A 55,881-nucleotide genomic window follows, 5' to 3' on the forward strand; every position below is an offset into this window, starting at 1 on the left:
AGCAGGCCGACCTGATCTCCGAACGTCGCGCCCGCGCGGTCGCCCGGCCGCGCCAGGTCGCCATGTGGCTGGCCAAGCAGATCACCACTCGGTCCCTGCCCGACATCGGCCGCCGGTTCGGCGGACGCGACCACACCACCGTCCTGCACGCGGTCCGCCGGATCGAAAGCCTGAAGGCCGAGGACCCGCAGATCGCCCGCGACATCGACGTGCTGCTGCGCAAGCTGCGCGGCTAGTTGCGTCCAGCCCCTGGGGAGCACGAGAGGCCCGCCGCGAGGCGGGCCTTTGGCTGTCGGCCGGTGCGCCAGCGGCGGGGACGGACGTTCCAGGTTTTCTCACGGCGCCCGGGGATTAATTGGAACCGCCGCACGGTGACGCGGCCCCGGCGGCTTCCCACCTCGACAGGACGTCCGCGGCGTACTCGCGGGGCGCTATGTCGAGGAGACCAACATGAGCAACCCCAAGGGCACAGCCCTGATCACCGGCGCCTCCAGCGGGATCGGCGCCATCTACGCGGATCGACTGGCGCGGCGCGGCCATGACCTCATCCTCGCCGCGCGCGACGAGGCGCGGCTCAACGCGATCGCCGAGCGGCTGCGCGCCGAGGCCGGTGTCTCCGTCGAGGTGATCAGCGCCGACGTCACCAACCGGGCCGATCTGCGGGTGCTGGAACAGCGGTTGCGAGACGACGCGGCGATCCAGCTCCTGATCAACAACGCCGGCGCCGCCCTGCTCAGCCCGTTCGCGGCCGCCGACCCGGATGATCTCGACAAGCTGATCCAGCTCAACGTCACCGCCGTGACGCGGCTGGCCAATGCCGCGGCGGCAGGCTTCTCCGTCCGGGGCGCGGGCGCCATCGTCAACATCGGTTCGGTCGTGGGTCTCGCGCCCGAGTTCGGCAACACCGTCTACGGCGCCACCAAGGCCTTCGTCCTCTACCTGAGCCAGTCGCTGGCGCACGAGCTGGCGGGCGCCGGCGTTCGGGTGCAGGCGGTGCTGCCGGGCGCTACGCGCACCGAAATCTGGGAGCGGTCCGGCCGAGGCATCGAGAACGTCCCGGCTGAAATCCTGATGGACGCCGACGAACTGGTCGATGCGGCCTTGGCTGGGTTCGACGCCGGCGAGCTGGTCACCCTCCCATCGCTTCCCGATGCGGAGGACTGGCGCGCGTTCGAAGCCGCTCGGCTGGCGCTGCAACCGAACCTGTCCAAGCGGCATCCCGCGGCCCGCTACGGGGTCAAGCTCGTCGAGCCGGCCTGAGGCCCCACGAAAAAGGGCGGCTGCATCGCTGCAGCCGCCCCGATCCGTTCAGCCAATGACGCCTGAAGCCTAGGCCTCGGCGGTTTCCGGCTGTTCCTTCTTGGAGAGGTCTTCGCCGGTCTCCTGGTCGACGACCTTCATGGAGAGCCGGGTCTTGCCGCGATCGTCGAAGCCCAGGAGCTTCACCTTCACGGCCTGGCCTTCCTGCAGGACGTCGGAGACCTTGTCGACGCGCCGGTCGGCGATCTGGCTGACGTGCACCAAGCCATCCTTCGAGCCGAAGAAGTTCACGAAGGCCCCGAAGTCGACGATCTTCACGACCTTGCCGGTGTAGATCTGGCCCACCTCGGGTTCGGAGGCGATGCCCTTGATCCACTCGCGGGCCGCATCGATCTTCGACTGCTCGGCGGCGGCGATCTTGATCGTGCCGTCCTCGCCGATGTCGATCTTGGCGCCGGTCTCGGCGGTGATCTCGCGGATCACCTTGCCGCCCGAGCCAATCACTTCGCGGATCTTGTCGACCGCGATCTTCATGGTCTCGATCTTCGGCGCGAACTCGCCCAGGTGGGCGCGCGGCGCCTCCATGGCCTTGTCCATTTCGCCCAGGATGTGCTCACGACCGCCCTTCGCCTGCTCGAGGGCCTTCTTCATGATCTCCTCGGTGATGCCGGCGATCTTGATATCCATCTGCAGCGAGGTGATGCCGTCGTGGGTGCCGGCCACCTTGAAGTCCATGTCGCCGAGGTGGTCCTCGTCGCCCAGGATGTCGGAGAGCACGGCGAAGCCGTCCTTCTCCAGGATCAGGCCCATGGCGATGCCGGAGACCGCCTTCTTCAGGGGCACGCCCGCATCCATCAGCGCCAGCGAGGAGCCGCAGACCGAGGCCATCGACGAGGAGCCGTTGGACTCGAAGATCTCCGAGACCAGGCGGATCGTGTAGGGGAAATCCTCCTCGCTCGGCAGCATCGGTCGGATGGCCCGCCACGCCAGCTTGCCGTGGCCGACCTCGCGCCGACCCGGCGCGCCCATGCGGCCGGTCTCGCCCACCGAGAAGGGCGGGAAATTATAGTGCAGCATGAACTTCGCGTAGGACTTGCCCTCCAGCGCGTCGATCAGCTGCTCGTCGTCGCCGGTGCCCAGCGTGGCCACCACCAGCGCCTGGGTCTCGCCGCGGGTGAACAGCGCCGAGCCGTGGGCGCGGGACAGAACGCCCACTTCCGAGACGATCGGACGGACCTGGTCGACCTTGCGGCCGTCGATGCGGATGCCAGTGTCGAGGATGTTGCGCCGCACGACGTCGGCTTCCAGCTCCTTGAACACCACGCCCAGCTTTTCGGGCGCGACGCCCGTCGGGTTGGCGTCCGACTTGGCGAACTTTTCGCTCGCCTTGGCCTTGGCCTTGGCGACCGCGTCCTGGCGCTCGCCCTTGGCCACGATCTTGTAGGCGGCGGCGAAGTCCTTGCCGATCAGCTTCTTCACCTCGGCCTTGAGCGCGTCGGTGTCGTCCGGCTGGAAGTCGAAGGGCTCCTTGGCGGAGTGTTCGGCCAGCTCGATGATCGCGTCGATCACCGGCTGCATGCCCTTGTGGGCGAAGGTGACGCCGCCCAGGACCTGCTCCTCGGAGAGCTCCTGGATCTCGGATTCCACCATCATCACCGCCTCGGCGGTGCCGGCCACGACGAGGTCCATCTTGGACTCTTTCATCTGGTCGAGGGTCGGATTGAGGATGTACTCGCCGTCCACGAAGCCCACGCGGGCCGCGCCGATCGGGCCCATGAAGGGGGCGCCGGAGATCACCAGGGCGGCCGAGGCGGCCACCAGGGCGACGATGTCGGGATCGTTCTCGAGGTCGTGGGCGAGCACGGTCGCCACCACCTGGACCTCGTTCTTGAAGCCCTTCACGAACAGCGGCCGGATCGGCCGGTCGATCAGACGCGAGGTCAGCGTCTCCTTCTGGGAGGGCGCGCCTTCGCGGCGGGGGAAGGAGCCCGGGATCTTGCCCGCGGCGTAGAACTTCTCCTGGTAGTTCACCGTCAGGGGGAAGAAGTCCTGGCCGGCCTTGGCGGTCTTGGCGAACACGGCGGTCGCCAGGACCATGGTGTCGCCGTAGGTGGCCAGCACCGCGCCGTCGGCTTGACGGGCCATGCGGCCGGTTTCGAGCGTGAGCTTCTTGCCGCCCCACTCGATGGTCTTGCGTTTGATGTCGAACATTTTGATGTCTTTCTCATCCCGCGGGCGGATTCCCAGGCGGGGGCGGACAGGGCGTCGGGTTTCCGAAATCCTCTCCAGTCGAACAGGCGGAATGAGGATTTCTGTTGAACCCTCGGCGTACGTGCGGGCCCGACTGGGCCCTTGGAGCGCCGCATTGGAATCCCCCGGCCTGTTACGGAGGAGCGGCGATAGCTTCATCTCCCGATCGCGCCTGGCCGAGGCCGCTGGCGGGGTTCGGGAAATGTAAGGGTCCGGCCTAGCGGCGCAGACCCAGCTTTTCGATCAGCTGCTGATAGCGGGCTTCGTCCGACTTCTTCAGGTGATCGAGGAGCGACCGGCGCGCGGAGACCAGCTTGAGCAGGCCCCGGCGCGAGTGGTTGTCCTTCTTGTGCGTCTTGAAGTGCTCGGTGAGGTTCGAAATCCTTTCGGACATGATCGCCACCTGGACTTCGGCGCTGCCCGTGTCCGCGTCGCCGCGGGCATGGGACTTGATGACTTCAGCCTTGCGTTCGGCCGTAATCGACATCGGATTGATCTCCGCTCTTTTCAAGATGGAAGACCCGCGACGGTTCGAGCCGGCCGGCGCGCATCTCGCAGAGGGCGACCACCGATCCGCCCGCCATGGCTGAAACGGTGCGCGAGCCCGGCTTGAGCCTGGCTTTCACCGCTTCGACCTGTCGGGGAACGAGAACGATCGGCCGTCCCTGCTTCAATCGAAAGGCGTCTTCATCGGTCACGGCCAGCGCCGGGATGTCGTCCAGCGCGGTCTCGACCGGAAGCAATGCCTCCGATTGGCGGGCCTTATGCCCCAAATCCTCAAGATATTCCAGCGTCACCGCAGATTCCGCGGCGAACGGCCCGACGCGGGTCCTGCGCAGGTCGCTGACGTGGCCGCAGGCGCCGAGCATCTCGGCGATGTCGCGGACGATGGCCCGGACATAGGTGCCCTTGCCGCAGTCGATCTCCAGGGTGACGTGATCGGGGTCGGTCGCTTCGACCAGCCGCGCGTCGTGGACCGTGACGATCCGGGCCGCCAGCTCGACCGTTTCCCCCGCCCGGGCCAGGTCATAGGCGCGCTCGCCGTCGATCTTGATGGCCGAATAGGCCGGCGGGACCTGGCTGATCTCGCCCACGAAGCGCGGCAGGAGGGCCGCGACGGCCTCCGGGCTTGGCCGCACGTCCGAGACCGCCAGCACGGCGCCTTCACGGTCCAGCGTCGTGGTGCTGCGGCCCCAGGCGATGGTGAAGCGATAGGCCTTGTCCGCGTTCATCAGGAACGGGACGGTCTTGGTGGCCTCGCCCAGCGCGATCGGCAGGATGCCGGTGGCCAGCGGATCGAGGGTGCCCGCGTGGCCGGCCTTCTGGGCGTTGAACAGCCGGCGCACGCGGCTGACCGCCTGGGTGGAGCCGAGGTCGTAGGGCTTGTCGAGGTTGATCCAGCCGGAGACGGCCTCGCCCTTCCGGCGGCGGCCCATCAGTCCTCATCCTTCCACGAGCCCGAAGGTTCGTCGGCCTCGAGGTCGCGGCGCACCAGATCCTTTTTGACCTTGGGATCGTCGAACAGGCGGTTCATCCGCGCCGCGGCGTTGAAGCTGTCGTCGTGCAGGAACTTCAGGTCCGGGGTGAACTTCATGTCGATCGTCCGGCCCAGCCGTCCGCGCACGAACTTGGCGTGGCGGTTCAGGCCGTCGACCACCTCCGGCGCATGGCCGCCGCCCAGTGGCTCCACGAACACCATCGCGTGGCGCAGGTCGGGGCTGACACGGACCTCGGTGACCGTCACCGAGACGCCCTCCAGGGCCGGGTCGGTGATCTCGGACTCGCGCAGGATCTCGACCAGCGCATGGCGCACCAGCTCGCCGGCCCGCAGCTGACGCTGCGAGGGCCCCTGGGGCGCGGCCGGGCGGCCGTTGTTGGCGTGGCGTGACATGGCGAAGTCCTCGAAGCCTGGAGCGCGGATCGGACGCGGCCCTCAGGGGAAGCGGCGGCTTCTAGGCGCACGCTGTCGCGAAGTCCAGCCTCTCCCGCAGAAGCCGGGCGAGGGTCGACGACTGGCGACTCAAGCCCCCGTTCTCTCTTTGAAGAAGGCGATCACCCGCTGCTCGGCGGCCTTGGTGGGGCCGGTCTCGGCGAGGTTCAGGGTCAGGACCGAGTGGGCGTGCTTCAGCGGACCCGGCTTGGCGGTGTCGTCCTCCAGCTCGATGGCTTCGAACCGGTCGCCGAACTCGCGCTTCAGGGTCTCGAACCGGGCGGCGGTGACGAAGGGGTCGCCCTTGAAGCGCAGGCCGATCATCGAGAGGTCCTCCTCCTCGAACCGGCGCTTGGCGCAGGCGATTTCGGCGGGCGAGGCGTCGACGCCGGCGGCGTTCTTCTTGCCGAGCGGCAGGGAGGGTTGCGACAGCACCGGCGCCACCATGGCCGGTTCGGTCATCATGGCCAGCGCGAAGCCGCCGGTGAAGCACATGCCGACGGCGCCCACGCCCTTGCCGCCGCACTCGGCGTGGGCCTTGCGCGCCAGCGCCCTCAGCCAGTCGACGATCGGCGACGACCTGCCGGAGCGCCAGGCGTTGAACTCCCACCGCACGCACATGCCGCTGACCATCGTCAGCATCCCGGCCGGGTGGCTGGCGGGTCGGCCCGCGACCCCGAAAAGCACCGGCAGGAAGACCGTCATGCCCGCCTCGGCGACGCGATCGGCGAAGGCCACGACCGCGGGATGCAGGCCCGGCATCTCGTGGATGACGATGACCGCGGGGCCGGAGCCCCGGCGATAGACGGTCCGTGTCCAGCGCCCGTCGTCGAACTCGGATTTTTCGTAGGCCGACAGAACCGCGTCGTAAGCCATGCCGCCCTCCCTAGTCCGCAGGCGCCAGACTAGCGGCTTACATCTTCAGGCGCAGGTCTTTCACGTCGCCCTCGAAGCCGGTCAGCTTCCAGGTGCCGGCTTCCTTGGTGAACACCAGGGTGCAGGCGCCGTCCTTCTTCTTGGTGGCGCAGACCCGGCCGTCGGGCAGTGGCTTCAGCGCGCTGGCGATCACCAGCGGATTGGGGATCTTTGTGTCGTCGCCATAGCCGTACTGCCGCGCCACCTGGCGGAACACGGCCGGCTGCACCAGCGTGTCGCCGGCGAACTGGGCCAGGCCGGGCGCCAACAGCGAGGCCAGGCCGCCGTAGCGCTTGGAGGCCTTCTGCTCGATCAGGGTCTGGATCTGCTGGGTCAGGGCCGCGCGGTCCACGTGGGCGTCGAAGCTGGCCTGATCGTTGTCGCGGATCGAGAGCAACAGGGCGTGCACGTCATTGGCCGCGCCCAGCCGCTGCACCGAAGCGCAGGCGGCGAGGCTCACGGCGGCGGCGAGGATCAGGGCCGGTGTGAGATTGGGGCGGCGCATCGTCCTCTCAGATAGCAAGGAAAGGCGGCGACTTCACGGCCCCCCGCGGCGTCCTAGTCAAACACCTGGCCGAGGTCAGCGGGCGCCGCCCCCTCCTTCAGGCTGCGCAGCTCCACATAGATGACGCCGAGGGCTACGACGGCCACGGCGTGGGCCAGGCTTTTCAGCACAGCGGCGATGACGATGCGGGTCGGCGACAGGATCATTTCCTCGAAGGGGAAGCCCGACCAGCGGTAGTGGTAGCCGTAGGCGTGTCCGCCGCCGACCCCCCCGATGATCGAGCTCGCCACCGCGGCGATCAGGAAAAGGCCCAGGAGGCGCCAGCGGTTGTCGCGGGTGAGGTCCGCGCTGCGCCCGAAGACCTCGGTGATGCCGCTCCGTTCGACCAGCAGCGCCGGGGCGGCGACGCACCAGGCGAGCGCCAGCATGATCCCCGGCACGACCAGCAGGACCAGGCCCACGCAGACGCCCAGGAGATAGAACAGGTTCACCGCGAACAGCGGCAGCATGAACTTCAGGCCCGCGAGGACGACCTCCCCCGGCGCGGCGGCCCGGCCGCCCAGTTCACCCATCGTCACCGCCAGCAGGCTCACCTCAAGGAAGGCGGCGATGAGCAGCGAGACCAGGCCCGCGCCCCAGAAGGTCGGATGGTGGAACACGCCAAATGGCTCGGCGATGTCCAGCCAGCGGTTCGCCAGCATCATCGAGCCGGCCGCCGGGACGCCGTAGAGCAGCAGCGCCAGGCCGAAGATCATCAACGGCTGGCGCCCCAGCACCCAGACCGTCCGCTCCGCCACCCGGCCAAGGTCGAGCTTGCGCGGATAGATGTCGTCGAGCGTCGCCATCGAACCCTCCCCGATCCTCAACTCGCTACGGTTGAGCTAACCACGAGTTCCGAAACCGCGCCATCCGCGGCCGGCGATCCACGAAAAAACCCCGGAGGTTCGCTCCGGGGCTTTCGCGTATCTGGCGGTGGCGGCGCGCCTAGAGCGTCCGCTTGACCTCTTCGAGGGTGAAGCACTCGATGATGTCGCCGGCCTTGATGTCCTGGAAGCCCTGGAAGGCCATGCCGCATTCCTGGCCCGACTGCACCTCGTTGACCTCGTCCTTGAAGCGCTTGAGGGTCTGCAGCACGCCGAGTTCGAGCACCACCACGTCCTGGCGGATGATCCGGACCCGGGCGCCCTTGCGGACCACGCCCTCGGTGACGCGGCAGCCGGCGACCTTGCCGACCTTGGAGATGTCGAAGGCCTGCAGCACCTCGGCGTTGCCGAGGAAGGTTTCCCGCTGGATCGGCGCCAGCATGCCCGAGAGCACGCCCTTGATGTCGTCGATCAGGTCGTAGATCACCGCGTAGTAACGGATCTCCACGCCTTCCCGCTCGGCCAGTTCGCGGGCCTGTTTCGAGGCGCGGACGTTGAAGCCGAGGATCGGCGCGCCGGCCCCCTTGGCGAGCAGCACGTCGCTCTCGTTGATGGCGCCTGCGCCGGACAGGATGATCCGGGCGCGGACCTCGTCGGTGCCGAGCTTGTCCAGCGAGCCGACGATGGCTTCGGTCGACCCTTGCACGTCGGCCTTGATCAGCACCGGCAGCTCGGAGACCTTCTTGTCGGTGATCTTGGCCATCATCTCGGCCAGGGACGCGCCCTGGGCCGGCGCGCCGGTCCGCTCGCGCTTCTGGCGCTGGCGGTATTCGGTGAGCTCGCGGGCGCGGGCCTCGTTCTCGACCACGGCGAAGGGTTCGCCCGGATCGGGCGTGCCGTCGAGGCCGAGGATCTCCACCGGGACCGAGGGGCCGGCTTCGGTGAGCTGTTCGTCGCGCTCGTTGAGCAGGGCGCGCACGCGGCCCCAGTTGGCGCCGGCCACCACGATGTCGCCGCGCTTCAGCGAGCCGCGCTTGACCAGCACGGTCGCCACGGCGCCGCGGCCGCGGTCCAGCTGGCTTTCGATCACCACCCCGTCGGCGGTGCGGTCGGGATTGGCCTTCAGGTCCATGACCTCGGCCTGCAGCAGGATGGCCTCGACCAGGTTTTCGAGACCCGTCTTCTTGGTCGCCGAGACCTCGATCGCCTGGGTGTCGCCGCCCAGGCTTTCCACCACGATCTCGTGCTGCAGCAGCTCGTTGATCACCCGGGTCGGATCGGCCTCGGGTTTGTCGATCTTGTTGATCGCCACGATGATCGGGGCGCCGGCCGCCTTGGCGTGCTGGATGGCCTCGATCGTCTGGGGCATGACGCCGTCGTCGGCGGCCACCACCAGCACCACGATGTCAGTGACGTTGGCGCCGCGCATCCGCATGGCGGAAAAGGCGGCGTGGCCGGGGGTGTCCAGGAAGGTGACCCGCTGGCCGCCCTCCAGGCGCACCTGATAGGCGCCGATGTGCTGGGTGATGCCGCCGTGCTCGCCGCCCGCCACATCCGTCGAGCGCAGCGCATCGAGCAGGCTGGTCTTGCCGTGGTCGACGTGGCCCATGACGGTGACCACCGGCGGCCGGGGCAGCAGGTGATCGTCCACGTCCTCGGCGCCGATGAAGCCGGCTTCGACGTCGGCCTCGGACACCCGGCGGACCGTGTGGCCGAACTCGGTGGCCACCAGCTCGGCGGTGTCGTTGTCGATGATGTCGTTGATCTTCAGCATCACGCCCTGACGCATCAGGAACTTGATGACCTCGGCGCCGCGCGTGGCCATGCGGTTGGCGAGCTCGCCCACCGTGATCACGTCGGGGATGACGACTTCGCGGGCCGCGCGGGCCTGCTCCTGGGAGCCGCCCTTGCGCTTCTCGCGCTCGCGCTCTCGGGCCCGGCGAACTGAGGCCAGCGAACGCATACGCTCGACGCTCTCCTCGTCGCCGCCGGCCACCGCCTGGATGGTCAGGCGGCCTTCGCGCCGCTGCGGCGCGCCGCGGACGCGGGAGATGGCCTTGGTCGGCGCGGTCTTGCGACGATCGTCTTCGGCGTCGTCGGGCCGCCGGTCCATGTTGGCGGAGCCGGGACGCGGCGCCTGGCGCGTGGCGCGCTGGATCTCGGGCGTGGCGGGCGGAGCGGCCGGGCCGATCCTGGGCGCGGCGCCGCGCGGACCGCCGGGGCGGGCGCTGTCGCGCGGACCCGCCGGACGCGGGGCCAGCGCCGAATACCGGACCGTGCCTTCGGGGCGCGGACCGCCGCGGTCGTCGGCGCGCGGGGCGCGGTCGCCGGCCGGGCGCGGGGCCCGGTCGTCGCGCGGCGGGCGGCCGGCGTCGTCACGGCGCGGCGCGCGCTGGTTGAAGGTCGCGCCCTCGAAACGCGCCGACGGCGGCTGGGGTCGATAGGTGGTGGTCGAGGCCCGGTCGTCGCGGCGGTCGGCCGACGGCTGGTAGGTGCGGGTCTGGCTGCCCAGGGGCTGCTGGCGCGGTTCGGCGCCTTGGCGCGGCGCCGCGGGCGCCCCCGAGGCCTGGGCTGCGGCCTGGGTTGCGGGAGCTTCCGCCGGCTCGGCGGCGGGCGCTTCGGCTGCGGCGGGTTCGGCGGCAGGGGCTTCCGGCGCGGGCGCCGCTTCGACCGGCGGAGCCGGGGCGGCTTCGGCGGCCGGCGGGGCGCTGGCCTTGGCCTCCGCGTCGGCCTCGGCGCGGGCGCGGTCTTCGCGGGCCCGGCGCTCGGCGGCCTGTTGTTCCTGTTGCTGGCGTGCGGCCTCGATCACCCGTTGGCGCGCGGCGCGTTCCTCGGCGGAGAGGCCATCGGCCGGCGCGGCGGGACCGCGCGGCGCGGACGGCCCGGCGGGCGCGCGGGTCTCGATCACCCGCTTCTCGGCCGATGACGGCGCGGCGAGGTTGCCGGCCGGCGCGGTGTGGGTGCGCGGGCGCTTGGTCTCGACGACCACCGTCTTGGAACGGCCGTGGCTGAAGCTCTGCTTCACCGTACCTGCGCTGACCGATCCGGCCCCGCGGGGCCGAAGGGTCAGAGGCGGACGCCCGCCAGGGGTAGGGCCGCGGCCATTGTTGTTGTCGTCGCTCATGCGCTCGCTTTACTCGGCGACCGGAAAAGGCCCGGTCATACAGATCGAAAATCCAATGCCGACGACCGGGACTATGAATCCCGGTTCGCCGCTTAAGGCTCCTCGCGCCAACTCGCAGGAAGGAGCGGGCAAAAGCCCGACAACCGATGGACGTCCTGCGCCCAACGATCGGCGGCTCGCCCCGCAAGGAAGGCGGTGTGTATCACATTCTCCGCGCCTAAGGCCAAACCCAATTCGGCGGCCGTGAAGACGCCGATCAGGCCCGGAACCCTGGGCTGTTTTCGGGCTGTCGCCCAAAGCTTGCGGCGGCCGTCGGCCGCGCCGTCCGCCGCCTCGACCAGCCAGGCGGCCTTGCCCGATGAGAGGGCCTTGGAAACCTTTTCGAAGCCTGAGGTAATCTCGCCGGCCTTGCGTGCAAGGCCCAGGCCCGCCAAAAGCCGCCGCCGAAGCAGATTTTCCACCTGATCGGCCAGCGTGGCGGGGGCGGAAACCTTGGCCTTGGCCGCCCGGGCGAAGAGGTTCTTCCTGGCCGCGGCCTCCACCGAGGCGCGGTCGGCCGCGACCCAGACGCCCCGCCCGGGAAGCTTGCGCGCCAGGTCCGGGACCACGACGGCGTCGGGTCCCGGGACAAAGCGGATCAGCCTCTCCTCCGCCATCACCTCGCCCGAGACGATGTCGCGGCGTTCGCGGTCGCTGGCGGCGAGGGTGGCGGCGTTCAAGGCGAACTCCGGCGAGATCGCCTTCAGGCGTCCCGCGCCTCTCCGGCCATCTCGGCTTCGGCGAAGGCTTCGGTGTCCTCGACCGCCTCGCCCGCTTCGGCCTCTTCCGGCTCCGGCTCCGGCTCGGCTTCCACCCAGCCCATGGCCACGCGGGCGCGCATGATCAGCAGCTCCGCGTCCGCCGGATCGAGGTTGAAGCTTTCGAGGACGCCGGTTTCGCGGACCCTCTCGCCGTTCTTGGATTCGTACCAGCCGCGCAGGTCGTCGGGCACCAGGCCGGCGAGGTCCTCGACCGTCTTCACGCCGCCCTCGCCCAGGGCCACGGCCATGGGCAGGGTCACGCCTTCGATCTCGATGAGGCCGTCCTCGACGCCCAGTTCGCGGCGCTTCGCGTCGTACTCGGCGGCTTCCTTGGAGAGGTAGTCGGTCGCCCGCGCCTGGATCTCCTCGGCGGTGTCCTCGTCGAAGCCTTCGATGGCCGCGATCTCGGAGGGCTCGACATAGGCCACGTCCTCGACGGTGGCGAAGCCTTCGGTGACCAGCAGCTGGGCGATCACCTCGTCCACGTCGAGCGCTTCCTGGAACAGGGCGGTGCGTTCGGCGAACTCGCGCTGCCGGCGCTCGCTTTCCTGGCTCTCGGTGATGATGTCGATCTGCCAGCCGGTCAGCTGGCTGGCCAGGCGGACGTTCTGGCCGCGGCGGCCGATGGCCAGCGACAGCTGCTCGTCGGGGACTACCACTTCGACGCGGTTGTCCTCCTCGTCCATGACCACCTTGGAGACTTCCGCCGGGGCCAGGCCGTTGACGATGAAGGCCGGGTCGTCCGGGCTCCACTGGATGATGTCGATCTTCTCGCCCTGCAGCTCGGCCACCACCGCCTGCACGCGCGATCCGCGCATGCCGACGCAGGCGCCCACGGGATCGATGGATGAGTCGTTGGAGACCACCGCCATCTTGGCGCGGCTGCCCGGGTCGCGGGCCACGGCGCGAATCTCGATGACCCCGTCGTAGACCTCCGGCACCTCCTGGGCGAACAGCTTGGCCATGAAGCCGCCGTGCGCGCGGGAGAGCAGGATCTGCGGGCCCTTGGTCTCGCGCCGGACGTCGTAGATGTAGCAGCGGATCCGGTCGCCGATGTTGAAGTTCTCGCGCGGGATCGACTGGTCGCGGCGCATGATGCCCTCGCCGCGGCCGAGGTCGACGATGACGTTGCCGTATTCGACGCGCTTGACCACGCCGTTGACGATCTCGCCGACCCGGTCCTTGAACTCCTCGAACTGGCGCTCGCGCTCGGCCTCGCGGACCTTGCCCATCACCACCTGGCGGGCCATCTGGGTCTGCACCCGGCCGAACTCGAAGGGCGGCAGGGTCTCTTCGTAGGTCTTGCCGATCTCGGCCTGCTTGTCGGTGCGCTTGGCGTCGGCCAGGCGGATGATGCCGGCCGGCTCCTCGAACGGCAGCTCATTGCCTTCCTCGTCCACGCCGCCGCCGAACACGGCGTCGTCGGCCACCACGGTCACCACGCGGGTGATGGTGGTCTCGCCGGTCTTGGGATCGATGTGCACGCGGATGTCGTGCTCGGCGCCATAGCGCGAGCGGGCGCCCTTCTGGATCGCCTCCTCGATCGCCTCGATGACGATCTCCTTCTCGATCGACTTTTCGCGGGCGACGGCCTCGGCGATGGTCAGTAGTTCAAGCCGGTTGGCGGAAATGCCGGTCAGGCTCATGGGGGTCTCTCTCTATTCAGGAGTGTCTTGGTGTTGCAGGCGGGCGGCCCGGGATTGGGCGCCGCGTTTCATCAACTCGTCGGTCAGCACCAGCTTGGCCTCGACGATCCAGGCCAGCGGCACCAGCGTGGTCTCGGCCTCGCCCTCCAGATCGAGGGCGATGTTGTCGCCATCCACGCCGGCCAGCACGCCGCGGAACCGCTTGCGGCCCTCGGCCAGCCGGTCGAGCTCGAGCTTGGCTTCGAAGCCTTCGTAGGCCTCGAAATCCTTCTTGCGCGTGAGCGGCCGGTCGACGCCGGGCGATGAGACCTCGAGGACATATTCCCCGCTGACCGGATCGGCGGCGTCGAGCACCTCGGAGAGCGCGCGCGATAGCTTGGCGCAATCCTCGATGACCATCTCGCCATCCGGCCGCTCGGCCATGATCTGCAGCCGCCGGCGCTCCGAGCCGCCCATCAGGCGCAGGCGGACCAGCTCGTAGCCCGCCGCCTCGGCCACGGGGTCGAGCAGTTCCAGCAGCCTCTGATCCTCGGCGGTCTTGCCGCGCATGGGGGCCGAACTCCGGCAAAGAAAAAAGCGGCCGGGCCGGAGCCCGCCGCTCGTAGGCGCCTTACAGCGCTAACGGACGATGTTGAGGGGAATATAGGACTTTCAGAGGGGCTTGTCAGCCCTCAATGAGTCCCGCGTCAGTTCGCGCCCGCAGCGCCCACGGACAGGGACGCCAGGAAATTGTCGCCCAACGCCTCCGACGGGGCGACGACCTTCGTGCTCAGCTTGGCGAGCTTCTCCGGGGAAAGCCGCATGTAGCTCAGCGTGTAGACGCGGCCGTCGCGCCTTATCGTGCGGGTGATCATCAGGTCCCCGCCCTGGAACTCGCGGCGGTCCTCCTGGACGGCGGTGGGCCCAGACCCGATCACCCGGCAGCTCGCCGTGATGCCGGTCGCGCCCGCGGCCCTGGCCGGGCCGCACAGGGCCGGAAGATCATCATGGGGCGTCCGGAAGCTCATCACCATCGCCGTGTAGGTGGCCCCAAGGTCATGAACGGTCCAGGCGTCGTAGCCGGCGACGTCCCGGAAATTCGGCGGCACGGGCAGGGGCGGCGCGCCGGGCGCGCGCGGCGGGGGCGCCGCCCCAGGCCCCGACTCCACCGTGGTGTGCATCTTGACCGGCGCGCTCGGGAAGACGACCGACACGCCGTCGCCCAGCGCGACCTTGACCTGAGCCGACGCCAGCGTCGGCAGGACAGCGCCCAGCACGCCCGCCATCACAGCCCACCGCATGCAAAGTCCCCCGCAATTTCGAGGCGACTGTCCGTCCGGCTTCGTCCTGGCGTCAAGCCCAGCTTTACTTGGCGCGGCGCTTGCCCCACATGCCGCCCCCATGGACCTCTCCAAGATCCCCGTCGGCCAGAACCCGCCCTACGACGTCAACGCTATCATCGAGATCCCGCAGGGCGGCGAGCCGGTGAAGTACGAGCTCGACAAGGAGAGCGGGGCGATCTTCGTCGACCGCTTCCTGCACACCGCCATGTTCTATCCGGGCAACTACGGCTTCATCCCCCACACCCTGGCCGACGACGGCGACCCGATGGACATCATCGTGGTGGGACCGACCCCGGTGGTGCCGGGCGCGGTGATCCGCTGCCGGCCGGTGGGGGCGCTGATCATGCGCGACGAGGCGGGCGGCGACGAGAAGATCCTGGCGGTGCCGGTGGACGCCCTGCACCCCTTCTATACAGGGGTGGATTCATGGCGGGCCCTGCCGGCGATCCTCACCGAGCAGATCGCCCACTTCTTCAAGCACTACAAGGATCTGGAGAAGAACAAGAGCGTCGACATCATCCGCTGGGCCGACCCCGAGGAAGCCGGCGACCTGATCCGCCAGTCCATCGAGCGGGCGAAGGCGGGCTAGATCCGCACGAAATCCAGGAACACCGGCGCGCAGTCGCCGAGGCGTTTTTCCTCGTAGCGCGTCGTGACGTGGTCGGCGGCGGGCCTGCGCCAGTCGTCGGCGCGTTCGGCGCTCCAGCGAAAGGCGGGGCTCGCGATGATCCGCTCCAGCGCCCAATCCACGTAGTGCGCGACGTCGGAGGCGAAGCGCAGCCGGCCGCCGGGTTGCAGCACCCGCGCCAGGTCGGCGAGCGTCTCGGCGTTCACCAGGCGGCGCTTGTGGTGGCGGGTCTTGGGCCAGGGGTCGGGGAACAGGATGAAGGCCCGCGCGATGCTGGCGTCGGGCAGATGTCCGATCAGCTCGCGGGCGTCGCCGTCCTGCAGCCGCACGTTCTGAAGGCCCTGCTCGTCGATGTGGCGCAGCGCGCTCGCCACCCCGTTCTGGAACGGCTCGGCCCCCAGAATCAGCACATCGGGATGGCGCTGCGCCTGGGCCGCCATGTGCTCGCCGCCGCCGAAGCCGATCTCCAGCCAGATCTCGCGCGCCGCGGGCGCCAGGGCGCGCGGATCGAACGGCTCGGCCGGGACGCGCAGGCGCGGCAACAGGGTCTCCAGCAGCGCCGCCTGCCTGGGCTTGATCGGCCGCGCCTTGATCCGGCCGAAGGTGCGCAGCTGGGGGTGTTCGGCGTCGGGCATCGACCCACTCTCTAATCCGTCATGGCCGGGCTTGTCCCGGCCACCCAGAAAAGCCGAGCTTCGCAAGATATCCTGCAGCGCCCGAGCATCTGGGTCGCCGGCACAAGGCCGGGGATGACGTCAAAAAGGGGAAGCGACGGCGTCCCTACGCCAAGCCGCGCAGCTGGTTCGACAGATCGGTGCGTTCCCAGGAGAAGCCGCCCTCGTTGTCCGGCGTGCGGCCGAAGTGGCCGTAGGCGGCGGTGCGGGCATAGATCGGGCGGTTGAGGCTCAGGTGCTCGCGGATGGCGCGCGGGGTGGCGCCGCCGATCATCTCCGGGAGGGCCAGCTCCAGCTTCGCCGGGTCGATCTCGCCGGTGTTGTGCAGGTCGACATAGAACGACAGCGGCTGGGCCACGCCGATCGCATAGGCGATCTGGATGGTGCACTTCTGCGCCAGGCCCGCGGCGACCACGTTCTTGGCCAGATACCGGCAGGCATAGGCCGCCGAACGGTCGACCTTGGTCGGGTCCTTGCCGGAAAAGGCGCCGCCGCCGTGCGGCGAGGCGCCGCCGTAGGTGTCGACGATGATCTTGCGCCCGGTGAGGCCGGCGTCGCCGTCCGGCCCGCCGATCTCGAAGCGGCCGGTCGGATTGACGTGCCACTTGGTCTTCCTGGTGATCAGCCCCTCGGGAAACACGCTCTCCACATAGGGGCGGATCTCCGCCTCGACGCGCTTGGGCGTGGCCGAGAGCAGGCCGATGCGCTTCTTGTGCTGGGTGGAGACGACGATCTGCAGCACCTCGACCGGCTGGCCGTCCTCATAGCGCAGGGTGACCTGGCTCTTGGCGTCGGGCTCCAGCACGCCGCACTCGCCGGAATGGCGGACCTCGGCCAGGCGGCGCAGGATGTTGTGCGAATACTGCAAGGTGGCCGGCATCAGCTCCGGCGTCTCGTTGCAGGCATAGCCGAACATGATGCCCTGGTCGCCGGCCCCCTCGTCCTTCTTCTCCGAGGCGTCGACGCCCTGGGCGATATGGGCCGATTGCGGGTGCAGGTAGCAGGCGTACTTGGCCTTGGCCCAGTGGAAGCCCTTCTGCTCGTAGCCGATGTCCTTGATCGCCTGGCGGACCTTGGGCTCCAGGCTCTTCACGATGTCCTTGGTCAGCGCCTTGTTCTCGGCCTTGGAGCCGCCGGGACGCCCCGCCCGGACTTCGCCGGCCAGCACGATGCGGTTGGTGGTGACCAGGGTCTCGCAGGCGACGCGCGCCTCCGGCTCGACGCTCAGGAAGGCGTCGACCACGGTGTCGGAAATCCGGTCGGCGACCTTGTCCGGGTGACCCTCGGACACGCTCTCGGAGGTGAAGATGTAGTTCGAACGGCTCAAGCGCTCTCTCCAAGGAAATCCAGGCCGCCGACATCCCCGCGGGCGGCCGCCTGACGAGGTCGCAAAGCCTATAAAGAAATCTTTATGTCCCGCCAAGCGCGGGTGGCGGCGAAGGTTGTTTTGACGCGCGGGGACCCGCTCAGGCCTCGACGCTCTCCGCCTCGGTGAGGGCGCGGACCAGTTCGACCAGTCTGCGGCGCAGGCGCGGGGTGGGGATGCGCGGGAAACAGGCCGCCAGCTCCAGGCCCTCGGGCGTCAGCAGGAAATCCTGCATGCTCGCCTGCGGCAGGCTGGCGTCGGCCTCGATCTCGGCGAGCCCGTCGTAGAAGTAGCCGATGCCGATCTTCAGCGCCTGGGCGAGCTCCCAGAGCTTCGAGGCGCTCACCCGGTTGGCGGCGCGCTCGTATTTCTGGATCTGCTGGAAGGTGACGCCCACCGCGTCGGCCAGGCGTTCCTGGCTGAAGCCCATTTCCTTGCGGCGCATGCGAATGCGCAGGCCCACATGCCGGTCCACCGGGTTGGGGCTGGTCGCGGCCGGGTCAACAAGCTTGTCCATGGCGGGCTTCTAAGTCGACGAACGGCCGCCGTGTCAATCGACCATCGTCCTTCGAGCCCGATCCGTGATCGCCACGATCGCCGAAATCGCCAGCATCAGGGCGAAGGCCAGATCGCCGAACCGGCCGTAGAGGGTCGGGCTCAGCGCCGGCGGCAGCCGGGCGTCGATGACGCCCAGTGCGCCCAGGCCCAGGCGGGCGTGCGGCAGGATGCGGCCATAGGCGTCCACGACCGCCGAGACGCCCGTCGGCGTGGCGCGGACGATCGGCAGGCCCTCCTCGATGGCGCGGTAACTGGCCTGGTTCAGGTGCTGCAGCGGCCCGCTGGTGGCGCCGAACCAGGCGTCGTTGGAGATGTTGAGGATCCAGGCCGGTCGCCGCCCGCTGCGCCGGATGGCCTCGCGGGTGAAGCCAGGGAACAGGGCCTCGTAGCAGATCACCGGCTGCAGGGCCGGGATCCCGGCCGGCGTCAGCGGCTGGGCCGGCGGGCCCGCGGTGAAGTCGTCGGGCATGTGCACCAGGCTGCGGAAGCCGATCTTCCCGGCCAGGGTCCCCAGCGGCATGTACTCCCCGAACGGGACCAGCCGATGCTTGTCGTAGATGCCGGTGACCCGCAGGCCGTCGGCCTCGCGCCGAAACGCCGCCAGGCTGTTGTAGTAGCCGACGCCGCCGTCCGGCTTCAGCTGGGCGCGGTTGACGCCCATCAGCAGGGTCTGACCCGGATCGAGCGCGTCGCGCAGCCGCGGCCCATAGGGCGAATCCGGCGCCAGCAGCTCGTCGATCACCGCGGGCAGGGCGCCCTCCGGCCAGACGATGATGTCGGGCCGCCCCGGCCCCGCCGTGCGGCTCAGGGTGACGTAGGTCTCGAAGATCTGCGCCAGGTTCTCCGGCTTCCACTTGGACTTCTGGTCGATGTCGGCCTGCACCACCCGGATCAGCGGCGCGGTGGGGGCCAGCGGCGCCGTATCGGCCAGCCGCGCCGCGCCGAAGGCGTACAGCAGCCCGAGGAAGCCGGCGATCACCGCCCCCGTCACCAGCTTCTCGAGGCGGCCCATGCGGTCGAACAGCAGCGCCGGCGTGGCGGCCAGTGCGATGGTGTACCAGGAGAGGCCATAGGCTCCGACCAGGGAGGCCGCCTGCGAGGGCATGGAGCCCGCCGCCCAGGTCTCGCCCGGCAGGTCCCAGGGGAAGCCCGTCAGCACGTGGCCGCGCAACCATTCGGCCAGGGCCAGACAGCCGGCGAAGACGAACACGCGGGCCAGGCCGCGGTGGGCGATCCAGCGGTAGGCCAGCGCCGCCGCGCCCCAGAACAGCGCCAGGCCGCCGGCCATCAGCGGCAGCGCGATGGGCGCCATCCAGGCCTGGTTCTTGGCGTCCACGAAGAACGGCTCGACGATCCACCAGCAGCCGACGCCGAAATAGCCGAGGCCGGCCAGCCAGCCGCGCAGGAAGGCTTGGCGCAGGGGATGTTCGCCGCCGGCACGGTCGCTGAGGCCGAGCAGCAGGGCGTAACCCAGCAGGCCCGGCAACACGCCAAACGGCGGATGGGCGAAACCGGCCGCAAGTCCTGCGCAGAGCGCCCACAGCCGGGTGGTCCAGACGGATGACGGGGCCGGCACGCGGGCGATCAGGCCGAGGCGCCGGGCGGGCCGGTCCGGCGGACCCGCACGCGCTTCACCCGACGGGGATCGGCGGAGAGCACCTCGATCAGATAGCCGCCGGGATGGGGGATGGTTTCGCGCTTTTGCGGCACGCGGCCGGCCAGCGCATTGACCAGGCCCGCCACCGTGTCGATCTCCTCGTCGAGGTCCGGCGGCGCGAGGTCGACGCCCGCGCCCAGCGCGGCCTCCAGCTCCTCCAGCGGCGTGCGGCCATCGGCGATCCAGCCGCCACCGTCCTCGACGACCGGGGCCACGCCGTCCTCGTCGGCGTCGTCGTGCTCGTCGGAGATGTCGCCGACCAGCTTTTCCAGCACATCTTCCAGGGTGACCAGTCCGTCGGTGCCGCCGAACTCGTCGATCACCAGGGCCATGTGGGTGCGCCGATTGCGCATCAGGGCCAGCAGGTCGGCGGCGGGCATGGCGCCGGGCACATAGAGCACCTCGCGCACCAGGTTGCGGCGGGTCTGCAGCACCTTGTCGGCGGGCTTGGGCTTGCGGGTCTTCTGAGCCAGCAGCTTGAAGACGTCCTTGACGTGGACCACGCCCACCGGCTCGTCGAGCGTGTCCCTATAGACCGGCATGCGGCTGTGCTCGGCCTCGACGAAGCGGTCGACGATCTCGGCGAAGGTGCAGCTGCGCGAGACGCCCACGATGTCCGCGCGCGGCTTCATCACGTCGTCGACGTTCAGCTCCTCGAAGGCCCGGGCCTGGCTGACCAGTTCGTCGGTGGCGTCGGCGGCGGCCTCCTCCTGCGGCGTCGGCGGCTCGGGCTCGACGCGGCGGAAGCGGTCGAAGAACCCCATCAGCCCCCGTCGTCGAGGGGGTTCGGGCGCACGGCCGGGGTCCGGGTCAGTCATGGTCTCCCTCGCCGGCCGCGTAGGGGTCGGACACCCCCAGCGAGGCCAGCACGACGCGCTCCAGGCCCTCCATCTCGTGGGCCTCCGGATCGGTCATGTGGTCGTATCCTAGAAGGTGCAGCACCCCATGCGCCACCAGATGCTGCAGATGGGCGGCCAGCGGCTTGCCCTGGTCTGCCGCCTCGCGCGCGCAGGTCTCGTAGGCCAGCGCCACGTCGCCCAGGTGCTGTTCGCGATTGGGCAGGGCCGGGAAGGACAGCACATTGGTGGGCCTGTCCTGCTGGCGGAAGCGTTCGTTCAGCGCCTGCACCGCCAGGTCGTTGGTGAGCAGGACCGTCAGGTTGCGGTCCGACAGATGTTCGTAGGCCAGCACCGCTTCGGCGGCGCGCCGGGTCAGGCTCTCGGCGTCGGCTTGCGCGGCGGTCCAGGCGGCGTCTTCGATCTCGATGTCGATCAAAAGCTGCGCCCGCGCTTGGCCGCATCGGCGTCGTAGGCCCGCACGATCCGCTCGACCAGTGGGTGGCGGACCACATCCTCGGCCGAGAAGCGGATGATGCCGATGCCCTTCACGTCGTCCAGCAGGCCGACGGCGTGGGCGAGGCCGCTGTCGTTGGGATTGACCAGGTCGATCTGGGTCGGGTCGCCGGTCACCACCATGCGCGCGCCCTCGCCGATGCGGGTCAGCACCATCTTCATCTGCAGCCGGGTGGCGTTCTGCGCCTCGTCGACGATGATGAAGGCGTGGCTCAGCGTGCGGCCACGCAGGAAGGCGATGGGCGCGACCTCGATCTCGCCCTTCTCGCGCCGGCGGCGCAGCTGCTCGGCGCCCAGGATATCGGTCAGCGCCTCCCAGACCGGCGCCATGTAGGGATCGACCTTCTCGGTCAGGTCGCCCGGCAGAAACCCCAGCCGCTCGCCGGCCTCGACCGCGGGACGCGAGACGATCAGCCGGTCGACCTCGCCGCGCAGCAACAGGCCCGCGCCGTGCGCCACCGCCAGGAAGGTCTTGCCGGTGCCGGCCGGGCCCAGGCCGAACACCAGCTCGCAGTTGCCGAGCGCCTCAAGATAGCGCGCCTGGGCGGCGGTCTTGGGCGCCACCTGGCCGCGGCGGCCGACCGGCAGGGCACCGGGCGCGCCGCCGGACTTGGCCTGACCGATGGCGACGCGGATGTCCGCCTCGGCGATGTCCAGCCCCTGGTCGGCGCGTTCGGCGACCAGTTGCACGGCCTTCTTGGCCTGGGCGCGCGCCTTGGCGTCGCCCGACACCGACACCCCGCCGCCGGGCGTCTCCACCAGCACGCCGAAGGCGTCCTCGATCAGGGCGGCGTGGCGGGAATTGGCGCCGGCCACCGCGCGCACCGCGGCGTCGGACAGGTGGATGAACTCGGGCGCGCGGCTCAAGCTGGCTCCAGTTCCAGCGCGCCGGCCAGGCTGTTGCGGGCAGCGCTTTCGATACGCACCGGAACGATCTGGCCGAGCAAGCGATCCGGCGCGGTCACATGCACCGACTGCAGATAGGGGCTGCGGCCGATCAGCTGGCCGGGGTTGCGCCCTGGTTTCTCGAACAGCACGTCCAGCCGGCGGCCCGCCTGCGCGGCGTTGAACGCGGTCTGCTGGTCCTCGATCAGCGCCTGCAGCCGATGCAGCCGCTCATCCTTGACCTCTTCGGCCACCTGGCCCGGCATGGCGGCGGCCGGAGTGCCTGGACGGCGGGAATATTTGAACGAGAAGGCGGCCGCATAGCCGATCTCGCGGATCAGCGAGAGCGTCGCCTCGAAGTCGGCGTCGCGCTCGCCGGGGAAGCCCACGATGAAATCGCCGGAGATGGCGATGTCCGGCCGGGCGGCGCGGATACGTTCGATGAGGCGCAAATAGCTCTCGGCGGTGTGCGCCCGGTTCATGGCCTTCAGCACCTTGTCCGAGCCGGACTGCACCGGCAGGTGCAGGTAGGGCATCAGCTCCGGGATCTCGGCGTGGGCCGCGATCAGGGCGGCGTCCATGTCGCGCGGATGGCTCGTCGTATAACGGATGCGGTCGAGCCCCGGGATTCTCGCCAGCCGCCGCACCAGGGCCGCCAGACCGCCCCCCTCCTTGATACCCGGGCCGGCATAGGCGTTGACGTTCTGGCCCAGCAGGGTGACCTCGCGCACGCCCTGCTCGGCCAGGCCCCGCGCCTCGGCCTCGATGGCCTGCGCCGGCCGCGACCACTCCGCGCCGCGCGTATAGGGCACCACGCAGAAGCTGCAGAACTTGTCGCAGCCCTCCTGCACGGTCAGGAAGGCGGTGACGCCGGTCGGCCGGCGCGCCGCGGCCAGGGCGTCGAACTTCGCTTCCGGCGAGAAGTCGGCAGCCAGCCGTTCGCCCCGCGCCCGATGCGCCCGGGCGATCAGCTCGGGAAGCTGGTGATAGGCCTGCGGCCCCACGACGAGGTCCACGGCCGGCTGCCGCCGCATGATCTCCTCGCCCTCGGCCTGGGCGACGCAGCCCGCGACCGCGATGGTCATGGTCGAGCCCTCGGCGATGCGGGCCTCCTTCATCTCGCGGATCTTGCCGAGCTCGGAATAGACCTTCTCGGTGGCCTTTTCGCGGATGTGGCAGGTGTTGAGCACCACTAGGTCGGCGGTCTGCGGATCGTCCGTCAGGCCGTAGCCCAGAGGGCTCAGCACGTCGGCCATGCGCTCGCTGTCATAGACGTTCATCTGACAGCCGTAGGTCTTGATGAAGAGGCGCCTGGTGGGCGCAGGGGCGGACATGGCGCGGTTATGGGGTTGGCGGCGGGGCGGTGCAAGTCGGGCGGCGGGCGCCTATTCCTCGATCGGCACGCCGTAGAGCTCCAGCCGGTGGTCCACCAGCCGGTAGCCGAGCTTCCTGGCGATGGCCTCCTGCAGGGCCTCGATCTCTGCGTCGACGAACTCCACGATCTTGCCGGTCTTCATGTCGATCAGATGGTCGTGGTGGACCTCGGGCTGCTCCTCGTAGCGCGCGCGGCCGTCGCGCAGGTCGAGGCGGGAGATGATGTCAGCCTCCTCGAACAGGCGGACGGTGCGATAGACCGTGGCGATCGAGATGTGCGGGTCGATGGCGTGCGCCCGGCGGTGCAGCTCCTCCACGTCGGGGTGGTCATGGGCGTCCGACAGCACGCGGGCGATCACCCGGCGCTGGTCGGTCATGCGCATGTTCTTCTCGATGCAGAGCTTCTCGATACGGTCCGACAAAAGGGGCTCCCGACTGCCTCTTGGGTTGCAGGATAGGGCTAAGCGGGCGTCGCGTTAAGGTCGAGCCGCATGACGAGCGCGTCGGCCAGTCCTCGCGCGCCGCGGTCGTAGTAGCCCTTGCGCGTCCCGGCCCGGCGGAATCCGAGGCTGGCGTAGAGGCCGGCCGCCGCGGCGTTGTCCACCGCCACCTCCAGGAAACAGGCCCTGGCCTTGGCCTGGCGCGCGGCCGCCAGGGCCGCGGCCATCAGGGCCTTCGCCACGCCGCGGCGGCGCGCCTCGGGCCGCACGCCGATGGTCAGAACCTCCATCTCGTCGGCGGCGATGCGGCACAGGATGACGCCCAGCGGCCGGCCATCGGCGGCCAGGAAGCCGAACACGCCCTCGCCCTCGAGCAGGTCCTCGAAATCCTCCTCGCGCCAGGGCGGATCGAAGGCGCCGGCGTGGGCTTGGGCCATGGCCGCCGCGTCCGCCGGCGTCGTCCAGGACACCTTCATCGGCACGGTCATGCCGGCAGCTTCGCGTCCGGCGCGCGCAGGTAGAGCGGCGTCAGCGGGCCTGGCGCCCGCCCCGTGGCGAGCCGCGCCACCTGGCGGGCGTCGGCGCCGTCCAGGGAAAGGATGCGGGCGGCAGGGACCATGGACGCCAAGAGGTGCGCGCCGGAGCCCATCAGAGTGACGGGACGCCCCATGGAGATCTCCGCCAGGCGGGCCGCGGCGGTTTCGATCGTCATGGCGTCCGGCGCCATCAGCGGCCGCCCGTCCTCGAACGCCTGGCCGTAGAGCTGGTCGCGCCGCGCATCGATGGCGGCGAACACCAGGCCGTCCGCCTCGGCGGCCAGGGCTTCCAGCGTGCCGATGCCGACGCCGGGGATGCCCAGCGCCGAGGTCAGGCCCTTGGCGAAGGCGATGCCCACGCGAAGGCCGGTGAACGAGCCCGGTCCGACGGTGACGGCGATACGCTCCAGCCGGTCGAAGCTGAGTCCCGCCTCAGCCATCACCGCCTGCGCCATGGGCGCCAGGCGTTCCTGATGGCCCCGCGCCATCACCTCGCGGGCCTGCGCCAGCACCCGCTCGCCGTCCAGCACGGCGACCGAGCAGCTTGCCAGACAGGTGTCGAGGCCCAGGACGATCACGCCGCCGCTTCTAGAGCGTTTGTTCGACCCGCGTCACTTCCGGGACGTAGTGCTTGAGCATGTTCTCGACGCCCGAGCGCAGGGTGGCGGTGGAGGAGGGACAGCCCGAGCAGGCGCCGCGCATGTTGAGCCAGACCACGCCGGTCTCCGCGTCGAAGCGGCTGAACAGGATGTCGCCGCCGTCCTGCGCCACCGCGGGGCGGATGCGGGTGTCCAGCAGGTCCTTGATCTCGGCGACGATCTGGGCGGTCTCGCCTTCGTAGGTTCCCTCGTCGTGGCCGGTCGCCTCGCTCCCAACATCGCCTTGGCCGGCGAACAGCGGCTGGCCGGAGGTGAAGTGGTCCATGATGGCCGCCAGGATCGGCGCCTTCAGGTGCGCCCAGTCTGTGGCCTCGGTCTTGCCGACGGTCAGGAAGTCGGCGCCGAAGAACACCCGCTCGACGCCCTCCAGGGCGAACAGCTCGGCGGCCAGGGGCGAGGCCTTGGCGGCCTCGGCGTCGCGGAAGTCGCGCGACCCCTCGCCCATGACCTCGCGGCCGGGCAGGAACTTCAGCACCTCGGGGTTCGGCGTGGCTTCGGTCTGGATGAACATGGGCCAGATGTGGCCCCTGAACGCCTCGCGCGCAACCCGCCCCGCCCTACGCGAAGCGAGAGGGGAGAGGCGTTCAGGAGTTCCAGAACCCGACGATCTTCCTCACCTCGGCCATGGTCGGCGCCGCCAGCGCCCGCGCCCGCGCCGCGCCGTCGCCGAGGATGCGGTCGATCTCGGCGGGGTCGGCCAACAGGCGGCGCATCTCCCCCCCGATCGGGCCCATCACCGAGACGGCGAGGTCGGCGAGCTTGGGCTTGAACGCCCCGAAACCCTGGCCGGCGAACTCGCTCAGCACCTCCTGGGCGGTCCGGCCCGCGAGCGCGGCGTAGATCGACACCAGGTTCAGCGCCTCGGGCCGCGCGGCCAGGTCGTCGAGCTTTTCCGGCAGCGGCTCGGCGTCGGTGCGGGCCTTGCGGACCTTCTGGGCGATGGCGTCGGCATCGTCGGCGAGGTTGATCCGCGAATAGTCCGAGGGGTCGGACTTGGACATCTTCGCCTGGCCGTCGCGCAGGCTCATCACCCGCGCGCCGGGCCCTTGCGTGAGCGCGTCGGGCAGGGGGAAGAAGCCCGGGACCTCGAAGTCGTGGTTGAACTTCGCCGCGATATCGCGCGTCAGCTCCAGGTGCTGGCGCTGGTCCTCGCCCACCGGCACGGCCGTGGCCTTGTAGAGCAGGATGTCGGCCGCCTGCAGCACCGGATAGGCGTAGAGGCCCACGCTGGCGCGCTCCTTGTGCTTGCCGGCCTTGTCCTTGAACTGGGTCATCCGGTCGAGCCAGCCGACGCGGGCCACGCAGTCGAACACCCAGGCGAGCTCGGTATGCTCGGGCACCGCCGACTGGGCGAAGATGGTGGCGACCTTGGGGTCGAGGCCGGTGGCCAGATAGGCCGCGGTGATCTCCCGCACCTGATCCTTCAGCCGGGCCGGGTCCTGCCATTCGGTGATGGCGTGCTGGTCGGCCACGAAGATGAAGGTCGGGATCTCGTGCTGCAGGCGGGCGAATTTCACCAGGGCGCCGAGATAGTTGCCCAGGTGCAGGTCGCCGGTGGGCTGCACGCCGGAGAGCACGCGCTGGGGTCCCTGATAGGGAGCCGGGGCTTGGTCGGTCATGATCTGTGGCTTCAATCGAAGTGGACGCGCGGGCGCAAGGCCCGAATGATCGGGGATCAGCGGATCAGGGCCGCCATCGCCAGCAATTTGTCGCGCCGAAGGTCATGCCTGAGCCTCTACGGCAGGCTCAGACGCCCGACAAGTCTTCCACCGGCTCGGCCTTCTGGCCCCGCCGCCGGCGGAACGCGGTCCTGATCTCGGTCAGCGTCAGTCCGCCAAAGGCGAACAGCAGGAAGGGATAGGCGCCGCCGGCCAGGCCGCAGACCAGCACGATCGCCAGTTCCTTGGCGTGGTGGAAGGAGACGGGCGCCAGCAGGTGCTGGATCTGGCCGCGATAGTGCGAGGCGACGCCGAGCATGACGCCCATGGCCAGGCTGGCCGCCACGATCCGGATGATCTTGGAGACGGCCGCGGCGCCTGGCGTGTAGTGGCCCGAGCTGTGCAGCCGCATGGCCATCATGATGACGTTGACCCACCAGGCCACCGCCGTGGCCGCGGCGATGCCGGCCACGCCCATCAGCTGGAACAGGGTGACCCCCAGAACCAGGTTGACCACCACGGTGATCAGGCCAAAGCGCATCGGCGTCTTGGTGTCCTGGCGGGCGAAGAAGGCGCGGTTGAAGATCTGGGCCAGGACGAAGGCCGGCACGCCCCAGCCGTAGAACAGCAGGGCGCTGGCCGTCTGGTGGGCGTCGGCGGTGGTGAATTCGCCGCGCGTGTAGAGGGCGTCGATCAGGAAGAAGGGGATTGCGGCCAGGGCCGCCGCCGCCGGCAGGCAGAGCGCCAGCGCGAAGACGATCGCCTGATCCATGGCCGCCCGCGTGGCGTGCCGGTCGTCGGCGCTGGCGGCGCGGGAGAGCTGCGGCAGCAGGGCCACCCCGATGGCCACGCCCACCAGGCCCTGCGGCAGCTGGTAGAGCCGGTCGCAGACCGTGAGCCAGGTCCGCGCGCCGTTCACCTGGCTGACCAGCACGCCGGAGACGAAGATGTTGATCTGGGTGGCGCTGGCGGCGATGGCGCCGGGAACGGCCAGCATGATCAGCTTCTTGATCTCGGGCGTCAGCCTGGGCCAGCGGAAGCCCACGTGCGCGCCGGCCCGCTTGCAGCCCCACCAGAGCAGCGCCGCCTGGGTGATGCCGGCAAGGATCACGCCCACCCCGCCCCATTCCGCCGCCTGCACCGGCGACTTGGCCGGCAGCACGGTGACCAGGGTCCAGAGGTTCAACAGGATCGGCGCCGCGGCCGACAGGATGAAGCGGTTGCGGGCGTTCAGCACGCCCGACAGGTGGGCGTAGATCGCCATGCACGGCAGGTAGGGCATGGTGATCATGGTCAGCACGATCGCCAGGTGGAACTTCGCCGGATTGGACGCGAAGCCCGGCGCGATCAGGTACATCAGCCACGGCATGGTCAGCTCGGCCACGACGGTCAGCGCCAGGGTCGCGGCGGCCAGCACCGCCATGGCGTCGGCCGCCAGCACGTCGGCCACCTCTTCGCCATCGTTCTCCAGGCTGCGGGCGTAGGACGGCACGAAGGCGGCGGCGAAGGCGCCCTCGGCGAAGATTCGCCGGAACAGGTTTGGGAAGGCGAGCGCGGTGTTGAACGCGTCGGCCGCGATGGTCGCGCTGGCGCCCATGGTCGCGGTCAGCGCCAGGTCCCGGGCGAAGCCCACGAACCGGCTGATCAGGGTGAACCCCGAATAGATCATCGACGAGCGGATCAGGCCGCCCGACTTCACGGAATTCGGCTTCGCCGCGTGGGGCTTCGGGGCGGCGGCGGGCTCGGTCACGGGAATCGGCGTCTCGGTCACGACGGCAAGCTAGCGTGGGATGCTCAGCCGCGCGCGCAGCAAATTGGCGCGGCGGGGTTCAGCCATTGGCCTTGCGACGCTTGGGCTTGTGGGCCTTGGGCGGCGGGCCATCGCGACGCGGCGGCGCGCCCGGCCTGGGCTTCACCACCGGGCCGGCGCCGGTCCTGGGCGGCCCGGAGCGAGGCGCCCGGGGGCCCGGGGCGCCGGCCGGCTCGACCCGCATGTCGCCGCCGGCGCTGGCGGCCTTGATCGCTTCGCGGAAGCGTGGCTCCGCCTCGCGGCTGATCTCGAACTTGGTCTCGCGGTCGAAGATGCGGATCTCGCCGATGTCCTTCTTGGTCACGTGGCCCACCCGGCAGATCAACGGCAGGATCCACTTGGGATCGGCGTTGTTGGTGCGTCCGACCGCGATGCGGAACCAGGCGCCGCCGTCGCTCGTGGCGTAGTCGTCCGAGCCGCGTCGCTCGCGGCGCTCTGTCCGCTCCGGCCTCGGCCCGCGGGTATCGGGCGCCCGGTCGCGGACGTCGTCGAACATCTCCTCCGGCTCGGGCAGCCGGGCGCGGTGCAGGCGGATCAGGGCGGCGGCCACCGCCTCGGGGCTGCGGTCGGCGAGGATGCGGCCTGCCAGCGCCAGGTCCTCCGGCGTCGGCGTCTCGTTGAGGATCGGGTCCTCCAGCAACCGGGCCTGGTCCTTGGCGCGGATCTCCTCGGCCGACGGCGGCCCGGACCATTCGGCCTCGATGCCGGCGGTCTCCAGCAGCCGCTCGGCGATCCGGCGCTTGGTGTAGGGCACGATGACCACCGAGACGCCCTTGCGCCCGGCGCGACCGGTGCGTCCGCTGCGGTGGAGCAGGCCCTGCTTGTTGGCCGGCAGGTCGGCGTGGATGACCAGGCCCAGGTCCGGCAGGTCGAGGCCGCGCGCCGCCACGTCGGTGGCCACGCAGGCCCGCGCATGGCCGTCCCTCAGCGCCTGCAACGCGTCGCTGCGCTCCTTCTGGGAGAGCTCGCCGGACAGCGCCACGGCCGCGAAGCCGCGTTCCCTCAGCGCGCCATAGAGGTGCCGCACCCGCTCGCGGGTGGCGCAGAACACCAGGGCCCCGGGGCTCTCGAAATAGCGCAGCACATTGACGACGGCGTTCTCCACCTCGTTGGGGGCGACGCGCACGGCGCGGTATTCGATGTCGCCGTGCTGTTCGTCGCGGCGCGTCGTGTCGATCCGGACCGCATCGCGCTGGTAGCGCCGCGCGAGCGTGGCGATGTCCTTGGCGATGGTGGCGGAGAACAGCAGCGTCCGGCGCTCGGTCGGGGTGGAGTCGAGGATCTCCTCGAGGTCTTCGCGGAAGCCGAGGTCGAGCATCTCGTCAGCCTCGTCCAGCACCACGACGCGCAGGGCGGAGAGATCCAGGTTGCCGCGCTCGATGTGGTCGCGCAGGCGTCCGGGCGTCCCGACCACCAGGTGCGTCCCGGCGGCGAGCGCCCGCTGCTCGCGCCGCGCGTCCATGCCGCCGACGCAGGTCTCCACCCGCACGCCGGTCTCGGCATAGAGCCAGGCCAGCTCGCGGCTCACCTGCATGGCGAGCTCGCGGGTGGGGGCGATCACCAGGCCCAGCGGCGCGCCGGCGCGCCCGAACCGCTCCGCCTCGCCCAGCAGGGGTGCGGCCGCCGCCAGGCCGAACGCGACGGTCTTGCCCGAGCCGGTCTGGGCCGAGACCAGGAGGTCATGGTCGGCCGGCGCGGCCAGCACGGCGGCCTGCACCGGCGTCGGCTCGCGGTAGCCTTGCGCCTGGAGCGCCTGGGCCAGAGCGGGGTGGGTGACGGGGAACGGCATGGGGGGTCCTTGGGGCCGCCTCACCAGAACGCGGGCGGAGGCGCCTTGGATCGGAGAGCGGCGCGGAAAGCAAGCCTTGTCACCGGGTGCGACCCTAGCGCGCGACGCTGGCGCGGGCCCGCTGCAGGTGGCTGCGGCGCCCCGGCGTGGCCTCGTCGTCGGGCTCGGCAAGCGCCGTCAGCACCGCGGCGCGGACGCTGTTGCGCCGCCGGCCGTCGCTGAGTTTCCCGCCCTTGGCGTCCACCACATAGAAGGCGTCGACCGCCCGCTCGCCATAGCCGTCGATATGCGCCGAGACGATCGAGAGGCCGGCGTCGGACAGGGTGCGGGCGAGCGCGGCCAGCAGGCCCGGACGGTCGCGGCCAGAGGCCTCCACCACGGTCGCGGTTTCGGAGGCGTCGTTGTCGAAGGTGACCGAGGGGGTGATGTCGAAGGCGGCGCTGCGGCCGAGGTCGGCGGCGCGGCGCGGCTCGCGCGGCAGGGGCTCGCCGCGGGCGGCGGCCTCCAGGGCCTGGATCAACCGCCGGAGCGCGCGGGGGTCCTGCTCGCCAAAGGACTCGCCCGCCGCGTCCTGCACGTTGAACACGTCCAGCGCCTGGCCGGTGCGCGAGGTGAAGACCCGGGCGCCGACGATATTGCCGCCGCAGCCCGTGATCGCCTCGGCGAGATCGACGAACAGCCGCGGGCGGTCGGCGGCGGCCACGGACACCTCGGCGGCGTTTCGCTCGGCCCGCACCCGGCCCTCGGCCGCGGCGCCTGCGGACGCCTGGGCCTTGGCCGCCAGGTGGGCGTGAGCCAGCACCTCGGCTTCGGTGAAGGCGGTGAAATAGGCGTCTTCCATGGCGTCGGCCCAGGGCTCGGCGGCGGCGTCGGTCTTGGCGAGCGCCACGCGCGCGTCGTAGGCGGCGTTCTCCAGATAACGGCGCAGCGCCGCGGCGGCGGCTTCCGACCCGCGTCCGCCGCGGAACACCGCCTCGGTGGCGCGGTATAGCTCGCGCATCAGCTGGCCCTTCCAGCCGTTCCAGACGCCCGGACCCACCGCCCGGATGTCGGCGACGGTCAGCACCAGCAACAGGCGCAGCCGCTCCGGCGTCTCCACGATGCGCGCGAAGTCGCCGACCGTTCGGGGGTCCGAGACGTCGCGCTTCTGGGCGAAGTCGCTCATCACCAGGTGGTGCTCCACCAGCCAGGCGACCAGCTCGATCTTCGAGCGCTCCAGGCCCAGGCGCTCGCAGGCCTGGCGCGCGGCCCGGGCGCCGGCCTTCTCCTGGCCGCCCGCCCCGCCCTTGCCGGTGTCGTGCAGCAGCATGGCCAGGAACAGGGCTTCCTTGTCCTCCACCAGCGGCATCACCGCGGTCGACAGCGGATGGTCCTCGGCGAAGCGCCCGGCCGCGATGTCGGCGATCACGCCGACGGCCCTGAGCGTGTGCTCGTCCACCGTATAGGAGTGGTACATGTTGAACTGCATCTGGGCGACGATGCGTCCGAACTCCGGGACGAAGCGGCCGAGCACGCCGGCCTCGGTCATCAGGGTCAGCGTCCGTTGCGGGTCGCGCCCGCGGGCCAGGATATCCAGGAACACCTTGGCCGCATGGCGGTCGCGCCGCACCGCCGAGGTGATCGCCGCCGCCGCCCGGGTGGCTGCGGTGAAGGCGTCGGGGTGCAGGTCGAGGTTCCGCTCGTCGGCGATCTTGAACAGGCGCAACAGGTTGATCGGATCGGCCTCGAACACCTCGATCCCGTCCACGTCAAGCCGCCCGCCCACCTCGTGGAAGCCGGCCACGTCCAGCGGTTTGCGCTTCAGCTTGCGGCCGGGCAGCAGACGCGACAGCCCCCTCGGCGCGCTCTTCACCCGCTCGGCCTCGAGCTTGGCGGCGAACACGCGGGTCAGGGCGCCGACCTCCTTGGCGATCAGGAAATAGCGCCGCATGAACCGCTCGACGGCCGGGTTGTCGGGCCGGTCGCCATAGCCCATCCGCCGGGCGATCTCCGGCTGCAGGTCGAAGGTCAGCCGCTCCTCCGGCCGGCCGGTGGCGAAGTGCAGGTGGCTGCGCACCGCCCACAGGAAGTCGAACGAGCGGATGAAGGCGCGCACCTCGCGGCCGGTGAACATCTCCAGCTGCAGCACCTTCTCGATGCTCTCGCCGGGATGCAGGTACTGGGCGATCCAGAACAGGGTGTTGAGGTCGCGAAGCCCGCCCTTGCCCTCCTTGACGTTGGGCTCGACCATGTAGCGGCTGGCGCCGGCGCGGGCATGGCGCTCGTCGCGCTCCTTCAGCTTGGCGGCCACGAACTCGGCGCCGGTGCCCTTCACCACGTCATGGTGGAAGCGCTTCATGAGCTCGGCGGCGAGCGCCGCGTCGCCGGTCAGCCGCCGCGCCTCCAGGATCGAGGTGCGGATGGTGAAGTCCTCGCGGGCGAGCTTGATGCACTCCTCGATGGTCCGCGAGGCGTGGCCCACTTTGAAGCCCAGGTCCCACAGGGCGTAGAGCATGAATTCGATCACGCTCTCCACGTGGGCGGTCTGCTTGTAGGGGCGCAGGAACAAGAGATCGATGTCGGAGAAGGGCGCCAGGGTTCGCCGCCCGTAGCCGCCCACGGCCAGTAGCGCCAGCCGCTCGCCCTCGGTGGGGTTGCGGGCGCGGAACACGTGCACGGTAGTGAAGTCGTAGAGCGCCGAGACCACCTCGTCGGTGACGTCGGAGAGCAGGCGCGAGGTCTCGATCCCGCCGGCCCCGTTCTCCAGCCGCTCCTTGGCGATCATCCGGCCGCGGAACAGGGCGGCCTTGAGAATCTCCAGCGCCGCCTTGCGCTGCGCGATCTCGTCGCCCAGGTGCTCCAGCGCCGCCCCGCTGAGCTGGGCGCGCAGCTTCACCCCGTCGACGACGTGCTCGATCCGTGTAGGGCGCAGGCGGGGCGGCATGGGATGGATATAGGTCAAATCGCAGGTCGGCGCAGGACTACAAAACCCCGCCGATTGCGATCCGTTCGCGGGCGAGCACTTCCGCCAGCCGCCCGGTCCCGTCCCACAACGCGCCGCCCCAGCCGGCCGCGCGGGCGCCCTCGACGTTCTCGGACTTGTCGTCGAGCAGCGCTATCTGGGCGGGAGCAAGCCCGGTCCGCTGAACGATCGCCTCGAAGAACGCGGCGTCCGGCTTCGCGCAGCCGAGATCAGCCGAATAATGCATCGCGTCGAACTGCTGGTTAAGCCCGAGGCGTATCCAAAGGTACGCTGCGCGCAGATGCTCCTGAACGGTGGCGAGATGCAGTGCGACACCGTGCGAGCGCAGGTTGGCGAGAGCCTTCAGCAGGGCGAGATCCAGCACCGCGTCCTTCGCGAACCAGTAGGTGGTCAAGGCATCGCAACTCAGGTGCGGCGCATGTTCGGCCAGCACCGGCCCCAGCCGCTCGCGCAGCCCGGCGCGACCCTCCACCACATCTCGCCAATGTGGCTTGAAGAAGTGCTCGTCCAGCACGGTGCGAGAGAGCCCGAGGTCTTCCTTGAGGTTTGCCGCCCAGCCCCCGGGCGGCGGGGTGACAACCACTCCGTCCACGTCGACCATCAGGGCCGTGAGCCGCCTCAGGAGAGCAGCCCCCTGAGCTTGTAGAGCGCGTCCATGGCCTCGCGCGGGCTCATGCTGTCGGGGTCGAGCGCCTTGAGCGCCTCCTCGACCATGCTGGGGCCATAGCTGGCGGGGGGCTCGGCCACGGCGGCGAACAGCGGCAGGTCTTCGAGGTGCGCCGGCGCGCCGGCTTCGCGCTCCAGGCGCTCCAGCACCTCGCGGGCGCGGGCCACCACGGCGGGCGGCACGCCGGCCAGCTTGGCGACCTGCACGCCATAGGACCGGTCGGCCGGACCGGGTCCCGCCTCGTGCAGGAAGATCAGCTCGCCGTTCCACTCCTTGGCCCGCAGGCTGAGGTTGCCGACGTAGGCGAGGCGCCCTTCGAGGGTCGCCAGCTCATGATAGTGGGTGGCGAACAGGGCGCGGCAACGGTTCACTTCGTGCAGCGCCTCGGCGCAGGCCCAGGCGATGGCGAGGCCGTCGTAGGTCGCCGTGCCGCGGCCGATCTCGTCGAGGATCACCAGCGAGCGCGGCGTCGCCTGGGTCAGGATAGCGGCGGTCTCCACCATCTCGGCCATGAAGGTCGAGCGGCCACGCGCCAGGTCGTCGCCGGCCCCCACGCGGCTGAACAGCTTGTCGACCACGCCCAGCCGCAGACGCTTGGCCGGCACGTAACACCCGGCTTGCGCCAGGACGGCGAGCAGCGCGTTCTGGCGCAGGAAGGTCGACTTGCCGGCCATGTTCGGCCCGGTGACGATGGCGAGCCGGGCGCCGCCCGCCCCCGTCCCGTCGAGCCGGCAATCGTTGGGCGTGAAGGCCTCGCCCGCCCGTTTCACGGCGGCTTCCACCACCGGATGGCGCGCCGCCTCCGCCTCGAAGGCCGTCGAGCGGTCGACCGTGGGCCGGGATGCGCCGGCGTCCTGCGCCCACTCCGCCAGCCCCGCGGCCACGTCCAGCTGGGCGGCGGCCTCGGCGGCGGCCTGGACGCCGGCCGCGACCCCGATGGCGGCTTCGCGCCAGGCCTCGAAGGTCTCGATCTCCATGCCCAGCGCCCGCTCGGCCGCCTGGGCGATGCGGGCGTCCAGTTCCGCCAGCTCGACGGTGGTGAAGCGGACCTGGTTGGCGAGCGTCTGGCGGTGGATGAAGGTGGCGTTCAGCGGCGGCTGCATCAGCGGCTCGGCCGCCTTGGCGGTGGTCTCCACGAAATAGCCGAGCACGGCGTTGTGGCGGATCTTCAGGGCGACCCGGCTTTCCGCCGCCAGGCGGGCCTCGAGCTGGGCGATCACGCGGCGGCTGTCGTCGCGCAGGCTCCGCGCCTGGTCGAGTTCGGGCCGCACGCCCGGGGCCACGAAGCCCCCATCGCGGGCCAGCGACGGCAGGTCGTCGCCGAGCCCTTCCTTGAGCAGGGCGCGGAAGGCGGCGAGTTCGGCGTGCAGCGCCGGGTTCAGGGCCCGCAGGGCGTCGGCGATCTCCAGCGGCGGCTGCACCAGCGGGTCGCGCATGGAGGCGAAGAGGGCGGTGAGCTGCTCGGCGGTGGTGAGGCCGTCGCGCAGCGCGCCCAGATCCCGCGGACCGCCACGGCCCAGCGCCAGGCGCGAGAGGGACCGCGCCATGTCGCCCATGGCCTTCAAGAGTTCGCGCAGCCGCTGGCGCTGCGCCCGGTGTTCCAGAAACCAGCCCACGGCGTCCAGCCGCGCGTCGATCGCCCCCGGATCCAGCAGCGGCCGGGCCAGCCGCGAGGCCAGCAGACGCGCGCCAGGCGCGGTGATGGTCCGGTCGACGGCCGCCAGCAGCGAGCCGTCGCGGCCGCCGGAGGTCGATCGCTCGATCTCCAGGCTGGTCCGCGTCGCCGGGTCGATGACCATGACGTCGGCCTCGCCGGCCCGGCGCGGCGCCGACAGGGCCGGCAGGCGGCCGGCCTGGGTGGTCTCAAGGTGGGCGGCGATCAGGCCCAGCGCCGAGATCTCCGCGCCCGACAGCGCGCCGAACCCGTCCAGGGTCTCGACGCCGTAGAGCCGCTTGAGCCGCGCTTCCGAGGCGCCCGGCTCGGCCAGCGCCTGCGGCAGGGGCTGCACGAAGCCGCCCGCCGCCTTGAGGGCCGCCGACACCGCCTCATCGGCGAACAGGCGGTCGGGGACGAGGATTTCAGAGGGCGAAAGCGCCGCCAGGGCCGAGGCCAGGCCGGAGACCTGGCAGGCCAGGCATTCCACCTCGCCGGTGGAGAGCTCCACCGCCGCCACCGCCGCGCTCCCCGCCCGCACCGCGACGGCCGCCAGCCGGTTGGCCCCGCGGGCGTCGAGCAGACCTTCCTCGGTGAGGGTTCCTGGCGTCACCACCCGCACCACGTCGCGCCGGACCACCGACTTCGATCCGCGCTTCTTCGCCTCGGCGGGGTTTTCCATCTGCTCGCAGACGGCGACCTTGAAGCCCGCGCGGATCAGCTTGGCGAGATAGGCCTCGGCGGCATGCACCGGCACCCCGCACATGGGGATCGGCTCGCCGCCGTGCTGGCCGCGGGCGGTGAGCGTGATGCCGAGCGCCGCGGCGGCCTTGCCTGCGTCCTCGAAGAACAGCTCGTAGAAATCGCCCATGCGGAAGAACACCAGGGCGTCCGGCTGGCGCGCCTTGGCCTCGAAGAACTGCGCCATCACCGGCGAGGCGCCGGCGGCGGGGTCGAGCTCGGCTGGGGGCGCTTGCGCGTTCATGGACCGCCCACGCTAGCGGTTGGGGTGAGTCGGGTCAGCCCCTTGAACCTGGCGCGAACAGCGCCAAGCTGTGGAAGGATGTCGCAATCCCGTGGAGCGTCTTCGTCCGTCCTGATCCTGCCCGCCGGCCCGGCCGACGCGGAGGCCCTGGCGCGCGTGCACGTGAAGTCCTGGCGCGAGACCTACCGGGGCCTGCTGCCCGACGCCTACCTGGCCCGCATGAGCGAGGTCGACTTCGCCCGCCGCTTCCGCAGGGCGCTGACCTTTCCCGGTCCGCACGAGGTGACCCTGGCGGTGGCCGCGCCGCAGGGGCTGCTGGGCTACGCCCAGGGCGGGCCGTCGCGGGCCGGCGTCGAGGCCGAGGCGGAGATCGCGACCCTCTATGTCCTGCGCCAGGCGCAGGGCCTGGGCGCCGGCCGGCGGCTGCTGATCGGCACGGCCCGCGCGCTCGCCGCACAGGGCGCGCGGTCGCTCGCCATCTCGGTGCTGCGCGACAACATCCGCGCCCGCGGCTTCTACGAGCATCTCGGCGGCCGCGCCGACGCCGCGCGGCCGCAACGCGGTCCCGGCGGCGTGCACCAGGAGGTCACGTACAGGTGGCCGGATATCGGCGTGCTCACCTGAGCTGTCATCCCGGTTTCGGCGCAGCCGAAGACCGCGACCCCTAAGCGCCAGATGTCGGCAGGGATTGTAGGCGTCGCCGCTGCGCGATCTCTTGACGCATCGGCGTTGGGGGACCCGGTCTTTGCTTCGCAAAACCGGGATGACAGCCGAGTTTAGAAGCCCGAGGCCCCCGGCATGGCGATCCGCGGCGCGGTCTTGGTCTTCGGCCGGCCCTGCCAGTCGAGCTCTTCCGGCTTGACGATGGCCGACGCGTCCTTGGTGGCCGAGGCCGCGGTGATCATGTCGTTGGTCTTCTCGGCGACCGCGACCTTGGTCGTGGCCGGCGCGTCCGGCGCGTGGGCGGAGACGGCGGAGCCGAGGTCGGTGGTGGCGCCCACGATCGAGGCGCGGGTCTGGGCCTTGCCGATATTGTCGAGGGTGGCGATCTTCAGGCTGCCCGCCTCGCCGCCGGCATAGTGACCGCCGAACGCCGGCGGCAGGCCCGCGCCGCCCGTCCAACGATAGAAGATGTGCTGTCCCACCACCGCCACCTTGACCAGGGTCGGGCTCCAGTAGGGCGCGACGTATTCGGCGTGATAGTGCGTGGCCTCACCGACCTGCTTCATGACGTAGCCGTTGAGGGCGGCCTCGGCGACCTTGCGGGCCCGCGCCCAGGCGACCTCGTCGGGCTTGCGCGCCAGCGCCCCGTCGCAGGTGAAGGTGAACTGGCAGCCGCCGCCGGTGCGATCGGCGCCTTGGAACACCACGCCGCAGACGGTCTTCGGGAAGGCCGGATGGCGCATGCGGTTGAGCACCACCTGGGCCACGGCCCGCTGGCCCTCGGCGCTTTCGAAGCCGGCCTCGTAGTAGATGGCGGCGGTCATGCAGTCGGCGGCGCGGGCCGCGTCGAGCACGCCCTCGGTGTTCAGCTTGAACGGCTTGGCGGCCGGGTTCGAGCCCTTGGCGATGGGGTTGGCGGCGTTCCAGCGGCGCGCCTGGTCGGGGTTCAGGTCCTGCAGGCGGATGACCGGGGCGTCAGGCGCCTCCGCGCCGGGCGCGGCGGCGGTCTGGACCTGGGCGGTGGCGGCCGCGATGGGCGCCAGTCGCACGGTCGCCAGCCTGGGCGCCTCCTGCGACGGGACCGCGGCGATGCCGACGCCGGCGCTCATCATCAGGACGACAGCGAGCTGCGCGCCGGCCAGGTGAATGGCGTCGTCACGCATCAACAGTGTCCGCAGACGATGAAGCACGCCGCCCCCAACAGGTCTTGCCCTGGTAGCGCGACCCAATAGGCGCTGGCGCGGCTCGAGGCGAATCAATTTTAACCCCCGCTTAACTGTCTCATCGCGAGACAGGTGCAGATTCAATGCACTAACGGGGCCGGTTGAGACCCTTCAGGCCGTGAACAGCGCGCCGTCGCGCAGGGCCACCGGCCAGTCCTTCAGATGATCGCCCACGCAGGGCCCCGCCACGCAGAGCCCATCCAGCCGGAACAGCGCGCCGTGCCCGGCGCACAGGATGTGGGCGTTGTCGCGCGTCAGGTAGCGGTCGTCGAAGGAGCCCAGCGGCCAACTGGCGTGCGGGCAGCTGTCCACATAACCGCGCAGCAGATCCCCCGCCCGCACCACGAAGCCCGCGAACAGCCAGCGCTCCGCGCGGAACCGGAAACCCCTCGCCCCCGGGTCGGCGATCTCGTCCAGCCCGCAGAGGCGCAGGCCCGCGGCGGGCCGGGCCGGGTTTTCGCTAGAGCTTGGCAAGCGTGATCCTGAACGGCCGGATCTCCACCGACGCCCAGAGCCCGGCCTGGGTATAGGGATCGGCGGCGTTGAACGCCTTGGCGGCGGCCAGATCTTCGACCTCCACGATCATCAGCGAACCGGCCATGTCGCCCGCCTCGTCCAGGAACGGACCGCCCAGCTTCAGCGGCTGGTCCTTCACCCAGGCCAGGTGATCCTCGCGGGCGGCCATCCGCACCGGCAGGGCGCCGGGCTTGTCGAGGCAGGTCAGCACGAACAGCGGCATCAGCTTTCTTCCCTCAACGGCCGGGCGAGCAGGCCCTGGATGGCGTCGTCCACGCCGATATGGCCGGTCAGGATCGCGGCGGTCGCGTCACAGATCGGCACGTCGACGCCGAGCTTGCGGGCGAGGTCGCGGACGGCCGGGGCGGAGGCCACGCCCTCGGCCACCGACAGCTTGCCCGACAGCGCCGCCTCGAGGGTCTCGCCGCGGCCCAGCGCCAGGCCGACGCTCATGTTGCGCGACTGCGGGCTGGAGCAGGTGAGCACCAGGTCGCCCAGGCCGCAGAGTCCGGCCACGGTCTCGGCTTCGCCGCCCAGCGCCACGGCGATGCGGGTCAGCTCGGAAAAGCCGCGGGTGATTAGCGCGGCGTGCGCGCTGCGGCCCAGGCCGCGGCCTTCCACGATGCCGCAGGCGATGGCCAGCACGTTCTTGATCGCCCCGCCCGCCTCGGCGCCGATCATGTCGCCGGAGGTGTAGGGCCGGAACGCCGGCGTCGCGATGGCTTCGGCGAGCCGCCAGGCCAGGTCCTCGTCGGGGCAGGCCAGGGTGATGGCGGTGGGCAGGCCGCGCGCCACCTCGCCGGCGAACGATGGGCCCGACAGCACCGCCGGCGCCGCCTGCGGGATGGTCTCGGCCAGCACCTGGGTCATCAGCTTCAGCGAGCCCTGCTCGATGCCCTTGGCGCAGAGCACGATGGGCACGCCCGGCTCGACCTGGGGGCTGAGGGTTTCGAGCGTGGCGCGCAGGTGCTGCGCCGGCGCCACCGCCAGGATGAACTCGGCCCGGGCCAGGTCGACGACGTCGTGGCTGGCGCGCACCCCGGCGTCGAGGCTCACGCCGGGCAGGAACAGCCGGTTCTCGTGATGAGTGTTGATGTCGGCCACCACCTCGGGCTCGCGGGCCCAGAGCACGGTCTCCAGCCCGGCCCGCGCGCAGACCTGAGCGAGCGCCGTGCCCCAGGCCCCGCCGCCGATCACGCCAGCTCGCTTCATGCTTTCGCGCCTTTGCGGCCGGGGGCGTGGGTCGGGCTCAGCCGCGCGGCGGCCTCGTCCAGCGGCCAGCGCGGCCGGGCCGGGGCGTCCAGCGGATCGCTCAGGCCCAGCGCCAGCCGCTCGGCGCCGGCGAGCGCGATCATGGCGGCGTTGTCGGTGCAGTAGGCGAGCGGCGGGGCGGTGAAGCTGAAGCCGCGGGCGGCGGCGGCCTCCATCAGGCGCGACCGGACGGTGGCGTTGGCGGCCACCCCGCCGGCCACGACGAAGCGCAGGTTCCGGCCTTCCTGCTCGTGGGCGTAGAGCGCCATGGCGCGATCGGACCGCTCGGCCAGCTGGCGGGCGATCGCGGCCTGGACGGCGGCGGCGAGGTCGCGGCGTTCATCGTCTGTCGTGAGGCCTTCCGCCAACCGCGCGGCGGCGGTCTTCAGGCCGGAGAAGGAGAAGTCGCAGTCCTTGCGGCCCAGCAGCATGCGCGGCAGCGCGAAGCGCTGCGCATCGCCGCCCTCAGCCAACCGCTCCAGCGCAGGCCCCCCGGGGTAGGGCAGCCCAAGCGTCTTGGCGATCTTGTCGAAGGCCTCACCGGCCGCGTCGTCGATGGTCGAGCCCAGCCGGCGGCAGGCGCCCACACCCTCCACCACCAGCAGCTGGCAATGGCCGCCGGACACCAGCAGCAGCAGGAAGGGATAGGCAACGTCGGCCGCCAACCGCGCCGAGACCGCATGGCCCTCCAGGTGGTTCACGGCGACCAGCGGCAAGCCGCGGGCCAGCGCCACCGCCTTGCCGAACGACAGCCCGACCATGACGCCGCCCACCAGGCCAGGACCCGCGGTCGCCGCGACGCCGCTGAGATCGCCATAGTCCAATCCAGCGTCGGCCAGCGCGCGGCCGGCGACGGCGTCGATGGATTCCACGTGCGCGCGGGCGGCGATCTCCGGCACCACGCCGCCGAACGGCGCGTGGGCCGCGATCTGGCTGGCCACCACCGAGGATAGCACCTCGACCTGCCCCGCGGCTGTGCGACGGACCACGGCGGCGGCGGTCTCGTCGCAGCTGGTCTCCAATCCGAGGACGGTCTGGCTCAGGCTCATCCGGTTGCCGCTCGCGCCCGGCTCCTGTAGCGAGGCGATCTCCTAAGAACGCTTGCAGGTATATCCCAGCCCGTGCCCACGCAACCGCCCGGCCATAAAGCGCCCGTCCGGATCGGCGCCCGCGGCTCGAAGCTGTCGCTGGCCCAGGCGGGCATGATGCAGCGCAGGATCGCCCAGGCCCTGGGCGCCGACCCCGCCGACCCCGCGCAGGTCGAGCGCGTCGCGCCGCTGGTCATCATCACCACCACCGGCGACCGGGTGCAGGACCGCCGGCTGCTGGAGATCGGCGGCAAGGGCCTGTTCACCAAGGAGATCGAGGAGGCGATGCTGGCGGGCCGCATCGACTGCGCGGTGCACTCCATGAAGGATATGCCGGCCGTCTTGCCCGACGGCCTTTGCATCGCCGCCATCCCCGAGCGCGAAGACCCGCGCGACGCCTTCCTCAGCCACATCGCCGAGAGCCTGGAGGCGCTGCCCAAGGGCGCCCGGCTCGGCACCGCCAGTCTGCGGCGCCAGGCCCAGTCGCTGCACCGCCGCCCCGACCTCGTGGTGAACATGCTGCGCGGAAATGTCGACACCCGGCTCGCCAAGCTGGCGGCCGGCGAGGCCGACGCCATCCTGCTGGCCTATGCGGGCCTGAAGCGGCTTGGCCTCGGCAATTTCGCGCGCGGCCTGCTCGATCCCCTGGAGTTCCCGCCGGCGCCCGGCCAGGGGGCGCTCGCCATCGAGACCCGCGCCGCCGATCGCGAGCTGCCGTGGGTCACCGCCCTGCGCGATCATCCGACGACGGTGGCGGTGGCCGCCGAGCGCGGCGCGCTGATGGCGCTGGAGGGCTCCTGCAAGACCGCCATCGGGGCCCACGCCTGGTTCGAGGGCGCGCGGCTGAAGCTGATCGTCGAGGCGCTTTCGCCCGATGGCGCCAAGCGCTTCCGCCATGCCGGCGAGGCCGATCTCACCGAGCTCGCCGACGCCGAGGCCTCGGCGCGCGCGCTGGGCGTCTCGCTCGGCGAAGCGGTGCGGGAAGAGGCCGGAGACGTCATTTTCGTCTGAGCCGCGAGATTGCAGCCCGATTGCACCTGGGGCCCTTGCGTCGCCAGGGTTGTGGGCGCCAATGGTTAAGCTGGTTCGTTCAGGATCGCCGAATGGCCGGGCGTCGACAAAGAATCTGGATCACCCGCACCCAACCGGGCGCGGACACCACTGCCGAGCGCGTGCGGGCGATGGGGCATGAGGCGATCATCGCGCCCTTGCTGGCCGTGCACGCCGTGGAGAACCCCGAGATCAACCTGCGCGGCGTCGCGGCGCTGGCCTTCACCAGCGCCAATGGCGTGCGCGCCTTCGCCGAACATTGCGGCGAGCGGGAGCTGCGGGTCTTCGCGGTGGGCGCCGCCACCGCCCAGGCGGCCCGCGCCGCGGGCTTCCGGACGGTGCTGTCGGCGGACGGTGACGTGGAGGCCCTGGCCGAAGGCATCGCCGCGCGGCGCGGGCAGATGCGCGGCGCGGTGCTGCATCCCGGCGCGGCCGAGCCGGCCGGCGATCTGGCCGGGGCGCTGGAGAAGCACGGCGTCGAGGCCCGCCGCGCTATCCTCTACGAGACCGGCCCGGTGAAGCTCTCGGAGTCCCAGGCTCTGTCGCTGATCGGCGTCGATGCGGCCCTGCTGCATTCGCCGCGCGCGGCCAAGGTGCTGGCCGGCGTCCTCAAGGCCCATCCGGCGCCGAACCTCAAGGCGTTCGGGCTGTCGAAGGCGGTGATGAAGCCGCTCGCCCGCACGCCGCTGGCGGCCAAGGCCTTCCCGCCCTTTCCACTCGAAGCCGCGCTGCTGAATCTGATAGACCGGGGCGCATGAGTCCGACGCCCGAGGCCGACATCGCCGCGCCCAAGGACCCGGCCGAATACCGGCCGCGCGCCCTGCTCGGCGTCTCGTTCTGGGTGATGATCGCCTTTGGCCTGGCCTGCGTGCTGGCCGGCGTTGGCATCGCGGTCCTTGCCCCGCGCGTCTGGGCCCAGCGCCCCGCCGCCCGCAGCCTGGAGGCGCCCGCCGCCCCGGCCGAGGCGCCCCGCAGCAATGTGACCTTGCCCGCCGCCGCCGAGACGCTCGCCGCGCCGCCGCCCGCGATCGAGCCCGCCGCCGCGCCCCAGGTCGCGCAACTCTCCAACCGCGTCGCAGCCCTGGAAGCCCAGCAGGGCCGCACCAGCCGCGCCGCGGCCTCCGCGCTCGCCGCCGCCGCGCTGGTCGAGGCGAGCCAAGGCTCCCGCCCGTTCCCCGAAGAGATCGCCGCCGTGCGCGCAGTCTCGGGCGCCTCGCCCGAGCTGGCCCAGCTATCGCGCCTGGCCCAGAGCGGCGCGCCCAGCCGCGCCAGCCTGATCGCCAGCTTTCCCGACTACGCCGCCCGCGCCGCCAGCTCCGCCCGCAAGCCGGCCGAAGGCGGCTCGCTCAGCGACCGCATCGTCTACGCCCTGTCGCGCGTGGTCATGGTGCGCCGCATCAGCGACGTGAGCGGCGACGGCCCCGACGCCCTGATCGCGCGCGCCGAACGCGCGCTGGAGGACGGCGACTTCGACCGCGCCTTCACCGCCCTCGACAAGCTGCCGCCGGCCGCCCGGGACACCATGTCGCCCTGGCGCGTCCGCGCTGAGCGCCGGGCCGACATCGACCGCTACGCCGGCGCGCTTCGGGCCCGCGCGCTGGCCGACGTCGCCGCGGCGGGGCGGAGCGGCGCATGATCCGCGGCGGCATCGTCATCCTGATCGTCGCCGCCGTGGCGGTGGCGATCCTGGCCATGACCGGCGATCCCGGCCGCGCCAGCATGGTCTGGCTGGGGTGGCGGGCCGACATGACCGCCGCCACCGCCGTGCTGATCGTTTTCCTGGGCTCGCTGATCGGCACCATCGGCTGGCGGACCCTGCTGTGGATCCTCGCCGCGCCGGAGCGCGCCGCCCGCGCCCGGGCGGAGAACCGCCGCCGCCAGGCCGACGAGGCCCTGACCCGCGGTTTCCTGGCCGCCGCCGCCGGCGACGGCTCCGAGGCGCGCCGCCTGGCCCTGAAGGCCGCCGACCTGGCGCAGGACAACCCGGGCCTGGTGCGCGTGCTCGCCGCCCACGCCGCCGAGGCCGCCGGCGACCTGGCCGCCGCGGAGGCCGCCTACGCCGCCATGCTGGGCGCGCCCGACATGCGGCTCGCCGGCCTCAAGGGCCTGATGCAGATCGCCCTCGAGCAGGGCGACCGCGACATGGCGCTGACCTATGCCGAGCAGGCCTATGGCCAGACCCGCACCGCCCGCTGGGCCTGGCGCGCCCTCCTGGAGGCGCGGCTCGAGGCCGCCGACTGGACCGCGGCCCTGGAACTGGTGAAGAGCGCGCTCGACCGCAAGATCGTGCCGCCGATCACCGCCGATCGGGCCCGCGCCGCCCTGCTCGCCGCCCGCGCAGCCCAGCTCGAGCACGCCCCCGACCCCAAGGCCCGCGCCCAGGCCCTGGACCAGGCCGTCGAGGCCGCCAGGCTGCAGCCCGGCTTCGCGCCCGGCGTGGTGATGGCCGCCCGCCTGCTGGCCCAGGACGGCAAGGTCAGCCGCGCCGAGAGCGTCATCGAACAGGCCTGGAAGGCCGCGCCGCATCCGGCGCTGTGGCTCGCCTACCGCGACCTCAAGACCGACGAGACGCCGCGCGAGCGGGCCGCCCGCCTTGCGGGTCTGGCCGCAACCAACCCGGCCCACCGCGAGAGCCTCATCCTCGATGTGGAGCAGGCGCTGATCGCCGGCGATGCGCCGGGCGCGCGCGTCGCCGTGCACAGGCTGGAGGGCGAGCCCGCCACCGCCCGCACCGCCGGCCTGCAGGCCCGCGTCGCCTATGCCTCCGGCGAGCCGGACGAGGCGCGTCTGTGGATGGCCCGGGGCATGTCGGCGCCACACGAGCCGGACTGGTCCGACCTCGATCCGGAGGGTCGCGCCTTCGCCTACCAGTCCTCCGACTGGGCCCGGCTGGTGGCCACCTTCGCCGAGACCGGCGAGCTCATCCATCCGCGTTTCGAGCGCCACGAACGCTCGCTCAGCGAACTGCCGGAGCTGCCGCTCTCCTATGCCGACTCCGCGCCCTTCCTGCAGGCGGAGGGCCACCAGGCCCTGCTGCATCCGGCCGAAGACCACGGCTTCGCCGAGGAGGAACCGGCCGAATCCGGCGCCCCCGCGCCCAGGCGTCGCAACCGTCCCGCACGCGGCTTGGCGAGTGGCCGCAGAGCCGCTAAATAGGCGCCTCCCAAGCGGCCGGGCTCCCGGCCCGCCCCCGTGGGATAGGCAGTGCGACTACCAGCGCCTGCCCCTGAAGACGCCGCTTTAGCTCAGCTGGTAGAGCACCTCATTCGTAATGAGGGGGTCACAGGTTCGAGTCCTGTAAGCGGCACCACTTCCTCCGACAGGTTCGCGAGGCCGCACCCGAAGCCCGAGGCCGCAGACGAGCACGGGCGTGGACATCACCAGGTCGACCGCAAGGTAATCCCAAGCTTTTCCCTAGGCCGCCGCAAACACTTCGCCGCGCCGCGCGGCATAGATGACCCCGATCCGGCGCAGCCTGCGTCAAACGAGGGACGACATGCGCGCCATCATCATCATCACAACCCTGGGGGCCCTGGCGGCGGCGATCGCCGCGCCGCGGGCCTTCGCCTCGGACGAGCAGATCCTCGGCGACTGGATGACGCCTGGGGACGCCGCCCGGATCAGGATCGCGGACTGCCCGGCGCAGCCGTCGCGGCTCTGCGGGACGATCGTCTGGCTGAAGGAGCCGAACCAGAAGGACGGCCGACCCCGGCGCGACCTGGCCAATCCTCAGCCCGGTCTGAGGACGCGCCCGATTCTCGGCATGGCCATGCTGGTCGACCTTGAGATGGCCGGACCCGGCCGCTGGACCGGCGGAGCGATCTACGATCCCGCGACGGGCCGAACTTACCGCTCCACGGCGAGCGCCGGCGCTGACGGGACCCTGAGGGTCGAAGGCTGCCGCCTGATGATCTGCCAGGGCCAGAGGTGGACCCGTGGACATTGACCCGCGCCGCGCGCCAGCGCCCCTTCACGCCACATCTGAAAGGCCGCTGATGCCCCGGCTCCTCAAGCTCGCCGTCTTCGCCCTCGCCGCCCTGCTTCTCACCTTGCTGCCCGGCGGCGTCTGGAGCGGCCTGCTGGCGGCCAATCTGAAGACCGGCATCGGCCTGCCCTGGGCGGTCCCGGTGATGGGGGGCCTGCTCTGGCTCGGCTGGCGCTATGCCGGGGGACACGGGCCCCCCGCCCGCACCGCGCAGGCGAGGCGGCGCTATCGGCGCGCCAATCCTGTCTCGGCGCAGGTCTGGCGCTGGGCCCTGGCGGCCAACGGGCTCGCGCTCGCGGCGCTGTCCGGCCTGTGGATCGTGCTGTTTCAGCTGGTGAAGGCGCCCGGCAATCCGACCAACGTCTTCGCCGGCTATCCGCCCGCCACGGTGATCCTGATCGTCGTGACCGGCGCGGTGATCGGGGCGGTGTCCGAAGAGGTGGGGATCCGGGGTTACCTGCAAGGCGCCCTGGAGCGCGTCCTGCCGGCGCCGGCGGCGATCCTCGTCGCCGCCCTGGTGCTCACGCCCGGCCACGGTCTGACCCAGGGGTTCGTGTGGTCGACGCTGCTGTTCTATGTGCTCGTCGATGTGGCTTACGGCGCGACCGCCTACTTCACCAACTCGATCTATCCGGGCGTCATCGCCCACGCGGCCGGTCTCATGGTGTTCTTCCTGATGATCTGGCCGCACGACGCGACCCGGCGGCTGGTCGGAGCCGGCGGGGCCGACGCCTGGTTCTGGCTTCACCTTGTGCAGGCGGTTGGCTTCGGCGCCCTGGCGATCGCCGCCTTCGCGCGCCTCGCGGCGCTGCGGCCTCGGGCGCCGGCCTAGGCCGCGCCCCAACGCGGCGGACAGATGGTCGCACAAGCCGGGGGTCCCAAGGCGAGAGCATCCGGAACCGCCGCAAAGACCGGCCGGCGAGGCCGGCGATGAGCAGGACGCGCCATTGCTTCCGGACGGGGGCTGAAGCTAGCTTCGGAGTTGGCCGAAGTTGGGGTGCATTTGTCCGACGTCTTTATTTCCTACAGCCACGACGATCGTCCGATCGCGCGGCGCTTCGCCGAGGCGCTGACCGCGGAAGGGTTCTCGGTCTGGTGGGACGCGGCGCTGCGCTCCGGCGACCCGTTCGACGAGGTGATCGAGCAGACGCTTCGGCAGGCCCGCGCCATCGTCGTCCTGTGGTCGCCGCGTTCCGTCGCCTCGCGCTGGGTCCGGGCCGAGGCCACCATCGCCGATCGCAATCGCGCCCTCATCCCGGCGATGATCGAGGCCTGCGAGCGGCCGATCATGTTCGAGCTGACCCATACCGTCGACCTGTCCGCCTGGGCCGGTGACCCCGATGATCCCACCTGGCGCGAATTCCTGCGCGATGTTCGCGCCCTCGTCGAAGCCGGCCCCGCCCGGCCTGATCGCGAGACGCGGCCGGCCGAGTCGCGGGCGCCGAAGCCGAGCCGCCACCGCAAGCCGTCCCTGGCCGTCCTGCCCTTCACCAACCGCTCGGGCCTTCCCGAAGACGAGGTGTTCGCCTCCGGCATGGTGGAGGACCTGGTCTCGGCGCTGTCCTTCAACCGCGCCCTGAAGGTCATCGCCAGCAGCGCCACCCAGAGCTATCGGCGCGGCGCCACCGACATGCGGGCGGTCGGGCGCGAACTGGGCGCGCGCTACGTCCTGGAGGGCAATGTCCGCCGGGTCGGCGCGGACCTGCGCGTCACCTCGCAGCTGGTCGAAGCCGAGTCGGGAGAGATCCTGTGGACCGAGCGGTTCGATCGTCCGCTCAGCGAGCTCGCGGCGCTCCAGGAAGACCTGGTCATGGACGTCGCCGCCAACCTCGGGGTCGAGGTGGAGCGGATCGAGACGGAGAAGGCGCTGCGCAAGCCCAGCGATCTGACCGCCTGGGAGGCGGTCGTCCGCTCCATGAACGCCTACCATCGCATCGGTTCGACCAGCCCGGCGGCGGCGGTCGAAGAGGCGCGGAAGGCCATCGCCATCGATCCGGAGTACGCCGTGGCCCATAGCGCCCTGGCGCTGGCCCTGGCGACCTTCCAGGGCTGGCTGATGGAAGACGAAGCCCTGCTGGAGGAGATCACTTCGCATGCGTCGAGGGCGCTCTACCTGGGCGGCTCCAATCCGTCGGTGCTCTGGGCGGTAAGCTGGGCCTATTGCCTGATCCGCCGGCCGGAGCAGGCTGTGGAAAGCGCGCGGCGCGCGGTCGAGCTGAACCCCAACATGGCGCTGGCCCAGCTCGCCCTGGGGCATGCGCACTACTTCCTGAACCAGCCGCAGCAGGCGCTGCCGGCGCTCGACGCCAGCGAGCGGCTCGCGCCGCGCGGCGCCGTCGTCTACCTGTCGAGCTCGCTGCGCTCCATGTGTCTCTTCCAGCTCGGTCAACTGGAGGCCGCGCTCGCCGAGAGCGACCGGGCCATGCGCCTCAATCCGCACTATCCGGCTACCCTGCTGCGACGAATGACGATCGCCGCGAAGCTTGGCCGCGACGAACAGGTCCTCGACGCCGTGCGGCGCATCCATCGCGCCGAACCCTCCCTGTCCTTCGCCCGTCAGGTCCGGAGGCTTCGGATGTTCGTGGTCCCGGCGCCCGATGATGGCCAGGTGGCGGCCTTCTCGGAAGCCTGGGCCGCGGTGACGGGTCCGCCCGGCGCAACCTGACCTAGAACCGGCGTGACGCGCCCACATAGGCCTGCACGTCGGGCGCGCTGTGGTTGAGGCCGAGATTGACGCCGGCGTCGAGCTGCAGGTTCGGCCTCGCCTTGGGGATCCAGGCCAGCGCCACGTCGGCGGTCGCGTGCTTTTCCCAGCCGTCCGGCGCGTGCTCGGCGCTGGCCCACAGCTCCACCGCGCCGCTGAGCTGCGGGGTGAGCGCGTGGCCGAGGCTGATCGCGCTCACATATAGCGGCCGCACCCCGCCCTCCCCGTTGCGCACCACGTCGAGCTCGGGAGCGAGCGAGAGCGAGAAGCCCGACGGCAGGGCCAGCGCCACGGGCGCGATGACGCCGCCCTGGAAACCGCCGGCCCCCAGGCCGTGCTGGGCGGTGGGCAGGCTGACGAACGGCAGGATCGCCACCGAAGGCCCCGCGCCGCCCGGGTTCAGCAGGCTGAACTTCAGGTCGAGGGTCGTGTCGCCGGTTCCGCGGGTCGTCGCGCGCGCCGCCGGGTCGCCGCGCACCCGGGTCTCGGTGAAGGGCGTGAAGTTCACCCCCCACTCAAGGTTCGGCGTCAGGCCGAAGCGTAGGTGCGGGCTCAGCGCCACCAGCGAGGTCTGCGTCAGGCCCGCGTCGCGATTGCGAGTGAGGTCGAGGCCGTCCACCTCGATCATCACACGGCCCACATCGACGATGCAGGGGGGCGTCGCGCGGCCGGGCCGCTCGGCGCAGAAGTCGCGCAGGCCGCCGGCGTCCTGAGCATGGGCCAGGCGCGGCGCCAGGGCGAGGACGGCGGCGATGAGCGCCGGCAACGCGCCGGGGCGTCGAACGAACCTCATGCAGCGGCCCTCCCTCGAACGGCGCCATATCTGAGCATGATTGCAGGGGCGGCGGCGAGACGGCCCGCGACGGGCGAGGTTCGCTAGGGCCGCGGCGGCCGCAGGTAGATCGGATTGCCGATCATCAGGAGCTGGCCCTTGGCGTCGCGCACGTCGACGCGCAGCCAGTGCGCGCGGCCGTCGGCGGTCAGCTCGAAGCGCTTGGTGGCCTCGGCCGCGCCCAGCGCCGGATCGCCCAGCCGGGCCAGGGCCGCGCCGTCGCCGGCCAGCGCCAGCACCGCGCCCTCCGGCGCGCCGGCCACGCGCACGGTGACGGCCACCTCGGCGCCGGCCGCCACGGGCAGCAGGTCGCCCATTTCCGCGGTCGCGCCGCCGCTTCGCGCCTCGACCGCCAGCAACCGCCCGCGCAGGCCGAAGACGTCGATGAAGACATGGCCCTGCCGGATGGCCTGCAGGATCGCGCCCTGCGAGAGCTCGGCCGCGTGCGCCACCGTCGCCGGCCGCCCGACGCCTTCGCGGTCGGCGGCGATGTCCAGGGCGGCGTTGTGGTTGTCCGACCCGCCCACCGCGGTGATCCGCAATCCGGCGTTCAGCCGCGCCTCCCAGAACGGCAGGCCGGAAGCCGGCCCCTCCGCGCCGCCGACCGCCTTCAGCGCCCCGCCGTTCACCACCTCGACCGCCTGGATGCGGCTGAAGTCCACGTCCTTCGCCGTCCAGCCGCAGCCCATGCAGCCTTCGCCGGACGGCAGCCCGGGGTGGTTGATCGACAGCACGCCGTGGGCCGCTTCCACCTCCGCCTCGATCCGCCCGAAATCCGGCGCCCGCGCCGATCCGAGCTGGAAATCGAGGAAGCCGGTCGGGCCCCAGACATTGGCGTGGCCGTGGAAGGTGGTGATCTCACGCCCCGGGATCAGCAGCAGGTCGTCGAAATAGGGCGCCAGTTCGCGCAGCGCCTGGTTCTGCGAGGTGGCGTTGTGGTCGCTGACCGCGATGAAATCGAGACCCGCCGCCTCGGCCGCCTCGAGGGTCTTGAACACCGGACAGGGGACCTTGGCCCCGCGCCGCGACGGACAGCTGCCGTCGGAGTGGGCGGTGTGCATGTGCAGGTCGCCGCGATACCAGCCGGGGCCGGCCTTCACAGGCTTGTCGAGGAACCCCGGGAAGGCGTCCGCCGCGTGGTCGAACCAGATGCGGGCGGCATAGGTCGCCTTGGCGCCCATCCGCAGGTTGGGGACGCCCAGCACCAGCTTCCAGGTCCCCGCCGGGATCGGGCCGGACAGGTAGGACGGCGTGGCGTCCGCCGCCTCGATGACCACCGTGTCCTTGTTCCCGCCGCTCCAGCCGCGGAAGCGGCTCGGATCGCGCAGGCCCAGGTCGATCACCGATTTCTGGTCCCGGCCGGTGTAGCTGAAGCGCAGCGTCAGGCGCGTCACCCCCGCTGGCGCCCGGAACGGGATCTCGCGATAGGTCTGGTGGTCCTTGCCGGTCAGGGTTCCGGTCAGCGTCAGGTCCGGCGCCCGCTCGGCGGCCCACACCGGCGCGCCGAGCGCCAGCAGCCCCGCGGCCGCCATCCAGCAGAGCGCCTTGATCATCCGGCTTCCCCTCGCCCCCGCGACGGGATTGCTAGCACGGTCCGGCGCCGCCGGGTCTAGACGGTGAAGATCCAGTTGCCGGTCAGGCTGGTCATCTGGACGCCTACCAGGATCATCTGGTCGCCATTTCCCATGTCGATGACCGTGTCGGCGCCCACCTGGACGACGGTCCAACTCGTGCCGAGATCGACCTGCACGCGATCTCCCTCGGAGATGTGGAAGTCGAGCACCCGGTCGATGCCCGCGCCGGAGAAGGTGTGGAAGGTGTCGGCGCCTGCGCCGCCCACCAGGGTGTCGTTGCCACGGTCGCCGGAGATCCAGTCGTTGCCGGACCCGCCGACGATCGAGTCGTCGCCCTGGCCGCCGCGCATCAGCTCGCCGCCCGAGCCGCCGTGCAGGGTGTCGTTGCCGAGGTTGCCGTAGAGGATGTTCTGGCCCTTGGTGGCGGTGATCAGGTCGTTGCCCTGGCCGCCCACCAGCCAATCGTTGCCGCCCAGGGTGTCGACGATGGTGTCGTCGCCCTTGTTGCCGTTGATGTCGTCGAAGCCGGCCCCGCCAACGATCGAGTCGTTGCCGTCGCCGCCGCGCAGCACGTCGCCGCCCGACCAGCCGGTGATGGTGTCGTTGCCCACCCCGCCGGTCACTGAGGGGGCCGCCGCCGTCGCCAGCAACACGTCGCCTGGCGAGGCCGCGCCCGCCGCGCCCGAGCTCACGCTCACCGTGTAGCTGCCCTGGTAGCCGTCGACGTAGGCGCCGGCCTCGATGAAGTAGGTTCCGGTGGTGGGGGCGGTGAAGGCGATCAGCGAATCCGGATTGGCGCCGTCGACGATATCGTCGTTGGAGGCGACCAGTCCGCCCGCCGCGTCGTGCAGCCTCAGGAACGGATCGGCCAGCGTGCCGCCGCCGCCCAAATGGCCCGTTTCCTTGATAGTGTAGCTGGTGCCGGCCTGCAGGTTGACGCGGAACCAGTCGCGGTCGCCGGCCTGCTGCAGGGTCCCGCTGATGGTCCCGCCCGGCGCGATCAGCCCGATCGGCGCATTGGGGTCGGTGAGGCTATTGGCGAAATCGTCCGCCGCCGGCACGAAGGGCGTGGAATTCCAGCCCAGGACGTCCAGCACCTGCAGGTCGGTCGCCGACAGGTGGCCCGGCGAGTTGGGGCCGCCCGGTCCGAAGGAGTCGCCGCGGACGTGGTCGAAGTCCGCGAGATCGCCGCCGTCGTCGACGCCCGCGGCGCTGATCGCGGCGTGATACTGCAGGGCGGAGATGTGGGCGCTGTCGATGCCGAAGAAGGTTGTCACCCCGTCCGAACCGCCGGTGAGGTCGCGGGTCCCATCCGCCGCGAAGCGGAACAGGTCCATCGGCGCCCACTTGCCGTTGGAGCCCTGAATGCCCAGGCTGCCGATGCGGCCAAAGGCGCCCTCGGTGAGTTCGTGCTCGATGGCCCCGATGGCATCCTGGCCGAAGCTCCAGGCGAGGTTGCTGTTCAGGGTGACGTCGTCGGAGCCGCTGTTGGTCTGCGGCTGCAGGCCCAGCATGCGGGCCATGGAAACAGGGATCGCGAAGCCGGCGCCGCCCGAGGGATCGACGCCCGGCAGACCGTTCACGGCGGTGAGGTCGTCGGCGGTCGTGACGTGCGCACGCAGCGCGGCCGTGAAGGCCGAGTAGCTCACCGAAGTCGTGCTGAATCCGTTCGACGCCGCCGCGCCCGGTCCGAGCGAGCTCAGGGTGAAGCTGGCGTTGACGGTCACTGAATTGGTGAAGTGGCTCTGCAGCTCGTGTTCGGCCGCGATGATCGCGCTGTGGTACGCGTCGGATACCGTGGCGTCATAGGAATTGATGAATACCAGACCGCTGCCCGCAGTGGTCACGGCTTCTGTATCGAACGGCATCGCCGATCCTTAAAAAATGCGCCCCCGCTCCACCTATAGTGGGCGTACGCGACTGAAAAGTTGTCAACGCGTCCGGTGGGCGGACATGTCGCAACGGAACCCGGGCCGCATGCGTCGGTTGGGCGGCTGCGGGGCCGTCAACTGAAGGAACGACCGCCATGGACGAAAACATCCGTCCCGAACGCGATCCCTCGGCGCCGACCGAGGGTGACCAGCCGGCGGACGCGCCGCCGAGCCTCGCGACCCATGATCCCGCCACCGGCCAGGCGGGCCGGACCTACCGCGGCCATACCGAGGCCGAGGCGAGGGACTTCGCCCAAGCGGCGCGGGCCGCCTGGGAGGGCTGGCGGCGAACCGAGGTCGATGTCCGCGCCGGGAAGATGCGCGCCGCGGCCGCCGTGCTGCGCCGCCGGGCGGACGAGTTCGCCGAGCTGATGACCGCCGAGATGGGCAAGACCCGCACCGAGGGCCTGGCGGAGATCGAGAAATGCGCCGTGGGCTGCGACTATTTCGCCGAACACGCCGCCGGCTTCCTGGCCCGCCGGCCTGTCGAGATGGACGGACCAAAGGCCTTCGTGACCTTCAATCCGCTGGGCGTGGTCTTGGCCGTGATGCCCTGGAACTTCCCCTTCTGGCAGGTCTTCCGCTTCGCCGCCCCGACGCTCATGGCCGGCAACGCCGCGGTGCTCAAGCACGCCTCCAACGTGCCGGGTTGCGCGCTGGCCATCGAGGAGGTCTTCCGCCAGGCGGGGTTCCCTGAAAACCTGTTCCGCACGGCGCTGATTCCGGGCAAGGCGGTGCGCGCCCTGATCGAAGACGACAACATCGCCGCGGTGACCCTCACCGGCAGCGTCGAGGCCGGGCGGCAGGTGGCGAGCGCGGCCGGCGGGGCGCTCAAGAAGTGCGTGCTCGAACTCGGCGGCTCCGACGCCTATCTGGTGCTGGCCGACGTCGATGTGGACAAGGCGGCCGGCGTCGCCGCGGCGGCGCGGATGGTCAACGGCGGCCAGAGTTGCATCGCCGGCAAGCGCTTCATCGTCCTGGCCGAGGTGCGCCAGGCCTTCGAACAGGCCCTGGTCGCGAAGATGCAGGCCTTCCAGATGGGCGATCCCCGCGATCCGGCGACCAGGCTTGGACCCATGCAGAGCGTCAAGGCCCGCGACGACATCCACGACCAGGTGACGAGGAGCGTCGAGGCCGGCGCGCGGCTTTTGACCGGCGGCGAGGTCCCCGATCGGCCCGGCGCCTGGTATCCGCCCACCGTGCTGGCCGGCGTGAAGCCCGGCATGCCCGCCTACGAGGAGGAAGTCTTCGGACCGGTCGCCGCCGTCATCGAGGCCCGCACCGAGGACGAGGCCATCGCCATCGCCAACGGCTCGCAGTTCGGCCTGGGCTCCGGCGTCCTCACCGCCGACCTGGCGCGCGGCGAGCAGATCGCCGCCGAAGAGCTCGAATCCGGCATGAGCTTCGTCAACGCCGGCGTCCGCTCCGACCCGCGCCTGCCGTTCGGCGGCGTCAAGCAGTCAGGCTACGGCCGCGAGTGCTCCGAGTTCGGCATCCACGAGTTCGTCAACATCAAGAGCGTGCTGGTGCAGGGCTGACACCCGCGCGTCATCCTCCGCTCGACCGCAGGTCGATGCGGCGGGCCCAAGCTGAATTGCAGGATCATCTAGGCCGCTTGGGTCCCCCGGATCGCGCTGGCGCGCGACCGGAGGATGACGGCGAAGTTGGCGCCTACCAGCGCCGCCCCTCGGCCAGCACCACCAGCCGGCGCGGGTCGCCGGCCGGGGCCGTGCCCTGGATCTGCGTCTGGATGCGCGCCGCCGGGACGCCGCGGGCGCGCAAGTCCTGGGCCACGGCGTTGACCCGCGTCTGGGCCAGCTGCCGCTGCTCGGCGTCCGTGCCATGGCCGTCCGCCTGACCGACCACCAGGGCGACGGCTTCGGGATGGCAGGCGAGTTCCTGGCCGGCCTCGTTCAAAGCCGGCGCGGCGAGCTCGTTGAGCTGGCCCTCGCCAAAGGCGAAGCCGACGCTGGCCGGCGAGGACAGCGGCCCGCAGACCGCGGCCTTGTCCACATCGCGGTGGGCGCGGGCGTCGACCACGGCGCGGCTGAGCATGGGGTTCGCCCGATGGGTGACGCAGCCGCTGAGCGCGCCGGCCGCGGCAAGCGCCAGGACCGGCAGGAGGCAGGTGGGAAGCTGGCGCAATCTGGTCATGTCTCGGGTCGGTGGCTGGAGTGAACTGCTGAACGGCGGGCCGCCGCAGATGTCAACGTTCGATGGCGGGATTGAGGCTATGCACGGCGCGGGGATAAGCTTCAGTCGGCGGGCACGGCCTCACGGAGCGCCGCACCGATCTCGTCGTGCAGCACCAGGTCGGCGCAGGCGTCCTGGTCGGTGGGCTCGCGGTTGACGATCGCCAGCCTGGCGCCGTTGCGCTTGGCCAGCAGCGGAAAGCCCGCCGCCGGATAGACCACCAGCGAAGAGCCCAGCACCAGGAACAGGTCGCAGGCCAGCGTCTCGGCCTCGGCGCGGGCCATGGGCGCCTCCGGCATCGCCTGGCCGAACGAGATGGTGGCGGTCTTCACCAGTCCGCCGCAGACCCGGCAGTAGGGGATTTCGCCGGCCTTCAGGAAGCCCACCTTCAGCTCCGCCAGCTCGTGCCGCTCGCCGCACTCCAGGCAGGTGGCGTAGGAGGCGTTGCCGTGCAGCTCGATCACCCGATCGGCGGGGACGCCGCTGTCCTGGTGCAGGTTGTCGACGTTCTGGGTGATCACCGCGCTGGCCTTGCCCCGCGCCACCAGGCGCGCCACCGCATGGTGGCCGGCGTTGGGCTCGCGGCCGGTCCAGCCGGCGCG

At 71.1% G+C, this 55,881-nt stretch carries 52 protein-coding genes and 1 tRNA gene (2 of these 53 only partly in view); 13 read left to right on the top strand and 40 right to left on the bottom strand.

Annotated features, from left to right (window positions below; all coding sequences use genetic code 11):
* On the top strand, positions 1 to 236 hold the 3' end of the coding sequence (gene dnaA, locus VGT80_RS11915; protein ID WP_327456056.1) for a chromosomal replication initiator protein DnaA. The gene continues 1,237 nt to the left of window position 1, outside the view; only the last 236 of its 1,473 coding nucleotides appear in the window; its start codon lies off the left edge, out of view; the stop codon is at positions 234 to 236.
* A 214-nt stretch (positions 237 to 450) separates the two neighbouring features.
* On the top strand, positions 451 to 1,260 hold the full coding sequence (locus VGT80_RS11920) for an SDR family oxidoreductase (protein WP_327456058.1): 810 nt from the start codon (positions 451 to 453) through the stop codon (positions 1,258 to 1,260).
* A gap of 69 nt (positions 1,261 to 1,329) precedes the next feature.
* Here the strand turns inward: VGT80_RS11920 and pnp are convergent, their stop codons facing one another.
* From pnp to VGT80_RS11980, 12 genes are all read right to left on the bottom strand, one after another.
* Positions 1,330 to 3,471, bottom strand: a complete 2,142-nt coding sequence (pnp, locus tag VGT80_RS11925; protein WP_327456060.1) for a polyribonucleotide nucleotidyltransferase — start codon at positions 3,469 to 3,471, stop codon at positions 1,330 to 1,332.
* 256 nt (positions 3,472 to 3,727) lie between these two features.
* Positions 3,728 to 3,997: a 30S ribosomal protein S15 gene (gene rpsO / locus VGT80_RS11930; protein ID WP_327456062.1), complete on the bottom strand. Its 270-nt coding sequence runs from the start codon at positions 3,995 to 3,997 to the stop codon at positions 3,728 to 3,730.
* Positions 3,969 to 4,946 (bottom strand): tRNA pseudouridine(55) synthase TruB, encoded by a 978-nt coding sequence (truB, locus tag VGT80_RS11935; RefSeq protein ID WP_327456064.1) that lies wholly within the window; start codon positions 4,944 to 4,946, stop codon positions 3,969 to 3,971. The genes rpsO and truB overlap by 29 nt, the downstream gene beginning before the upstream one ends.
* A complete protein-coding gene (gene rbfA / locus VGT80_RS11940) occupies positions 4,946 to 5,401 on the bottom strand; it encodes a 30S ribosome-binding factor RbfA (RefSeq protein ID WP_327456066.1) in 456 nt (151 codons plus the stop codon). Before rbfA ends, truB begins: the two co-directional genes overlap by 1 nt.
* Positions 5,402 to 5,530: 129 nt before the next feature.
* Entirely contained in the window at positions 5,531 to 6,316 is a 786-nt protein-coding gene (locus tag VGT80_RS11945; protein WP_327456068.1) for a dienelactone hydrolase family protein, read from the bottom strand.
* 37 nt (positions 6,317 to 6,353) lie between these two features.
* The gene (locus VGT80_RS11950) at positions 6,354 to 6,860 is read right to left on the bottom strand and encodes a hypothetical protein (protein ID WP_327456070.1); all 507 of its coding nucleotides are present in this window, start codon (positions 6,858 to 6,860) and stop codon (positions 6,354 to 6,356) included.
* Positions 6,861 to 6,913: 53 nt separating this feature from the next.
* Positions 6,914 to 7,705, bottom strand: a complete 792-nt coding sequence (locus tag VGT80_RS11955) for a hypothetical protein (RefSeq protein ID WP_327456072.1) — start codon at positions 7,703 to 7,705, stop codon at positions 6,914 to 6,916.
* Between the two features lie 139 nt (positions 7,706 to 7,844).
* Positions 7,845 to 10,847 carry a translation initiation factor IF-2 gene (infB, locus tag VGT80_RS11960; protein WP_327456074.1) on the bottom strand — a complete coding sequence of 1,001 codons (3,003 nt, stop codon included), beginning with the start codon at positions 10,845 to 10,847 and terminating at the stop codon, positions 7,845 to 7,847.
* Positions 10,848 to 10,939: 92 nt separating this feature from the next.
* Positions 10,940 to 11,566, bottom strand: coding sequence for an RNA-binding protein (locus VGT80_RS11965; RefSeq protein WP_327456076.1), 627 nt, complete (start codon positions 11,564 to 11,566; stop codon positions 10,940 to 10,942).
* Between the two features lie 23 nt (positions 11,567 to 11,589).
* Positions 11,590 to 13,293 (bottom strand): transcription termination factor NusA, encoded by a 1,704-nt coding sequence (gene nusA / locus VGT80_RS11970; RefSeq protein WP_327456078.1) that lies wholly within the window; start codon positions 13,291 to 13,293, stop codon positions 11,590 to 11,592.
* A gap of 12 nt (positions 13,294 to 13,305) precedes the next feature.
* Positions 13,306 to 13,842 carry a ribosome maturation factor RimP gene (gene rimP / locus VGT80_RS11975; RefSeq protein ID WP_327456080.1) on the bottom strand — a complete coding sequence of 179 codons (537 nt, stop codon included), beginning with the start codon at positions 13,840 to 13,842 and terminating at the stop codon, positions 13,306 to 13,308.
* A gap of 137 nt (positions 13,843 to 13,979) precedes the next feature.
* Positions 13,980 to 14,573 (bottom strand): hypothetical protein, encoded by a 594-nt coding sequence (locus VGT80_RS11980; RefSeq protein ID WP_327456082.1) that lies wholly within the window; start codon positions 14,571 to 14,573, stop codon positions 13,980 to 13,982.
* A gap of 100 nt (positions 14,574 to 14,673) precedes the next feature.
* Here VGT80_RS11980 and ppa point away from each other — a divergent pair, with 100 nt between their 5' ends.
* On the top strand, positions 14,674 to 15,204 hold the full coding sequence (gene ppa / locus VGT80_RS11985; RefSeq protein WP_327456084.1) for an inorganic diphosphatase: 531 nt from the start codon (positions 14,674 to 14,676) through the stop codon (positions 15,202 to 15,204).
* Here the strand turns inward: ppa and trmB are convergent.
* The 18 genes from trmB to mutS all read right to left on the bottom strand — a co-directional run bounded on the left by trmB (position 15,201) and on the right by mutS (position 36,269).
* Positions 15,201 to 15,878, bottom strand: coding sequence for a tRNA (guanosine(46)-N7)-methyltransferase TrmB (trmB, locus tag VGT80_RS11990; protein WP_327456086.1), 678 nt, complete (start codon positions 15,876 to 15,878; stop codon positions 15,201 to 15,203). The genes ppa and trmB overlap by 4 nt on opposite strands.
* A gap of 145 nt (positions 15,879 to 16,023) precedes the next feature.
* Positions 16,024 to 17,244: a methionine adenosyltransferase gene (gene metK, locus VGT80_RS11995; protein ID WP_327456088.1), complete on the bottom strand. Its 1,221-nt coding sequence runs from the start codon at positions 17,242 to 17,244 to the stop codon at positions 16,024 to 16,026.
* Between the two features lie 139 nt (positions 17,245 to 17,383).
* A complete protein-coding gene (locus tag VGT80_RS12000) occupies positions 17,384 to 17,800 on the bottom strand; it encodes a helix-turn-helix domain-containing protein (protein WP_327456090.1) in 417 nt (138 codons plus the stop codon).
* A gap of 33 nt (positions 17,801 to 17,833) precedes the next feature.
* Positions 17,834 to 19,429 (bottom strand): apolipoprotein N-acyltransferase, encoded by a 1,596-nt coding sequence (lnt, locus tag VGT80_RS12005; RefSeq protein WP_414693909.1) that lies wholly within the window; start codon positions 19,427 to 19,429, stop codon positions 17,834 to 17,836.
* On the bottom strand, positions 19,426 to 20,262 hold the full coding sequence (locus VGT80_RS12010) for a hemolysin family protein (RefSeq protein WP_327456094.1): 837 nt from the start codon (positions 20,260 to 20,262) through the stop codon (positions 19,426 to 19,428). Before VGT80_RS12010 ends, lnt begins: the two co-directional genes overlap by 4 nt.
* A gap of 46 nt (positions 20,263 to 20,308) precedes the next feature.
* Positions 20,309 to 20,773, bottom strand: a complete 465-nt coding sequence (gene ybeY, locus VGT80_RS12015) for an rRNA maturation RNase YbeY (RefSeq protein ID WP_327456096.1) — start codon at positions 20,771 to 20,773, stop codon at positions 20,309 to 20,311.
* The gene (locus tag VGT80_RS12020) at positions 20,770 to 21,717 is read right to left on the bottom strand and encodes a PhoH family protein (protein WP_327456098.1); all 948 of its coding nucleotides are present in this window, start codon (positions 21,715 to 21,717) and stop codon (positions 20,770 to 20,772) included. The genes ybeY and VGT80_RS12020 overlap by 4 nt, the downstream gene beginning before the upstream one ends.
* A complete protein-coding gene (gene miaB, locus VGT80_RS12025) occupies positions 21,714 to 23,069 on the bottom strand; it encodes a tRNA (N6-isopentenyl adenosine(37)-C2)-methylthiotransferase MiaB (RefSeq protein ID WP_327456099.1) in 1,356 nt (451 codons plus the stop codon). Before miaB ends, VGT80_RS12020 begins: the two co-directional genes overlap by 4 nt.
* Before the next feature lie 51 nt (positions 23,070 to 23,120).
* Positions 23,121 to 23,492, bottom strand: coding sequence for a Fur family transcriptional regulator (locus tag VGT80_RS12030; protein ID WP_327456144.1), 372 nt, complete (start codon positions 23,490 to 23,492; stop codon positions 23,121 to 23,123).
* A gap of 77 nt (positions 23,493 to 23,569) precedes the next feature.
* Entirely contained in the window at positions 23,570 to 24,037 is a 468-nt protein-coding gene (gene rimI, locus VGT80_RS12035; protein ID WP_327456101.1) for a ribosomal protein S18-alanine N-acetyltransferase, read from the bottom strand.
* Entirely contained in the window at positions 24,034 to 24,660 is a 627-nt protein-coding gene (tsaB, locus tag VGT80_RS12040) for a tRNA (adenosine(37)-N6)-threonylcarbamoyltransferase complex dimerization subunit type 1 TsaB (protein ID WP_327456145.1), read from the bottom strand. Before tsaB ends, rimI begins: the two co-directional genes overlap by 4 nt.
* A 13-nt stretch (positions 24,661 to 24,673) precedes the next feature.
* Complete coding sequence (locus VGT80_RS12045; protein ID WP_327456103.1) at positions 24,674 to 25,255, bottom strand: NifU family protein; 582 nt, start codon at positions 25,253 to 25,255, stop codon at positions 24,674 to 24,676.
* A 73-nt stretch (positions 25,256 to 25,328) separates the two neighbouring features.
* A complete protein-coding gene (trpS, locus tag VGT80_RS12050; protein WP_327456104.1) occupies positions 25,329 to 26,363 on the bottom strand; it encodes a tryptophan--tRNA ligase in 1,035 nt (344 codons plus the stop codon).
* A gap of 127 nt (positions 26,364 to 26,490) precedes the next feature.
* Complete coding sequence (gene murJ / locus VGT80_RS12055) at positions 26,491 to 28,152, bottom strand: murein biosynthesis integral membrane protein MurJ (protein ID WP_327456105.1); 1,662 nt, start codon at positions 28,150 to 28,152, stop codon at positions 26,491 to 26,493.
* 79 nt (positions 28,153 to 28,231) lie between these two features.
* Complete coding sequence (locus VGT80_RS12060; RefSeq protein WP_327456107.1) at positions 28,232 to 30,001, bottom strand: DEAD/DEAH box helicase; 1,770 nt, start codon at positions 29,999 to 30,001, stop codon at positions 28,232 to 28,234.
* 94 nt (positions 30,002 to 30,095) lie between these two features.
* Complete coding sequence (locus tag VGT80_RS12065; RefSeq protein WP_327456108.1) at positions 30,096 to 32,924, bottom strand: [protein-PII] uridylyltransferase; 2,829 nt, start codon at positions 32,922 to 32,924, stop codon at positions 30,096 to 30,098.
* A gap of 37 nt (positions 32,925 to 32,961) precedes the next feature.
* Positions 32,962 to 33,564, bottom strand: coding sequence for an HAD-IA family hydrolase (locus tag VGT80_RS12070; protein WP_327456109.1), 603 nt, complete (start codon positions 33,562 to 33,564; stop codon positions 32,962 to 32,964).
* Positions 33,565 to 33,581: 17 nt separating this feature from the next.
* Complete coding sequence (mutS, locus tag VGT80_RS12075; protein ID WP_327456110.1) at positions 33,582 to 36,269, bottom strand: DNA mismatch repair protein MutS; 2,688 nt, start codon at positions 36,267 to 36,269, stop codon at positions 33,582 to 33,584.
* Between the two features lie 78 nt (positions 36,270 to 36,347).
* Here mutS and VGT80_RS12080 point away from each other — a divergent pair, with 78 nt between their 5' ends.
* The gene (locus VGT80_RS12080) at positions 36,348 to 36,893 is read left to right on the top strand and encodes a GNAT family N-acetyltransferase (RefSeq protein ID WP_327456111.1); all 546 of its coding nucleotides are present in this window, start codon (positions 36,348 to 36,350) and stop codon (positions 36,891 to 36,893) included.
* Between the two features lie 152 nt (positions 36,894 to 37,045).
* On the opposite strand, the gene VGT80_RS12085 is transcribed toward VGT80_RS12080, so the two are convergent.
* From VGT80_RS12085 to tsaD, 5 genes are all read right to left on the bottom strand, one after another.
* Positions 37,046 to 38,095: a cell wall hydrolase gene (locus VGT80_RS12085; protein ID WP_327456112.1), complete on the bottom strand. Its 1,050-nt coding sequence runs from the start codon at positions 38,093 to 38,095 to the stop codon at positions 37,046 to 37,048.
* Between the two features lie 171 nt (positions 38,096 to 38,266).
* The gene (locus VGT80_RS12090; RefSeq protein WP_327456113.1) at positions 38,267 to 38,629 is read right to left on the bottom strand and encodes a Rieske (2Fe-2S) protein; all 363 of its coding nucleotides are present in this window, start codon (positions 38,627 to 38,629) and stop codon (positions 38,267 to 38,269) included.
* Entirely contained in the window at positions 38,616 to 38,894 is a 279-nt protein-coding gene (locus VGT80_RS12095) for a YciI family protein (protein WP_327456114.1), read from the bottom strand. The genes VGT80_RS12090 and VGT80_RS12095 overlap by 14 nt, the downstream gene beginning before the upstream one ends.
* Positions 38,894 to 39,883, bottom strand: coding sequence for an NAD(P)H-dependent glycerol-3-phosphate dehydrogenase (locus VGT80_RS12100; RefSeq protein WP_327456115.1), 990 nt, complete (start codon positions 39,881 to 39,883; stop codon positions 38,894 to 38,896). Before VGT80_RS12100 ends, VGT80_RS12095 begins: the two co-directional genes overlap by 1 nt.
* Positions 39,880 to 40,971, bottom strand: a complete 1,092-nt coding sequence (gene tsaD, locus VGT80_RS12105) for a tRNA (adenosine(37)-N6)-threonylcarbamoyltransferase complex transferase subunit TsaD (protein WP_327456116.1) — start codon at positions 40,969 to 40,971, stop codon at positions 39,880 to 39,882. The genes VGT80_RS12100 and tsaD overlap by 4 nt, the downstream gene beginning before the upstream one ends.
* Positions 40,972 to 41,043: 72 nt before the next feature.
* Here tsaD and hemC point away from each other — a divergent pair, with 72 nt between their 5' ends.
* The 8 genes from hemC (at position 41,044) to VGT80_RS12145 (ending at position 48,710) form a co-directional block, all read left to right on the top strand.
* A complete protein-coding gene (gene hemC, locus VGT80_RS12110) occupies positions 41,044 to 42,021 on the top strand; it encodes a hydroxymethylbilane synthase (protein WP_327456117.1) in 978 nt (325 codons plus the stop codon).
* A 92-nt stretch (positions 42,022 to 42,113) separates the two neighbouring features.
* Positions 42,114 to 42,818 carry a uroporphyrinogen-III synthase gene (locus tag VGT80_RS12115; protein WP_327456118.1) on the top strand — a complete coding sequence of 235 codons (705 nt, stop codon included), beginning with the start codon at positions 42,114 to 42,116 and terminating at the stop codon, positions 42,816 to 42,818.
* Positions 42,815 to 43,696 (top strand): hypothetical protein, encoded by an 882-nt coding sequence (locus VGT80_RS12120; protein WP_327456119.1) that lies wholly within the window; start codon positions 42,815 to 42,817, stop codon positions 43,694 to 43,696. Before VGT80_RS12115 ends, VGT80_RS12120 begins: the two co-directional genes overlap by 4 nt.
* Positions 43,693 to 45,216: a heme biosynthesis HemY N-terminal domain-containing protein gene (locus tag VGT80_RS12125; RefSeq protein ID WP_327456121.1), complete on the top strand. Its 1,524-nt coding sequence runs from the start codon at positions 43,693 to 43,695 to the stop codon at positions 45,214 to 45,216. Before VGT80_RS12120 ends, VGT80_RS12125 begins: the two co-directional genes overlap by 4 nt.
* A gap of 78 nt (positions 45,217 to 45,294) precedes the next feature.
* Positions 45,295 to 45,370 (top strand) — tRNA-Thr (locus VGT80_RS12130).
* Positions 45,371 to 45,556: 186 nt separating this feature from the next.
* Entirely contained in the window at positions 45,557 to 46,006 is a 450-nt protein-coding gene (locus tag VGT80_RS12135) for a DUF2147 domain-containing protein (RefSeq protein WP_327456122.1), read from the top strand.
* A 49-nt stretch (positions 46,007 to 46,055) separates the two neighbouring features.
* Complete coding sequence (locus tag VGT80_RS12140; protein WP_327456123.1) at positions 46,056 to 46,877, top strand: CPBP family intramembrane glutamic endopeptidase; 822 nt, start codon at positions 46,056 to 46,058, stop codon at positions 46,875 to 46,877.
* A 171-nt stretch (positions 46,878 to 47,048) separates the two neighbouring features.
* Complete coding sequence (locus VGT80_RS12145; RefSeq protein ID WP_327456124.1) at positions 47,049 to 48,710, top strand: TIR domain-containing protein; 1,662 nt, start codon at positions 47,049 to 47,051, stop codon at positions 48,708 to 48,710.
* 1 nt (position 48,711) lies between these two features.
* On the opposite strand, the gene VGT80_RS12150 is transcribed toward VGT80_RS12145, so the two are convergent.
* The 3 genes from VGT80_RS12150 to VGT80_RS12160 form a co-directional block, all read right to left on the bottom strand.
* Positions 48,712 to 49,542, bottom strand: a complete 831-nt coding sequence (locus tag VGT80_RS12150) for a transporter (RefSeq protein WP_327456125.1) — start codon at positions 49,540 to 49,542, stop codon at positions 48,712 to 48,714.
* A gap of 83 nt (positions 49,543 to 49,625) precedes the next feature.
* Positions 49,626 to 51,134 (bottom strand): CehA/McbA family metallohydrolase, encoded by a 1,509-nt coding sequence (locus VGT80_RS12155; protein WP_327456127.1) that lies wholly within the window; start codon positions 51,132 to 51,134, stop codon positions 49,626 to 49,628.
* A gap of 56 nt (positions 51,135 to 51,190) precedes the next feature.
* Complete coding sequence (locus tag VGT80_RS12160; protein WP_327456128.1) at positions 51,191 to 53,023, bottom strand: NF038122 family metalloprotease; 1,833 nt, start codon at positions 53,021 to 53,023, stop codon at positions 51,191 to 51,193.
* A 158-nt stretch (positions 53,024 to 53,181) separates the two neighbouring features.
* Between VGT80_RS12160 and VGT80_RS12165 the strand changes: the two genes are divergently transcribed.
* A complete protein-coding gene (locus tag VGT80_RS12165) occupies positions 53,182 to 54,624 on the top strand; it encodes an NAD-dependent succinate-semialdehyde dehydrogenase (RefSeq protein WP_327456129.1) in 1,443 nt (480 codons plus the stop codon).
* Positions 54,625 to 54,757: 133 nt separating this feature from the next.
* On the opposite strand, the gene VGT80_RS12170 is transcribed toward VGT80_RS12165, so the two are convergent.
* Positions 54,758 to 55,240: an OmpA family protein gene (locus tag VGT80_RS12170; RefSeq protein ID WP_327456131.1), complete on the bottom strand. Its 483-nt coding sequence runs from the start codon at positions 55,238 to 55,240 to the stop codon at positions 54,758 to 54,760.
* Between the two features lie 101 nt (positions 55,241 to 55,341).
* A protein-coding gene (locus tag VGT80_RS12175; protein ID WP_327456132.1) for a Sir2 family NAD-dependent protein deacetylase crosses the window boundary here: on the bottom strand, positions 55,342 to 55,881 show its 3' portion. The gene runs 204 nt beyond the window's last position; only the last 540 of its 744 coding nucleotides appear in the window; the start codon falls outside the window, past its right edge; the stop codon is at positions 55,342 to 55,344.

This window comes from Phenylobacterium sp. (assembly GCF_035944335.1).
Taxonomy (GTDB): domain Bacteria; phylum Pseudomonadota; class Alphaproteobacteria; order Caulobacterales; family Caulobacteraceae; genus Phenylobacterium.

Coding starts and splice junctions, on each gene's coding strand:
- rimI (WP_327456101.1), bottom strand. CDS start 24,037: ATGACCGTGCCGATGAAGGTGTCCTGGACGACGCCGGCGGACGCGGCG.
- VGT80_RS12140 (WP_327456123.1), top strand. CDS start 46,056: ATGCCCCGGCTCCTCAAGCTCGCCGTCTTCGCCCTCGCCGCCCTGCTT.
- rbfA (WP_327456066.1), bottom strand. CDS start 5,401: ATGTCACGCCACGCCAACAACGGCCGCCCGGCCGCGCCCCAGGGGCCC.
- mutS (WP_327456110.1), bottom strand. CDS start 36,269: ATGAACGCGCAAGCGCCCCCAGCCGAGCTCGACCCCGCCGCCGGCGCC.
- VGT80_RS12120 (WP_327456119.1), top strand. CDS start 42,815: ATGAGTCCGACGCCCGAGGCCGACATCGCCGCGCCCAAGGACCCGGCC.
- trpS (WP_327456104.1), bottom strand. CDS start 26,363: ATGACCGACCAAGCCCCGGCTCCCTATCAGGGACCCCAGCGCGTGCTC.
- VGT80_RS12065 (WP_327456108.1), bottom strand. CDS start 32,924: ATGCCGCCCCGCCTGCGCCCTACACGGATCGAGCACGTCGTCGACGGG.
- VGT80_RS12135 (WP_327456122.1), top strand. CDS start 45,557: ATGCGCGCCATCATCATCATCACAACCCTGGGGGCCCTGGCGGCGGCG.
- VGT80_RS12070 (WP_327456109.1), bottom strand. CDS start 33,564: ATGGTCGACGTGGACGGAGTGGTTGTCACCCCGCCGCCCGGGGGCTGG.
- VGT80_RS12010 (WP_327456094.1), bottom strand. CDS start 20,262: ATGGGGTTCTTCGACCGCTTCCGCCGCGTCGAGCCCGAGCCGCCGACG.
- VGT80_RS12085 (WP_327456112.1), bottom strand. CDS start 38,095: ATGCGTGACGACGCCATTCACCTGGCCGGCGCGCAGCTCGCTGTCGTC.
- VGT80_RS12125 (WP_327456121.1), top strand. CDS start 43,693: ATGATCCGCGGCGGCATCGTCATCCTGATCGTCGCCGCCGTGGCGGTG.
- rpsO (WP_327456062.1), bottom strand. CDS start 3,997: ATGTCGATTACGGCCGAACGCAAGGCTGAAGTCATCAAGTCCCATGCC.
- VGT80_RS12060 (WP_327456107.1), bottom strand. CDS start 30,001: ATGCCGTTCCCCGTCACCCACCCCGCTCTGGCCCAGGCGCTCCAGGCG.
- infB (WP_327456074.1), bottom strand. CDS start 10,847: ATGAGCGACGACAACAACAATGGCCGCGGCCCTACCCCTGGCGGGCGT.
- truB (WP_327456064.1), bottom strand. CDS start 4,946: ATGGGCCGCCGCCGGAAGGGCGAGGCCGTCTCCGGCTGGATCAACCTC.
- VGT80_RS12115 (WP_327456118.1), top strand. CDS start 42,114: ATGGCCGGGCGTCGACAAAGAATCTGGATCACCCGCACCCAACCGGGC.
- VGT80_RS12095 (WP_327456114.1), bottom strand. CDS start 38,894: ATGCCGCTGTTCGTGCTGACCTGCCTCGACAAGCCCGGCGCCCTGCCG.
- VGT80_RS12155 (WP_327456127.1), bottom strand. CDS start 51,134: ATGATCAAGGCGCTCTGCTGGATGGCGGCCGCGGGGCTGCTGGCGCTC.
- VGT80_RS12165 (WP_327456129.1), top strand. CDS start 53,182: ATGGACGAAAACATCCGTCCCGAACGCGATCCCTCGGCGCCGACCGAG.
- VGT80_RS12160 (WP_327456128.1), bottom strand. CDS start 53,023: ATGCCGTTCGATACAGAAGCCGTGACCACTGCGGGCAGCGGTCTGGTA.
- nusA (WP_327456078.1), bottom strand. CDS start 13,293: ATGAGCCTGACCGGCATTTCCGCCAACCGGCTTGAACTACTGACCATC.
- miaB (WP_327456099.1), bottom strand. CDS start 23,069: ATGTCCGCCCCTGCGCCCACCAGGCGCCTCTTCATCAAGACCTACGGC.
- rimP (WP_327456080.1), bottom strand. CDS start 13,842: ATGCGCGGCAAGACCGCCGAGGATCAGAGGCTGCTGGAACTGCTCGAC.
- VGT80_RS12150 (WP_327456125.1), bottom strand. CDS start 49,542: ATGAGGTTCGTTCGACGCCCCGGCGCGTTGCCGGCGCTCATCGCCGCC.
- VGT80_RS11980 (WP_327456082.1), bottom strand. CDS start 14,573: ATGCGGTGGGCTGTGATGGCGGGCGTGCTGGGCGCTGTCCTGCCGACG.
- VGT80_RS12080 (WP_327456111.1), top strand. CDS start 36,348: ATGTCGCAATCCCGTGGAGCGTCTTCGTCCGTCCTGATCCTGCCCGCC.
- tsaD (WP_327456116.1), bottom strand. CDS start 40,971: ATGAGCCTGAGCCAGACCGTCCTCGGATTGGAGACCAGCTGCGACGAG.
- VGT80_RS11945 (WP_327456068.1), bottom strand. CDS start 6,316: ATGGCTTACGACGCGGTTCTGTCGGCCTACGAAAAATCCGAGTTCGAC.
- VGT80_RS12100 (WP_327456115.1), bottom strand. CDS start 39,883: ATGAAGCGAGCTGGCGTGATCGGCGGCGGGGCCTGGGGCACGGCGCTC.
- VGT80_RS12030 (WP_327456144.1), bottom strand. CDS start 23,492: ATGCGCATGACCGACCAGCGCCGGGTGATCGCCCGCGTGCTGTCGGAC.
- ppa (WP_327456084.1), top strand. CDS start 14,674: ATGGACCTCTCCAAGATCCCCGTCGGCCAGAACCCGCCCTACGACGTC.
- VGT80_RS11955 (WP_327456072.1), bottom strand. CDS start 7,705: ATGGCGACGCTCGACGACATCTATCCGCGCAAGCTCGACCTTGGCCGG.
- pnp (WP_327456060.1), bottom strand. CDS start 3,471: ATGTTCGACATCAAACGCAAGACCATCGAGTGGGGCGGCAAGAAGCTC.
- VGT80_RS11920 (WP_327456058.1), top strand. CDS start 451: ATGAGCAACCCCAAGGGCACAGCCCTGATCACCGGCGCCTCCAGCGGG.
- VGT80_RS12000 (WP_327456090.1), bottom strand. CDS start 17,800: ATGGACAAGCTTGTTGACCCGGCCGCGACCAGCCCCAACCCGGTGGAC.
- VGT80_RS12045 (WP_327456103.1), bottom strand. CDS start 25,255: ATGTTCATCCAGACCGAAGCCACGCCGAACCCCGAGGTGCTGAAGTTC.
- VGT80_RS12170 (WP_327456131.1), bottom strand. CDS start 55,240: ATGACCAGATTGCGCCAGCTTCCCACCTGCCTCCTGCCGGTCCTGGCG.
- trmB (WP_327456086.1), bottom strand. CDS start 15,878: ATGCCCGACGCCGAACACCCCCAGCTGCGCACCTTCGGCCGGATCAAG.
- VGT80_RS11950 (WP_327456070.1), bottom strand. CDS start 6,860: ATGCGCCGCCCCAATCTCACACCGGCCCTGATCCTCGCCGCCGCCGTG.